The sequence below is a fragment of the Psychrobacter communis genome (genome assembly GCF_014836505.1).
Taxonomy (GTDB): Bacteria; Pseudomonadota; Gammaproteobacteria; order Pseudomonadales; family Moraxellaceae; genus Psychrobacter; species Psychrobacter faecalis.
This window is the reverse complement of the sequence record NZ_JACSQR010000006.1, coordinates 1-57671: the sequence shown is the minus strand read 5'-3', so window position 1 is coordinate 57671 and position 57671 is coordinate 1. Positions and strand designations below refer to the sequence as shown.

General features: G+C 43.7%; 45 protein-coding genes, 1 tRNA gene and 1 pseudogene (1 of these 47 running past the window's edge). 31 read left to right on the top strand and 16 right to left on the bottom strand.

Annotated elements, in window-relative coordinates:
• Positions 1-1175 (top strand): annotated as a pseudogene (locus H9653_RS12440) (alkaline phosphatase D family protein) (it extends 508 nt beyond the left edge of the window).
• A 146-nt stretch (positions 1176-1321) separates the two neighbouring features.
• Here H9653_RS12440 and H9653_RS03760 read toward each other — a convergent pair.
• The 3 genes from H9653_RS03760 to uvrB form a co-directional block, all read right to left on the bottom strand.
• On the bottom strand, positions 1322-1699 hold the full coding sequence (locus tag H9653_RS03760; protein ID WP_102077848.1) for a hypothetical protein: 378 nt from the start codon (positions 1697-1699) through the stop codon (positions 1322-1324).
• Between the two features lie 238 nt (positions 1700-1937).
• Positions 1938-3008, bottom strand: a complete 1071-nt coding sequence (locus H9653_RS03755; RefSeq protein ID WP_225211591.1) for a pyridoxal phosphate-dependent aminotransferase — start codon at positions 3006-3008, stop codon at positions 1938-1940.
• A gap of 225 nt (positions 3009-3233) precedes the next feature.
• Positions 3234-5345, bottom strand: a complete 2112-nt coding sequence (uvrB, locus tag H9653_RS03750) for an excinuclease ABC subunit UvrB (RefSeq protein WP_191690563.1) — start codon at positions 5343-5345, stop codon at positions 3234-3236.
• Positions 5346-5769: 424 nt separating this feature from the next.
• On the opposite strand from uvrB, the gene dps reads away from it, so the two are divergent.
• Positions 5770-6255 (top strand): DNA starvation/stationary phase protection protein Dps, encoded by a 486-nt coding sequence (dps, locus tag H9653_RS03745; protein WP_068406213.1) that lies wholly within the window; start codon positions 5770-5772, stop codon positions 6253-6255.
• A gap of 395 nt (positions 6256-6650) precedes the next feature.
• Here the strand turns inward: dps and H9653_RS03740 are convergent, their stop codons facing one another.
• From H9653_RS03740 to H9653_RS03730, 3 genes are all read right to left on the bottom strand, one after another.
• Positions 6651-7340 carry a DUF2059 domain-containing protein gene (locus tag H9653_RS03740; RefSeq protein ID WP_191690561.1) on the bottom strand — a complete coding sequence of 230 codons (690 nt, stop codon included), beginning with the start codon at positions 7338-7340 and terminating at the stop codon, positions 6651-6653.
• Positions 7341-7392: 52 nt separating this feature from the next.
• The gene (locus tag H9653_RS03735) at positions 7393-8547 is read right to left on the bottom strand and encodes a cation diffusion facilitator family transporter (protein WP_191690559.1); all 1155 of its coding nucleotides are present in this window, start codon (positions 8545-8547) and stop codon (positions 7393-7395) included.
• A 184-nt stretch (positions 8548-8731) separates the two neighbouring features.
• Positions 8732-9340, bottom strand: coding sequence for an acyl-CoA thioesterase (locus H9653_RS03730; RefSeq protein WP_191690557.1), 609 nt, complete (start codon positions 9338-9340; stop codon positions 8732-8734).
• Positions 9341-9669: 329 nt separating this feature from the next.
• On the opposite strand from H9653_RS03730, the gene H9653_RS03725 reads away from it, so the two are divergent.
• The 8 genes from H9653_RS03725 (at position 9670) to H9653_RS03690 (ending at position 17615) form a co-directional block, all read left to right on the top strand.
• Positions 9670-9745, top strand: a tRNA-Asn gene (locus H9653_RS03725).
• Between the two features lie 369 nt (positions 9746-10114).
• On the top strand, positions 10115-11866 hold the full coding sequence (locus H9653_RS03720) for an amidohydrolase (RefSeq protein WP_225211590.1): 1752 nt from the start codon (positions 10115-10117) through the stop codon (positions 11864-11866).
• Positions 11867-11977: 111 nt separating this feature from the next.
• On the top strand, positions 11978-12916 hold the full coding sequence (locus tag H9653_RS03715; protein ID WP_191690555.1) for an alpha/beta fold hydrolase: 939 nt from the start codon (positions 11978-11980) through the stop codon (positions 12914-12916).
• Between the two features lie 104 nt (positions 12917-13020).
• Entirely contained in the window at positions 13021-13842 is an 822-nt protein-coding gene (dapD, locus tag H9653_RS03710) for a 2,3,4,5-tetrahydropyridine-2,6-dicarboxylate N-succinyltransferase (RefSeq protein WP_191690553.1), read from the top strand.
• A gap of 231 nt (positions 13843-14073) precedes the next feature.
• Complete coding sequence (gene queE, locus H9653_RS03705; RefSeq protein ID WP_191690551.1) at positions 14074-14814, top strand: 7-carboxy-7-deazaguanine synthase QueE; 741 nt, start codon at positions 14074-14076, stop codon at positions 14812-14814.
• Positions 14815-15033: 219 nt separating this feature from the next.
• Positions 15034-16212: a multidrug resistance efflux transporter family protein gene (locus H9653_RS03700; RefSeq protein ID WP_191690549.1), complete on the top strand. Its 1179-nt coding sequence runs from the start codon at positions 15034-15036 to the stop codon at positions 16210-16212.
• 14 nt (positions 16213-16226) lie between these two features.
• Positions 16227-16862, top strand: a complete 636-nt coding sequence (locus H9653_RS03695; protein ID WP_144297166.1) for a trimeric intracellular cation channel family protein — start codon at positions 16227-16229, stop codon at positions 16860-16862.
• 90 nt (positions 16863-16952) lie between these two features.
• Complete coding sequence (locus H9653_RS03690) at positions 16953-17615, top strand: trimeric intracellular cation channel family protein (protein ID WP_191690547.1); 663 nt, start codon at positions 16953-16955, stop codon at positions 17613-17615.
• Between the two features lie 18 nt (positions 17616-17633).
• On the opposite strand, the gene recJ is transcribed toward H9653_RS03690, so the two are convergent.
• On the bottom strand, positions 17634-19469 hold the full coding sequence (gene recJ, locus H9653_RS03685; RefSeq protein WP_191690545.1) for a single-stranded-DNA-specific exonuclease RecJ: 1836 nt from the start codon (positions 19467-19469) through the stop codon (positions 17634-17636).
• A 389-nt stretch (positions 19470-19858) separates the two neighbouring features.
• Here recJ and H9653_RS03680 point away from each other — a divergent pair, with 389 nt between their 5' ends.
• On the top strand, positions 19859-20374 hold the full coding sequence (locus H9653_RS03680; protein ID WP_068408032.1) for a hypothetical protein: 516 nt from the start codon (positions 19859-19861) through the stop codon (positions 20372-20374).
• Positions 20375-20509: 135 nt separating this feature from the next.
• On the opposite strand, the gene copM is transcribed toward H9653_RS03680, so the two are convergent.
• Both copM and H9653_RS03670 read right to left on the bottom strand, forming a co-directional pair.
• Positions 20510-21265: a CopM family metallochaperone gene (gene copM, locus H9653_RS03675; protein ID WP_191690543.1), complete on the bottom strand. Its 756-nt coding sequence runs from the start codon at positions 21263-21265 to the stop codon at positions 20510-20512.
• Positions 21266-21477: 212 nt separating this feature from the next.
• Positions 21478-21945, bottom strand: a complete 468-nt coding sequence (locus H9653_RS03670) for a DUF305 domain-containing protein (RefSeq protein ID WP_225211589.1) — start codon at positions 21943-21945, stop codon at positions 21478-21480.
• 385 nt (positions 21946-22330) lie between these two features.
• Between H9653_RS03670 and H9653_RS03665 the strand changes: the two genes are divergently transcribed.
• On the top strand, positions 22331-23050 hold the full coding sequence (locus tag H9653_RS03665; protein ID WP_191690541.1) for a heavy metal response regulator transcription factor: 720 nt from the start codon (positions 22331-22333) through the stop codon (positions 23048-23050).
• Entirely contained in the window at positions 23031-24518 is a 1488-nt protein-coding gene (locus tag H9653_RS03660; protein ID WP_225211588.1) for an ATP-binding protein, read from the top strand. Before H9653_RS03665 ends, H9653_RS03660 begins: the two co-directional genes overlap by 20 nt.
• Before the next feature lie 65 nt (positions 24519-24583).
• Here the strand turns inward: H9653_RS03660 and H9653_RS03655 are convergent, their stop codons facing one another.
• The 3 genes from H9653_RS03655 to H9653_RS03645 form a co-directional block, all read right to left on the bottom strand.
• Positions 24584-26890, bottom strand: a complete 2307-nt coding sequence (locus tag H9653_RS03655) for a nitric-oxide reductase large subunit (protein ID WP_191690539.1) — start codon at positions 26888-26890, stop codon at positions 24584-24586.
• Between the two features lie 580 nt (positions 26891-27470).
• Complete coding sequence (locus H9653_RS03650) at positions 27471-28394, bottom strand: HpcH/HpaI aldolase/citrate lyase family protein (RefSeq protein ID WP_191690537.1); 924 nt, start codon at positions 28392-28394, stop codon at positions 27471-27473.
• Positions 28395-28503: 109 nt separating this feature from the next.
• Positions 28504-28911: a DUF1971 domain-containing protein gene (locus H9653_RS03645; protein ID WP_144297173.1), complete on the bottom strand. Its 408-nt coding sequence runs from the start codon at positions 28909-28911 to the stop codon at positions 28504-28506.
• A gap of 321 nt (positions 28912-29232) precedes the next feature.
• Between H9653_RS03645 and H9653_RS03640 the strand changes: the two genes are divergently transcribed.
• Entirely contained in the window at positions 29233-30711 is a 1479-nt protein-coding gene (locus H9653_RS03640) for an MFS transporter (RefSeq protein WP_191690535.1), read from the top strand.
• A gap of 120 nt (positions 30712-30831) precedes the next feature.
• Here the strand turns inward: H9653_RS03640 and H9653_RS03635 are convergent, their stop codons facing one another.
• The 3 genes from H9653_RS03635 to H9653_RS03625 form a co-directional block, all read right to left on the bottom strand.
• The gene (locus H9653_RS03635) at positions 30832-32088 is read right to left on the bottom strand and encodes a cytochrome P450 (RefSeq protein ID WP_225211587.1); all 1257 of its coding nucleotides are present in this window, start codon (positions 32086-32088) and stop codon (positions 30832-30834) included.
• Positions 32089-32253: 165 nt separating this feature from the next.
• Positions 32254-32913: a two-component system response regulator NarL gene (gene narL / locus H9653_RS03630; protein WP_191690532.1), complete on the bottom strand. Its 660-nt coding sequence runs from the start codon at positions 32911-32913 to the stop codon at positions 32254-32256.
• 133 nt (positions 32914-33046) lie between these two features.
• Entirely contained in the window at positions 33047-35098 is a 2052-nt protein-coding gene (locus tag H9653_RS03625; protein ID WP_191690530.1) for a histidine kinase, read from the bottom strand.
• A gap of 417 nt (positions 35099-35515) precedes the next feature.
• On the opposite strand from H9653_RS03625, the gene H9653_RS03620 reads away from it, so the two are divergent.
• The 16 genes from H9653_RS03620 (at position 35516) to modB (ending at position 55088) form a co-directional block, all read left to right on the top strand.
• A complete protein-coding gene (locus H9653_RS03620; RefSeq protein ID WP_191690528.1) occupies positions 35516-36895 on the top strand; it encodes a NarK family nitrate/nitrite MFS transporter in 1380 nt (459 codons plus the stop codon).
• Between the two features lie 385 nt (positions 36896-37280).
• Entirely contained in the window at positions 37281-41039 is a 3759-nt protein-coding gene (locus H9653_RS03615; RefSeq protein WP_191690526.1) for a nitrate reductase subunit alpha, read from the top strand.
• Between the two features lie 73 nt (positions 41040-41112).
• A complete protein-coding gene (narH, locus tag H9653_RS03610) occupies positions 41113-42651 on the top strand; it encodes a nitrate reductase subunit beta (RefSeq protein WP_068404987.1) in 1539 nt (512 codons plus the stop codon).
• Between the two features lie 46 nt (positions 42652-42697).
• Positions 42698-43507, top strand: a complete 810-nt coding sequence (gene narJ, locus H9653_RS03605; RefSeq protein ID WP_225211597.1) for a nitrate reductase molybdenum cofactor assembly chaperone — start codon at positions 42698-42700, stop codon at positions 43505-43507.
• Between the two features lie 14 nt (positions 43508-43521).
• Positions 43522-44247: a respiratory nitrate reductase subunit gamma gene (narI, locus tag H9653_RS03600; RefSeq protein WP_191690522.1), complete on the top strand. Its 726-nt coding sequence runs from the start codon at positions 43522-43524 to the stop codon at positions 44245-44247.
• 230 nt (positions 44248-44477) lie between these two features.
• Positions 44478-45659, top strand: a complete 1182-nt coding sequence (locus H9653_RS03595; RefSeq protein WP_191690520.1) for a globin domain-containing protein — start codon at positions 44478-44480, stop codon at positions 45657-45659.
• A 454-nt stretch (positions 45660-46113) separates the two neighbouring features.
• Positions 46114-47013 carry a peptidylprolyl isomerase gene (locus tag H9653_RS03590; protein WP_404814802.1) on the top strand — a complete coding sequence of 300 codons (900 nt, stop codon included), beginning with the start codon at positions 46114-46116 and terminating at the stop codon, positions 47011-47013.
• A gap of 377 nt (positions 47014-47390) precedes the next feature.
• Complete coding sequence (locus H9653_RS03585; RefSeq protein ID WP_191690516.1) at positions 47391-48686, top strand: molybdopterin molybdotransferase MoeA; 1296 nt, start codon at positions 47391-47393, stop codon at positions 48684-48686.
• Between the two features lie 272 nt (positions 48687-48958).
• Positions 48959-50062 (top strand): GTP 3',8-cyclase MoaA, encoded by a 1104-nt coding sequence (gene moaA / locus H9653_RS03580; protein ID WP_191690514.1) that lies wholly within the window; start codon positions 48959-48961, stop codon positions 50060-50062.
• Between the two features lie 67 nt (positions 50063-50129).
• A complete protein-coding gene (gene moaB, locus H9653_RS03575) occupies positions 50130-50660 on the top strand; it encodes a molybdenum cofactor biosynthesis protein B (protein ID WP_191690512.1) in 531 nt (176 codons plus the stop codon).
• 3 nt (positions 50661-50663) lie between these two features.
• A complete protein-coding gene (gene mobA, locus H9653_RS03570) occupies positions 50664-51449 on the top strand; it encodes a molybdenum cofactor guanylyltransferase (RefSeq protein ID WP_191690510.1) in 786 nt (261 codons plus the stop codon).
• A gap of 105 nt (positions 51450-51554) precedes the next feature.
• Positions 51555-52100, top strand: a complete 546-nt coding sequence (gene moaC / locus H9653_RS03565) for a cyclic pyranopterin monophosphate synthase MoaC (RefSeq protein WP_191690508.1) — start codon at positions 51555-51557, stop codon at positions 52098-52100.
• A gap of 79 nt (positions 52101-52179) precedes the next feature.
• Positions 52180-52470, top strand: coding sequence for a MoaD/ThiS family protein (locus H9653_RS03560; protein WP_191690506.1), 291 nt, complete (start codon positions 52180-52182; stop codon positions 52468-52470).
• Between the two features lie 134 nt (positions 52471-52604).
• The gene (locus H9653_RS03555) at positions 52605-53096 is read left to right on the top strand and encodes a molybdenum cofactor biosynthesis protein MoaE (protein ID WP_102077822.1); all 492 of its coding nucleotides are present in this window, start codon (positions 52605-52607) and stop codon (positions 53094-53096) included.
• A gap of 174 nt (positions 53097-53270) precedes the next feature.
• The gene (gene modA / locus H9653_RS03550) at positions 53271-54176 is read left to right on the top strand and encodes a molybdate ABC transporter substrate-binding protein (RefSeq protein ID WP_191690504.1); all 906 of its coding nucleotides are present in this window, start codon (positions 53271-53273) and stop codon (positions 54174-54176) included.
• A gap of 210 nt (positions 54177-54386) precedes the next feature.
• Positions 54387-55088 (top strand): molybdate ABC transporter permease subunit, encoded by a 702-nt coding sequence (modB, locus tag H9653_RS03545; RefSeq protein ID WP_191690502.1) that lies wholly within the window; start codon positions 54387-54389, stop codon positions 55086-55088.
• A 49-nt stretch (positions 55089-55137) separates the two neighbouring features.
• On the opposite strand, the gene H9653_RS03540 is transcribed toward modB, so the two are convergent.
• Complete coding sequence (locus H9653_RS03540) at positions 55138-56154, bottom strand: D-cysteine desulfhydrase family protein (protein ID WP_191690500.1); 1017 nt, start codon at positions 56152-56154, stop codon at positions 55138-55140.
• Positions 56155-57114: 960 nt separating this feature from the next.
• Between H9653_RS03540 and H9653_RS03535 the strand changes: the two genes are divergently transcribed.
• A complete protein-coding gene (locus tag H9653_RS03535) occupies positions 57115-57546 on the top strand; it encodes a hypothetical protein (RefSeq protein WP_191690498.1) in 432 nt (143 codons plus the stop codon).
• Positions 57547-57671: the final 125 nt, after the last annotated feature.

The following is a 57671-nucleotide window of genomic DNA, read 5'->3' as shown; positions in this document are numbered from 1 at the left end:
ATGGCTTTGGCTACTTTAATGGTTATGCCAATATCGCCAAGCAAGCCGATATCTCTGCCGTCATACATTTGGGCGATTATATCTATGAGTATCCAGAAGGCTTCTATCGCGATGACGATTTAAAAGAAGAGCGACCGCTAGAGCCAAAAAGCGAGATTATCAGCTTAGAGGATTATCGTCGCCGCTAAGCTTGCTACCGTACCGATGTCGATTTGCAAGAATGTCACCGTCAGCATCCGTTTATCGCTGTTTGGGACGATCACGAAATCGCAGACAATTCATGGAAAGGTGGTGCAGGTTTTCATACTGAGAGTAAAGGCAGCTATATAGAACGCAAAATGTCGGCCGTGCGCGCTTATCATGAGTGGATGCCTATCCGCGATGACAGTAGCAACGAGCTAGACAGTCAATTACGCATCTATCGACGTTTTGAGTTTGGTAAATTATTCGATTTAAACATGCTAGATACGCGCATATTTGGTCGCGAAAAGCTTGATGCCAAAGCCAGCAACGAGCCTGAACGTCAATCATTAGGTCTTGAACAAGAAAACTGGCTCTATTTAAAGATGCTCGAAGGTAAACGCCGACAAGCAACATGGCAAATACTCGGGCAACAAGTTATTTTGGCGCCATTTAAAGGCACTTTTGCCACCAATTCTGGCGATATTTGGTATGGGTATGCCAGTGCACGCACACGTTTGCTCAACTTTATCGAAGATAATAATATCTCCAATACGGTTGTTTTAACTGGGGATTATCATGCTTCCTTTGCATTTGATATTGCAAAAAACCCTTTTGAAGCAAGTAGCTATAATCCTCTAACCGGCAAAGGTTCTTTAGCTGTAGAGTTCGTCTGTCCGGCATTGACGTCTTCGCCCTTTCCTGAAACCGCAGGTGTTGAGCTAAACCCGCATCAGAAATTTAACAATCAGACCGAACGTGGTTATATGCTCCTCGATATCACTGAGCAGGCGTTTCAATGTGAATGGTATTACACGGACACCTTAAAAAAACGAGATGATAGCGTAAAATTTGCAAAAAGCTTGCTTACTAAAACACAGACTAACCACTTGATTGACGGCAGTCAATCGCGCCCGCTTACTAACGTCGCTGCCCTATCTGATGCTAACAAATCTATGGCAGTGAAAAAGTCTACCGTTTTAAGTGGCGCTTAGCACAATATGCTCCGCACAGTATTTTGCATACTTAAGGTAAAAAAATAGTAGCCAAAAAAAAGGGTGAGTCATATGATTTACCCTTTTTTATTACTCATTTAGCTAATGGGATTTATGAAATACTGACGTACTTATGATTAGTCAATTTATAACTCATTGCTAGGCGTTGGACGAACGGGCAAAGACGCGGTCGATGGCAATATTTTACTGCGATGAAAATACTTAGATGAGCCGTCGATTATCTTATTTACTTCTTTGACCAAAGCATGGATGACATCATCATAAACGCCATGATATAACTCGGTCTCAAACGCTGTAAAAGGATGCTTACGCGATGCCGAACTGACTTCTGTCACGCCCTGCTTACTATAAAAAATGTCGACGCGGCCATCACTATTTAACACACAATTCAACTCTCCGCCTTCAAGCGCCATCTCGATACGCTCAGGCATAAAAATATAATCATCCACATCCATGAGCTTTTTTTCTACTTCTCTCTTAAAAAAAGATTTGATATCAAACATACATACACCCTTTGTCTTAAAATTTTAAAAACCTTTAGCACGTCTATTCTTATGGTCTTTATGGTATGCGTCTCGCATATTTACTTATGATAAATCGTGCTTTATTAACTTATCCTATAAGGTGTACGGATACTTTTTAAGACAGAATATGTAAAACTGCGTTTGATGTTGGTAAAAAAAAGACGCCGTCTAAGCGTCCCTTCTTTTTTGGTAAATCCAATCATACGATTGTGCGTAATTACACCCAGCCTTTTTCACGAAATAACTGTAACGTCTTAATAACGACTGTCATCTCTTCGGGTGTGCCAAGTGTGATGCGGTTAAAACCTGGTATCGAAGGGAACTCGCGACCAACGGCAATACCATGTTCGAGCATACGATCGATATAGGTTTGTACATCGCCATTGACTTCATGGAAAATAAAGTTGGTTTGCGAGGGTAAATAACGCAGCCCCAGCTCATCGAGCGCTGTCTCCATTATTTTTCTTGATTGATTGGTGGTTTGTAAGCTATGCGCCAAAAACGCCTCGTCTTCTAGCGTTGCTATTGCTGCTACCGCACCTAACATGTTGATATTATCGGTAGACATCAAAGACCCGATTTCTGCAATCATCGACGGATTGGCAATCGCATAACCGACGCGCAAGCCTGCTAGCCCAAATAATTTTGAGAAAGTGCGCACGACAATCAAGTTATCTGATAGCCCCTCTTTTATCCATTCAACGCCGCTCACAAAACTTGGATCGGTGATATAGCCAAAGTAGGCTTCATCCACTAAGAAATAGTGGTTTTTTGGCGCATTTTTTATCCACGCTTTGAGTGTATCCGTTTCGGTAATGATAGCGGTTGGATTATTAGGATTGCACAAATAAAAAAGACTGATACCGTCAAATTGAGCAGCCGCTTTTTGTAGATTATCAAAGTCTAAATCATAGTCATCGCGCGTTAATGGCACTTTGACTACTGGAATATCTAATGAGCGTGCATACAGCTCTGCACAGCCGAAAGTTGGGTCTGGAATAATTAGCTGAAACCTTGTATCTGTTTTTAATGCTTTGTCATGCAGCATTTGCACCACTGCTCTGATACTCTCAATTGAGCCATTGCCCAATAAAACCTGATTTTCAGGTACGCCGTTGAGAGCCGCTACTTTACTCTGCAGCGTAACGCGATGTTTATCAGGATAGCGAGCAGCGCCAGCTAAAGCATTAGTGATGGCTTCTTTGGCAGCGTCCGACATGCCTAAAGAGTTTTCATTAAAGTCTAACTTGAGTAATTTATGACTGTTGTTATCGATATTATTATGCATGATAGGTAATCCGCCTACGTCGTCCGTGAGTGATATAGCGCATGCCGCTGCGTCATATCATCTTAAGTGGCATTTATCATAATTACAAGTTATCTAATAGCAAATTATTAGTTATTAATGCATACAAGGACAAGCTTTTTTGAGTCTCATTGTTAAATAAAAAAAGGTGAGCTGCAGCCTATGCAACTCACCTTTCTACGTCTACATTCAGTCGGAATTAAACCATTAAATCAAATGCGCTTTTAATTCCAATACTTTATCACGCGTTTTTGCCGCTTCTTCAAACTTCAAATCTCGTGACATTTGCTGCATTTGTTTCTCAAGGCGTTTGATTTCTTTGGCCAGTAAATCAGGACTGCGCAAAATGCTGATATCGACATCAGGCAAATTGCTTTTCACAGGAATCACTTGATTGTCATTGACATCAAGGTTTTCACCCGTGTCAATTTTATCGGTAATACTACGGCGCGCGCCTTTTGGCGTAATATTGTGCTCAAGATTAAAGGCGACTTGTTTTTCGCGGCGACGGTCAGTCTCCTCTATCGCTTTTTCCATACTCGGTGTAATGCGGTCGGCGTACAAAATCGCTTTACCGTTTAAGTGACGGGCAGCACGGCCAATAGTCTGAATCAGCGAGCGCTCAGAACGCAAAAAGCCCTCTTTATCAGCATCAAATATCGCCACTAATGACACCTCTGGCATATCAAGCCCTTCACGCAACAGGTTAATACCGACCAACACATCATGAACGCCTGTCCGCAGCTCATGAATGATCTGCATGCGCTCAACCGTATCGATATCTGAATGCAGATAAGCGACTTTGACATCGTATTCTTTAAGGTAACTGGTCAAATCTTCTGCCATTCGCTTAGTTAATGTTGTGATAAGCACGCGCTCGTCAAGCTCACGGCGTTTGGTAATCTCCGATAACACATCATCAACCTGCGTCAATACCGGACGAATCTCAATCTCAGGGTCAATCAAGCCGGTTGGACGCACAACTTGCTCGACCACCTGCTCGCTATGCTCAAGCTCATACTGTGCTGGCGTTGCGCTAACATAAATGGTCTTTGGCTTGATACGCTCCCACTCTTCAAACTTCATCGGGCGATTATTCATGGCACTTGGCAGACGAAAACCATAATTAACGAGGTTTTCTTTACGTGACCTATCGCCTTTATACATCGCCCCAATTTGCGAAACCGTCACGTGCGATTCATCGATAAATAACAGCGCATCTTCTGGAATATAATCAAACAAAGTTGGCGGCGCTTCCCCTGACGGACGACCAGACAGATGCTGCGAGTAGTTTTCGATACCATTACAGTAGCCGAGCTGCTGAATCATTTCAAGGTCATACTGGGTACGCTCTTTTAGACGCTGCGCTTCAACCAATTTATTATTGTCGCGAAAATACTCTAAGCGCGGCTCAAGCTCAGCACGAATGGTATGACTTGCCGCTTCCAATTTATTGCGCGGGGTCACATAATGCGATTTCGGATAAATGGTAATACGCGGCACACTTCGGACGGTTTTGCCGGTTAACGGGTCAAACCAAGTAATTTTCTCCACTTCATCATCAAATAAATGCACGCGCACCGCTAGCTGCTCAGATTCCGCAGGATAAATATCTAATAGCTCACCGCGCAAGCGATAGGTACCACGGCCAAAATCTAACTCATTACGGTTATATTGCATTTCAACCAAACGTTTAATAGTAGCAGTACGATCGATTTTGTCGCCGACGACGACATGCAAGAGCATTTTTAGATAACTTTCTGGATCGCCCAAACCATAAATGCAGGAGACCGAAGCCACAATAATCGCATCACGGCGCTCAAGCAGCGCCCGCGTCGCTGATAGGCGCATTTGGTCAATATGGTCGTTGATGGCACTGTCTTTTTCGATAAAGGTATCACTCGCCGCAACATAGGCTTCCGGCTGATAATAATCGTAATAACTGACAAAATACTCAACCGCATTATTTGGAAAGAACGCTTTAAATTCGCCATAAAGCTGGGCGGCAAGGGTTTTATTGTGCGCCATAATAATGGTTGGACGTTGGCATTCAGCGATGACCTTTGCCATGGTATAAGTCTTACCAGAACCGGTCACACCGAGTAATAATTGCTCATCCATGCCTGATTTGATGCCTTTGACCAACTTTTCGATTGCTTGTGGTTGATCGCCTGCCGGCTCAAAGTCGGTGACCATCTCAAAGGCGCGGCTTGATATTTGCGTACCAGACGCGTTGACACCACTGATTTCAGCTTCGCCTTGCAGCTGAGTGGCCAATTGGTTTAACTGACGCGACGAGCGCGGTTCAGGCATTCGCATAATGGCTTTCTTCCTGACATTTATAAAAGGTTATAAGAATTTGGATTTATAACAATGTGGGGTCTAAAGCTCAGTTTTTAAAGGATAATCGTGAGTTTCATTTCCTATTTACACACATAATTAACAGCTAAAATTTGCGCTACATTGGTGGTAATTTTAAAACGACTACTATTCATTTAATGTCTATTATTTATAGGAAAGGCACAGAATGGCAGCTAAATTTACAAAGCTTTTCACGATTAACAAAGTCATTACACGACCACTTAATAAAGCCTAAAACCTAGGGGTTCAATCGCGCTCATAAATTGCTACTATGGGCACTGAATTAATGAACAAGCAGTATTAAGAAGCGATAAATACAAGCAACAACACGCTTAAAAATTAATCCAACAACTAATAAAAACTTAAAATAATGGAGTAAATTATGAGAGAACGTTACGCAAGTGGTATTGATGATAAAACCGCTGAAAAAATGGTTGAACTGTTAAACGCTAACTTAGCCAATCTGATTGACCTAAGTATGGACAGTAAGCAGTGCCATTGGAACTTACAAGGTACTGGCTTTATTGGCGTACATCAATTGTTAGATGAGACTTATGAGCGTTTGACTGAAGCATTTGATACAGTTGCCGAACGTATCGTTATTCTTGGCGGTAAAGCCAACGGTATCTCTAAGCGTGTGGTCGAAGACTCTATCTTAGAGACTTATCCAACTGATATCACAGAAGTTGATGAGCACGTACGCGAGCTTACCAATCGTTATAAAACCATTGCCGCTTCACTGCGTGAAGGTATTGATACCGCGGGCGACGCAGGCGATGAAGATACGGCAGATTTATTGACCGAAGTAAGCCGTATTGTCGATAAAGATGCTTGGTTCATCGGTGCTAATGCCCCCAAGAAAAAATAACAATGACTGAATAAATCTATAAATGGTATTCAGATAAGTATAAAAAAAGGTCACTTTTATAGTGACCTTTTTTTATCTCTAAAACCTTATATTTATAAATTGCTGTTATAGTCAAAACATCCTAAAAACGCGACGGTATGGCTGATATAAATTTTTTGGTGGTGTTCTAAAAAGTATGCTGGCGATAAAAGCCAATAAGAAATCTATGCGAAGTTCTCTGATTCTATAGGGCTTTCAAGACTTCAAAAATTATTCAAATTTTAATCAGCATACTTTTTGACACACCACCAATTTTTTATAGACTCTGTCTGCGAAGGCACAGCAAGCAAGCAAGAAAAATTGATTTTAAAGACGGGTATTAAAACGGGTTAGAATTAGACTAAAAAATAATGACTTTAAAATACGCCTTTAATAATCTGCTTCATTTGCGGCAATAGCTCGCTTAATTGCGCTTCAGTCTCGCTGGTATCTTCAGGCAAGGATTGCTGTAAAAAAGCCGCGGTAATTTGTGGCTGCTTGGCAAGGATACTTTGCCCTACCGCCGTATCGTAGAATTTAATCTGGGCATCGACTTCAGCCTGCGTATAGTAAGTCTTAGCGGCACTGATATAAGCTTGCGTCAAAGTTTGTGCGTCGGCTGCATTGCCGATACCCTCAGTCATAATCTTCGTATATTGACCTAACACGCTCTGAATTTGCTCTTGTAGCTCGCGTTGGCGCTTATTTAACTGTTGGTCACTGGCGCGCTGATTACTACTTTGATTCTGGTTTTTGGTTTGCGTATTAATGGCATCGATGGCCGCTTGTTGGCCATTGACGATAGACTGAATCTGCGCGTCGATATGCATCACTTGCATCAGTTTAATGATAGACACATCAGTTGGTGCTTGATTGTTCATTTGCTGCTTGGCAATATTATTGGTGCCCTTACTAACCCTATTTGGCTCACTATGGACAATCAATTCTGCATTAGCATTGACGATAGGTGCTGATAGCAGCGTTGTCACCACCAAAGTAAGTAATGGATTGATGCTAGTAGGACGCCGACTGGTATTTTTTTTGGAAGATTTTAGGTAATTTTTCATATAAGACTCTTATTATTATAGGTGACGATTATTTATTATTTGGCAAGATTTATTAAGCACACTGCTCATCCGGTAAACGTAAAACCTCAGCATCGGGAACAGATAATGTCAAAATCGCTTCTTGAAATAATGGATTGGCACGGAATTGGTTTTCAATATCTTCAAATTTTTGCGCGATTTGCTGTTCTTGTTGATTACCGGCGATATCGACCGCTGCCACCATAAAGATTTTTTTGGGTCCGACCCACTCTAAGTGTAAATAAGAGACGCTGTCGATATCAGGATGGTTCAATAGTTCCGTTAAGATATAGCAATGGGTCTTTTCTGAGACTTTATAGCCAACCAAAAAATCACGATTGCGATTGATTAAAAAGATGGCAACCATACCCAATAATATGCCAACGATAATAGAACCAAGGGCATCCCAGAACGGCTCACCCGTATAGGCATGCATGCCCATCGCTGCTGCTGCGACCACTAAACCGATAACCGCTGCCAAATCCTCAAAAAACACCCCGCGCAACGTTGGGTTTGAAGTATTCACCACATAACCTAACGCACTGACATTGATAGCCTGACCATGCTTTTTACTTTGTAAATACGCCTGCACTAGAGAAAAACCTTCGAGCACAAAGGCCACTGCCAAAATAATAAAGCCAATGGTGTAATTGGTTTCTGTTTCAGGCGCATTCCACTCGGTGATACCGGTATAGATGGAAACAATCGAGCCTGCCATAAAAACGCCAAAAGCGGCAATCATAGACCATACGTATGACTCTTTACCATAGCCTAACGGGTGACTGTTATCGGCAGGTTTGACCGCCTTTTTCTCCGCCACGATGAGTAGAGTGCCATTACCTGCATCTGCCCACGAATGCGCTGATTCAGCAATCATAGAAGCAGAGCCAGTCATAAATGCCGCAACGGTTTTGGCAATGGCAATAATAACATTCGCTCCTACGGCAATGAGCACAGTAACCAGCGACGAGGATTTCTCGTCTTCCTGCTTCTTGTCCTCCTGAACGTTTTCGGGGCTCGTGACGTTAGTAAAATTGAGGTTAGGATTAATATCGTCTTTAGAATTGCTCGTATCTTTGTTCAGATTGGCAATAGAACGCGCACTGCCAGCACCGCGGGTACGAACGGCTTGCGGTGCTGGCTGATCTTTGGAAGGAATGTTTGATGATTCAGTGTTTTTTGAACTCATATGAGGCTCAATAAATGGTTAATATAATGAAGTTAAATAGCCATCAAAAAAGTTAAGCCATGAGCGCTAACTATTTTTAACTGCCTTATTTATCATTAAATTTAACCAAATAGCCGCTACTGGTCAGTAAGGTTTTCGTGAGACTTTGTTTAAGTATTGATGATTTTGCTAGGTAAAATGCGCCTTATTTGGCATTGCTATGCTGAGCAAGCTCGCCAATCATATCATTGTTGTTGCCGCTTTTATCCGTCATCTTATCAGCGCCCAGACTTTCGCCAATCATTTGATTGATGTCGCAGCTCGGGCGATGCGAGCTTTGCATGCGTAGCTCTTTACGCGCCAAGCCTGCGTCAAAACGGCACTGCTGCATGGCATTTTTAATCTCAAGCGCAGGCACAGGCGTCGGTTTACCGTTATCATCAATCGCCACCATAGTAAAATAGCAGCTATTGGTATGACGAATCGTACGGGCGCGAACGTCCTCCGCTTCAACCCGAATCCCCACTTCCATAGACGTTCTACCGACATAATTGATACTAGCGGCAAAAGTAACCAACTCGCCCACATAGATAGGCTCGCGGAACATCACTTGATCGACTGATAGCGTCACGACATAGCTACCACTGTAGCGACTGGCGCAAGCATAAGCGACTTGGTCAAGCATCTTGAGCAAATCACCCCCATGGACGTTGCCGATGAAATTGGCCATATCTGGCGTCATCAGCACCGACATATACAATTCATGATTTAAAGGGGCGCTTTTAGCAGTAGAGCTGGTGTTATATTGCGACATAATATTCCTTGCTGTTATCGTAAAACCTGTCTATTTTAAATATCCGTTATACAGTAGCCTCTGCTAAATCGCAAATAAAGACAGTTAGAGTGAGTGTAGGAGATATTTTTTATTTATATGGCTAGGGCTATTTATGCTTACTTTAACCCTGTCTTTGCGCTAAAAACCTTGTAAATGCTTTTATCTACCACGTAAAAACGCAATCTTTTTAAAATCTGCAAAAAAAAGCTTGACGTATTTTTTATCTTTGCTAGAATACGCCCCACTTAGCAATAACTCATTAGAGACTTTCTAAGCTTGCCGTAAGTCATAAAAGCCTTACCGCTTATTCTCCAATAGCTCAGTTGGTAGAGCAACGGACTGTTAATCCGTGTGTCCCTGGTTCGAGCCCAGGTTGGAGAGCCATATTTTAGTTGTAAATCTTTTGAATCATTTTTGATTCGATTATGGCATTTGCCAAGACCCTCATCACTTTGATGGGGGTTTTTTTATGGCTGGTGTTTTATTTCATAAGCCTATAAATAGCAAAAACCTTTCTCTTTTCTTCTTCTATTACCAGTCTTGCAGTGCTTGGTTAATCCACAAAATAAAATCTACAAATAAAGTCAGCTTAGCTTTTATCATCGCCCTCAGTTATTGACTTATCGACCTTATATTAAACCTGCTATATTGTTGGCCAACGATAAATTCATAAATAACATTGACCCTTTAAAGCTTTATCGCTACATTGGATAAAGCTCTTATTTATGTGAAAAAACTATTAGGGATAGCGCCATGACTATAGGTATTATTAAGCCGACGTTACTGAGTATTGGACTGATGAGCATGATTGGTTGTACTGCCCTGCAAACCACCGCAAAACAGCCAAATGCAGAACAAACAAGCGATTCAGCAACGGTTTATTACAATGGCGATATCATTACCATGGAAGGTGAGCAACCGCAGATGGTCGAAGCTTTGGTCACGCAGGCTGGCAAGATTGCTTATGTTGGCAATTTAAATAAGGCGCAATCAAAATATAAAAATGCCGCTCAAGTGAATTTAAACAGCAAAACCTTGCTACCGGGTTTTATCGATCCGCACAGTCACTTTGATATGGTGTCAAACACCATGGGCCAGGCAAATTTGAACCCACCGCCAGTTGGCAAGATAGATAGTATGGATAAATTACTACAAGCCTTAAAAGACTATAAAAAGGACAATAACATCGCCGATGATGAATGGATCTATGGTTGGGGTTATGATGAGAGTCAATTAAAAGAAGGTCGTCATCCAACCAAAGCAGATATCGATAAAGTATTGCCTAATAACCCTGTATATCTGCAACACACCAGCGGTCATATGGGTGTCGCCAATAGCAAAGCCTTGGCAGCCCTGAACATTACCGCAGATACTAAAAACCCAGAAGGTGGTAATATTGCACGGGTTAAAGGTTCTAGCGAACCAAATGGTCTCGTCCAAGAAACCGCTATGTATCCATTTATGCGGCGAATGCTAGAGGTATTAGAGCCCAATCAAGCCAAATTCTTTGAGCAAACCCAAGATTATTATGCCAAAAATGGTCTGACTACCGCCCACAACGGTTCAACAGCTCGTAATACTATTCAGTTTTTCCAAAAACAAGCCGATGCTGGCAAGCTGAAAATCGACTTAGTCGCATTAGCAGGTAGCAGTGATTTAGATGAAAACTTAGCGGACAAAGACTTTGTTTGGAAGACCTATCAAAACGGTTTTAAAGTTCAAGGAACTAAAATCATAGCCGATGGCTCGCCGCAAGGTAAAACAGCTTATTTCAGTCAACCTTATTTGACGCCAGTGCCAGACTGCAAAAAAGACTGCCGCGGTTTGCCGAGTATCAGCCAAGATGCGCTCAATGAGATGTTTGCCAAGGCTTATAAGCACGATAACCAGTTGTTTATCCATAATAATGGCGATGGCGCGACAGATATGATTATTAAAGCCCACGAATATGCGGTCAAAAAGACCGGGCAAGCCGCTGATAAAGATCGCCGTACGGTGCCTATTCATGCTCAGTTTGCGCGCCCCGATCAGCTAGAAGCCTTTAAAAAATATAAGATGTTACCGTCATTTTTTACCAATCATGCCTATTTTTGGGGTGATGTGCATGTGCAGAATTTAGGCAAAAAACGCGCTGATTTTTTAAGTCCGATAGCGACAGCGGATAAAATGGGGTTAAAATACACCAACCATTCTGACGACACTGTGACACCTGTCGACCCGTTATTTACCGTTTGGTCAGCGGTTAATCGCACCTCGCGCTCAGGCAAGATTATCGGCGCCAATGAACGCGCAACCCCTTATCAAGCGCTCAAAGCCATCACGACCAATGCCGCTTATGAGTATTATGAGGAAAATAGCAAAGGTACCTTAACCAAAGGTAAGCTCGCTGATTTGGTTATATTAGATGCCAATCCATTGACGGTAAGTGCAGATAAGCTTAAAGATATTCATGTGGTCACTACCATTAAAGAAGGTAAAATAATCTATCAGCGCCCGACGAAGTAAAACTATAATGACAGCATACTAAGAAAAATTTTAATGCTTTATAGTCAAATTCCTATAATTTTGACTATAAAGTTTTTTCTGTCTCTTTTATATCAATATTAGGATTCGTTTATGAGTAACACCGAGCAAATTACCTCCTCTGACAACACCCATTATCTGCACCATACTTTTTTTGAGCCAAGCGATAATACCACGCCGATTACTGCTACCCTACTGATCGTGCATGGCATGGCCGAGCACAGTGGCCGCTATGCAGAGTTTGCGCAGTTTTTGGCAGATCATGGTATTGCGGTCGCCACTTATGATCAGCTGGGTCATGGGCAGACGGTCAAATCAGCCAATGATTTGGGTTTTTTTGCTGAAGAACATCCGGTGCAGTCGTTATTAAAAGACGTTATTATCATGGCGGACAGCTTGAAGGTGCGCCATCCTAATGTGCCGCATTTCGTTATGGGTCATTCGATGGGCTCGTTTATCGTGCGCAATGTCCTCAAACATCACGCCCAGAACTTTACTGGTGCCATCTTAATGGGTACCGCTGATGCCAATCCATTGACCAAAGTGCTATTACCCATTAATAAAGTACTGGCAAAAGTGGCGCCTAAAAAACCAAACCCAGTCTTTGCCAATGTGATGAATAAAGTACTCAATAGTAAGCTTGATAATCGTATTTCTTCTTCAGAATTTGCTTGGCTTAATGAAGACCCTCAAGCTATCGAAGCTTATGAAGCCGATCCATTGACGGGCTTTGACTTTACCAACAATGGGTTTTTAACCTTGTTTAGCTTAATGGAAGCGGGTCTCAATAAAAACTGGGCAACGACCATTGCCAAAGATTTTCCAATGTTACTGGTCAGTGGCGAGAACGATCCGATCGGCGATATGGGTAAAGGTATTCGCAAAATTGCCAGCCGTTTAGAAAAACAGAACTTTAGCAATATCACGCTACAGCTCTACCCGCACATGCGCCATGAGCCGATTCATGAACAAAATAAACAGCAAGTTTATCAAGATATTGTAGACTGGATAAATAGCAATACTGCTGCCTAGTAACAAAATGCTTGGTAACAACATGCTTAGTAACAAAATGCTTGATTAATTTAAACGACCACTTTTATTATCTTTTTTACCCTTCACCAACTTTAGGAATATTTATGACATTGCAACAAACCATCGAGCAAGCCTTTGAAAATCGTAACGATTATAGCCCAGCAACCATGCCACAAGACATACGCGACGCTATCAACGCAGTGCTTGAACAATTAGACAACGGTAGCTTGCGTGTTGCTGAGAAAAAAGATGGCGAATGGGTGGTCAATCAATGGGCTAAAAAAGCGGTATTATTATCATTTCGTTTAAACGATAACTATGTCCAGGCGGCGGGCGAACACGTGCAGTTTTATGACAAAGTGCCGACGAAGTTTGCTGACTGGACTCAAGAGCAGTTTAAAGCAGCTGGCGTACGCGTGGTACCGCCAGCGGTTGCTCGTAAAGGCTCATACATCGCAGCAGGTGCCGTCTTGATGCCATCGTATGTCAACATTGGCGCTTATGTCGACCAAGGCGCGATGGTAGATACGTGGGCGACGGTTGGTTCGTGCGCCCAAATCGGTAAAAACGTGCATCTATCAGGCGGCGTCGGTATCGGCGGTGTCTTAGAGCCGCTGCAAGCCAGTCCAACGATTATCGAAGACAATTGCTTTATCGGCGCGCGCTCTGAAATCGTTGAAGGCGTGATAGTAGAAGAAGGCTCAGTAATTTCTATGGGCGTGTTTATCGGGCAATCAACGCGCATTTATGACCGTGAAACGGGCGAGATTCATCGCGGCCGTGTACCAGCAGGCTCAGTCGTTGTACCCGGTAGCTTGCCATCAGAAGACGGTACGCACAGTTTGTACGCTGCTATCATCGTGAAGAAAGTCGATGCGCAAACCCGAGCCAAAACCTCGGTCAATGAGTTATTACGTTTGGCCTAGCTTTTCGGTGATTAAGCTTTAGTTATGACGTTAATTTTTTATCAAAAAAGATGCTGAGGTTGACTCCAGCATCTTTTTTAATGCCTTATGGCAGTTTAATGCAAAACTTTACGTTATAATCTTCGTCTCATTTGAATACCAACATTTTTAGAGTTAGTCAGATTATTGACGCTTTTTTCATTTAATAAATGCTTGATAGCATTATCAATCCCTAACTGTATTTGACATATTATGAGTGAGTTATCTTTACGCACCTCGGCAATTCCTGTCACTGATCCCGAAGCAGGGCTACGTTTGACCGAGATTTTTTATTCCTTGCAAGGTGAAGCGCTAACCTCAGGCTTGCCGACGATATTTGTACGCTTGACTGGCTGTCCGCTACGCTGCGTCTATTGTGATACCGAATACGCCTTTAGTGGCGGTGAGCGGCAATCGTTAGAAGCCATTATCGCAACAATCAAAAGCTATCCGTGTCAGCGTATCTGCTTGACTGGTGGCGAGCCATTAGCGCAGCCAAATGCCATTGAATTGATGCAACGTTTATTAAATGACGGTTATGAGATTTCACTTGAAACCGCAGGCGCGCTGACGGTAAAAAATGTACCGCCTGCGGTCAGCAAAGTGATGGATCTGAAAACGCCAAGCTCAGGTGAAGTCGATAAAAACCTTTGGTCAAACCTTAACTATCTCACCCAGCACGACCAAATCAAATTTGTCATTATGAACCGCAATGATTATGAGTGGGCAAAGGCAACACTGTTTGAGCATCAACTTGATAAATTGGTCGGTACGGTTTGGTTTTCACCAATGTTTACTGTCGCAGAAGAAGTCGTTGCTAGTGAAGCATTGAGCAGCCCCGATGTGCCAGTATTGGCGCGTGAGTTAGCTGAATGGATACTGGCTGATGCCTTGCCTGTACGTTTTCAACTACAACTGCATAAGATTATTTGGGCCGATGCTAAAGGTAAATAATGGAATGAGCTTTGCGCAAATTGGGCAAATCAATAGTTCAGATAAATAAGCAATCCAAACTCCAAACTAAACATCCTCTAAATATAGTCAAGGAATTTTAGAATCGCTACAAGGCGACCGACCGCAGATAGTACATTGAGTACATCTAGGGCGGGTAACACCGTAGCGGTTTAAAAGTGCTCTGACTATAGCTAACCTGCCGACTGCAAGGACGCATACATGGTCAAACTGATTTTATTGGGCTTACTGGCGGGGGCGTTCTTTAGCTCGACATTTATTTTAAATGAGCTGATGAGTAATGCTGGCGGCCATTGGTTTTGGTCAGCGAGCCTACGTTATGTCTTTATGTGGCTGATTATCAGCGCCGTTATTATCCTGCAACATGGCTTTGGACGTATTCGAGCGCTTGCGAGCATTTTTCTTCAGCACTGGCGCTTTTGGTGTCTTACCGGCAGTATTGGCTTTGGGGTATTTTATACCGGTATTTGCTATGCGGGCGACCACGTGGCAGGCTGGGTCGTTGCTGCTACCTTTATGTTTACGGTGGTAACCAGTTTGCTCGTACTATTGGCATTCGGACAAAGGTTTGATAAGAAATTTATTATTTATGCCTTTTTGGTGTTTATCGGGGTGGTATTGGTCAACGTCAGCGAAGGTTTGCGCGCCTCTGCCCTCGCCGATATTGATAGCGCACCGATGGCAGAAATGCTGCTTTACGGTGCCCTACCTGCGCTAATCGCGGCTTTTAGTTACCCAATCGGCAATCAACTGGTCTGGCAAGTCTCACACAACTCGCGCAAACACCATCCCCATAAAGATAAGGCTAAAACGCAACAAGCAAAAGAAGCAAATAAACCCAATCGCGAACAAAGTTATCACGAGAATGCTAACCAACCGCTTGTCTCAGAAGCTTTCGATTTGTCTGCTGTCATGTCTAGCACTTCGGATAACAACGCTACCTTAAAAACCCCCTCTAGCATCGAAGTCATACCCTCTTCGCCTCTACAAAACCTCATTGCCCGCATTCCTACTATCGAGACGAGCTTATTACAAAATGCCTTTAATAAAGTCTGGCTAATGACCTTGGGTAGTTTTCCATTTTGGCTGGTTTTAGGCGCTTTTATCCAGCCTGAACCACCTGCAACCACCCAGTTATTTAATACCTTGCTAGTAGCATTACTGGCTGGAGTAGCGGCGACAAGCATATTTTTTTATGCACGTGAGCAAGCGGTGACTTCAAGCGAAGTCGCAGGCGTTGACTCGACCCAAGCCAGCGAGGTAATCTTTGCTTTGATTGGTGGTATACTATTGTTGGATAATGCCATACCATCAGCAATGGGATTGGTCGGTATTGGGCTAATTATTCTAGGACTGATTTTATTTGCAAAAGACGGTTGAGGCTAAAATAAGTCATGATGAATCACTTTATTTTCCCCGATGTTTTGCTGTATTTATTAGATATGGTAGGCGTCATTGCTTGTGCCATTGCCGGCACTTTGCTGGCGCAGCATAAAGGCTTTGATATTGCGGGCTGTATTTTGGTTTCTATGGTCAATGCCATTGGCGGTGGTACATTGCGCGATATGGCGCTCGATCGTCATCCGCTATTTTGGATGACTGACCTCAACTATGTCATTGTCATTACTATTACCTCGCTTATTCTACAAATTTTCTTTCATCTGTATCATAAGATTGATAAAGCCCTCAAATTCTTTGACGCGATTGGTCTAGCGGCTTTTAGTGTCATTGGTTTTAAAGTGGCGTTGGCGCAAGATATATCGCCGGTTATTGCGGTTATGATGGGAGTTTGGACGGCGATTATCGGTGGTTTATTGCGTGATATTATCTGTAATGAAATACCACTGCTGCTACAGCGTGAGATTTATATCACCGCTAGTATTGCAGGATCCTTGAGCTATTTGGCGCTTGATTACTGGGGCGTTGATGCGGTTGCCAATGAATTTATGATGTTATTTATCATCTTTGCCGTGCGTATGCTGGCGCTTAAATTCGATTGGCACCTGCCCTCTATTCGTTTGGTCGATTAACTCTTCGTTTTACCGCTTAACCTCATGGGCAAAAAATACCAGTGCTTTGATATTGATGTTTTAATATAAGGGATTTAATGAGAAAAATGCATGCTCACCATCGCTTTAGATTATGAATTGATGACTACTTTTGACCCGCGTTCACTCATTTATCTGTTTGATATGATTGGGATTGTCGCTTGTAGTATTTCGGGAACGATATTGGCCAAGCATAAGAACTTTGATGTCTTTGGCTGCTTATTGGTATCGATTGTGACTGCCATCGGCGGCGGTACGGTGCGCGATGTCATTTTGGATCGTCATCCACTGTTTTGGATGGTGGATATGAGTTATTTGACGCTTATTACTATTTCGTCATTGGTGATGCAGGTATTCTTTCACCCTAACTCTAGGCGCGTTGATAAATTTCTCAAGCTCTCCGACACTATTGGCCTATCAGCTTTTACCTTAATCGGTATTAAGGTTGCTGATAGTATGGGTGCCAATGTGCCAGTGGCATTATTACTCGGGGTGATTACGATTATTGTCGGCGGTATCATCCGCGATATGATTTGTAATGAGATTCCGTTGGTGCTACAGCAAGAGATTTATATTAGTGCGTCTTTAACGGGCGGCATTCTTTATTTTGCCCTGCACAATCTTGGCGTAAGCGCTTGGATTGCCGATATCTCAGCAATGGCGACGATTTTTACTTTGCGGATGCTTGCCATTCGTTATGACTGGCAATTTCCAACCATTGAATGGAAATATTAAAGTATTCAAGCCTAGCAACTACTCGCTTTCCTCTACTGTCTCTTTTACCAGCGTCAAATCTTTGACCATCAACTGCAAGCTTTGTTTACCGTTCCACTCGTTAATGTCTAGCTGAAATAATACATGCACTTTTTCGGCGCGGTAATCCCAAGCACTACTATCAAAATTAAATTGGATTGCTTCAATTGGATATTGCACCTCAGGATAACGTAACGACAATTTAAGATGTTTGTCTTTTAATATCTTAAAGCTCAATACCTCAAATACGCCGTCAAATATCGGCGGCGCAAAGCCATGACCCCATATACTGGCATTCGCTAGATGCTCTGCAAAGTACAAGCTAAAGTCAGCCGCTTGCAAGGGTCCGTCGGTAAATTTCTGCTCGGCAAAGACTTCCTCATCCATCTGCGCCATCACTTCGTTAAACGCGGTTACGAAGCCATCGAAATGACGCCGTTTAATGGTTAAACCTGCCGCCATAGCATGACCACCAAAGTGGCTGATTAAATCAGGGTAACGTTCGGCCACTTGCTCAATCGCATCACGAATATGCACGCCTGCGATAGAGCGCGCCGAGCCTTTGATGGCATCGTCGTCACCCGTGCGTTCTGTATCCGCTGGCGCAAAAACGATACTGGGCAGATAGTGACTTTCTTTTAAACGACCAGCGACGATACCGATAACCCCTTGATGCCAATCGTCTTGATATAAAATGATGCTGCGGTTTTGATTATCAATAGCCGACTTTTCAGTTTTAGGCTGGATAAGAGTTTCATCGCTCTCGTCAGCATCATTCTTAGCATTAGAGTCAGCAGTAGCTAACGCTTGCACAATGCTATCTGCTTGCGCGCGCATCTCACCTTCGACATGACGGCGCGTACGATTAAGCTGCTCAAGCTCTTGAGCCAAACGCTGGGCGGTACTCCAGTCATCGGTCAATAAGCATTCGATACCGATGCGCATATTATCCATGCGCCCCGCAGCATTGATACGCGGACCTAAAACAAAACCAAAATCTTGCGCCTGTAATTGTTTTGGGTCGCGACCTGCTTGTTCAAGCAGTGCCAATATCCCAAGCGAGCAGCGACCTTGGCGAATGGCGTTTAGACCGTGATGCACTAAAATACGATTGTTTTTATCAAGTACACCCACATCGGCAATCGTCCCAAGCGCGACCAAATCTAAATATTGGCTGACTTGCACGCTAGACTTGCCTGCTTCGCGGCGCAGTTTCGCCAAGCGTCCGAGCACATAAAACGCCACGCCGACGCCAACCAAGGCTTTACTACTAAAGTTGCAATCAAGCTGATTGGGATTGACCACTGCTTCGGCGGGCGGTGTTTCTTTGGTGGTTAAGTGATGATCAGTAATAATGACAGTGATGCCATCAGCCTGCGCCCGCGCCACGCCGTCATGGCTTGAGATACCATTATCGACCGTCACAATCATGTCGGGCTTATAAGTTTTGATACCTAATTCAACAATCTCTGGCGTTAGACCATAGCCATATTTAAAACGGTCAGGTACTAAAAAATCAACCACCGCGCCCATCTTTGTCAGCGCGCGCATCATCAATGCGGTACTGGTTGCCCCATCGCAATCAAAATCACCGACGATTAATATACGCTGACCTTCGTCGATGGCGACATCTAACAAACGCACCGCTTCGGTGACGCCATGCAGCATTTCAGCAGGTAATAAACCAGACAGTCCTGTTTCAAGCTCATCAGGCGCAGTGATACCGCGACCGGCATAAAGCCTAGCAAGGGTAAATGATTGGGCGGCCAGTGGTTGCAACGCGGCGGGCAACTCGTCGATGCGAGTGCAGGTATAACGGGGGGTTAAATTTAGCATGGTGCTATTCTACTGACTTTGGCACATAGCCACAATGGGAATTTTTAGCACTATCGTCTAGGTTTGGCGATTGCCCAATTATACCTTATGGCGTAATTTATATGACGTATCATGTAGGAAAAATAAAGGTTACTGATGACGAATTTTTAAACTCTTGCTTGCCAACCTGCCCTTTATTTACAAAAACGGTGCAGAGAGCCTGCAATTTTCTGCATTTTGCTACAAAGCAATGATTGTATGGCGCTTATAAAGCCATAAAATGGTAAACATTCAAGATGAGTTATGCGAAGATGACTTATTTGAAAATTATAAGATACTCATCATTTTTGCCATATTTGCTTTTACTATATTAATGACTTTCTGTTTTTTAAACATTTTAAGGACGCGTTATGAAAACCACCCCAACCGCTGAAAAACTGCCTAATACCATCGACCCTAATTTAGACCTAGATAAAGTCAAAAAAGACTGCGAAAAATTGGTCAAAAAACGCGCCAAGCTTTCTGCTGGTGTCGCTATTGTACCTATTCCATTTTTTGATGTGGCAGTTGATGCCAGCATGCTGACCGTCCTGCTACCTGAGATCAGTGAGCGTTTTGGACTGATTGAAGGGCGTCAATCTGCCGTTGATTTAGAATCACGCGCCATCCATTGGCAAGCGCTAAAAGACCGTACGGTTGATTTTGCAGGACTAATGGCGACACGTGGTATCGTGAAAAAGACCGTCCAAGGTTTCGGTGGTCGTATTGCCGCCAAACAAGTGACTAAGTTCATTCCTTTAGGTGGACAAATGGTCGCCGCGACCATGGGCTATATGATTTTCAAAAAAATCGCCACCGACCATATCAATGAATGCTATAACTTGGCAAAAGACATTCAGCAAAAGCAGCATGGTAAAAATGTCTAATAGCATGCCATCATTGTTTAAAATCTAAGAAATTATCATTCGTAAAAAAACCCAGCTAAGATTACTTAGCTGGATTTTTTAATTTAAGGAACAGATTTTTTATATTAAACCAACATCGCATTTTATATAAAAATACTAACCGCCATTTTTGGCAATCCAATTTTGCATTTGCTCAATTTCAGCCTGCTGCGCGTCGATAACCGCTTGCGCCAGCTGACGCATTTCGGCATCTTTGCCATATTTTAGTTCTACTTCCGCCATATCAACGGCCCCCTTATGATGCGGTAACATACCGCGCGCAAACGCCATATCAGGTTTAGGGTTCGCGATACCCGCCATCATCTCATCGTGCATAGCATCCATCCCATCAGCGTAGGCTTGTTGCATGGCTTTGGTATCAGGCATGGCTTCAGCTGCATCAGGATGACTGGCCAGCCAGTTTTGCATCTGCTCAATCTCAGATTGTTGGGCGTCGATGATTTCTTGCGCTAGCTGACGCATCTCTTTATCCGTACCATATTTTAGCTGAATCTCCGCCATTTCAACCGCACCGACATGATGACCGAGCATCCCTTGGGCAAACGCGGCATCGGGATCGTTGTAATTCATCCCAACCATCATCGCATCGTGCATTTTTACCATCGAATCATTGTACGCTTTATGCGTCACCGACATGTGCTCAGTATCTGTGCTCATCGCTGCCATATCATGATTGGCGTGCGGGCTGGTTACTGTGTCGGTTGTCGTATCAGTGACGATTGCTTCTTCTGTAGCAGGCGCAGCGTTTTTATTAGCAGCCCCTTCATTTGCAGGCTGACAGGCGCTGATGAGCAAGGCAGCACTGATACTAGCACTAAGCAATGCTAGGCGTGAATGGTTAATAATTTTCATGGTGTATCCTTTATTTAAATAAAGCATAAAAATGGCAAATTAAGGAAAATTTGCCGAAAAAAAATAGCTAAATGACTGCGTTAAATACAGCCATTTAACTAAGAGCATTTATTAAAATATTTAGTGAATTCTTAACTTACCCTAGCGCTTTAAGAACTAAGGTCTTTAACTTCTAGGGTTTTTAAGCGTCTAAGCTAATGTATTTCTTTAATTTATTTAAGCTCTTCGATCAGCTCTTGCATTTCGCCAATTTCGCGCTCTTGCGCCTCGATGATATCATCGGCAAGTTTACGCACTCTCGGGTCGTCGATATCGGCGCGGGTACTGGTCAAGATAGCAATCGAATGGTGCGGTATCATCGCCTGCATCCAGTCAACTTGATCAACGGTCGCTTGGGATCTGACGCCCCAAAGACCGACGGCGAACATCACGATGCTCAGCCCGTAAATCATAAGATTGACTTTGGTTTTTTTGTACATATGGCTCATAAACGCCAACATGATGACCGACATAGCGGCGCCCATATATAGCGCCATATAAGCTCTGGTTTCGCTAAAATAAACGTGATCCCATTGATAAGTATTAAAATACATCATGATATACATGACGATGGTCGATGTTAAAATCATCAATGAAAATCTGATATACGGGTTCATTTTTTCTTCTTTTGAATGCTGCATAAGGTAGTCTCCCGCTACGTTGTTTATGTTTTTTTTATTAATTTATATTGCTTAGGCTATTTAAAGGCTAGCCAATGACTAAAAGGTTTTTCATTGTATTTATGAGCTTATAACCACTGCTTAGCAGACTCAACATCCGCGTATACTCGGTTTGTACTGTCTTTGTTTGCACGCATTGCTTTATATAGCGCAAATTAATCTTGTTGATTTTTATCCAAAAATGATAGCAGTATCAGCCTGACAATGAGATGACGCTAAGATGACAATGTTGTCATCTTAGCCATCTGGCATAGGCATAGCGCTGGCATTGCTCTATGATTGGAGGTTTGCAACTTGTATATGATGCAATCGCATAAAAATTATAAATAACGGGCACGATTACGCTATGAAAATACTATTGGTCGAAGATGAGCTGTCACTTGGTGATTATATTAAAAAAGGTTTGAGTGAAGCAGGCTTTATTGTTGAGCACCAAACCACAGGACTTGGTGGCTATCATGCTTTGATGACTGAGGATTTTAATGGGGTCATCATGGATGTGATGTTGCCTGATGTGAGTGGTTTTGAGTTGGTACGCAATTATCGGGCGGCGGGCAAACTGACGCCAGTGCTGTTTTTGACCGCGAAAGATGATTTAAGCGACCGCGTAAAAGGCATAGAAATCGGCGGCGATGATTATCTGACCAAGCCCTTTGCCTTTGCTGAATTATTGGTCAGAATCAAAAACCTATTGCGCCGCATCAATCAAACCGATTACGCCAACACAGTGCTACAAATTGCCGATTTAAAAATGGATATTGCTAAGCGTACCGTCACACGCGGCGAGCAGATTATTAAACTAACCGCTAAAGAATTTGCGCTACTACAATTTTTTCTTGAGCGCCAAGGTGAGGTGCTACCGCGCTCTGTGATTGCCTCGCAAGTCTGGGATATCAATTTTGATAGCGACACCAATGTGATCGACGTGGCGATACGGCGTTTGCGGATTAAAATCGATGACGATTTCGATACCAAGCTGATTCATACGGTGCGCGGCATGGGTTATCGGCTAGATATAGATGATGATGCCAATGACAGCGCCGATAATGTTACGATCATTAAATAGTATGACGCCGATTGCGACGGATGGTCGCCTATCTTTATTGTGGCGCACTATCCTGCTTTTAAGCTTGTGCGTCATCGTCACTCAGATATTTCTGTATGTCTGGATACAGCGCTCGGTTAATGACCATTTTGAACAAATGGATGCGGAGATTTTGACCCATGCGGCGTTTAATTTACGCCAGTATATGGATAGCAATAGCATAGTTGACACTAGTAACACTAAGAAAAAGCCACTTTCTCAGCAGACGCTCGCTTTACAGAACGCTAGTATCGACTATGAAGTCAAAACCGTGATTACCGATAATAACGGGCAAGTGCTTATCAGTGTGCCAACTGGTTTTATCAATCAGTCGAGTCATCATGGCGCGGTCAAAGCGTTGTGGCAAAAACATCACGAACAGCCGTTCGATCTAAAAATTAACGACCGCCATTATCGCGCTATTGTCATTCAGCACGCCAGCCGCTTAGCACTCATCGCCCTACCCGTCGATGTTCATCATCAGTATTTGGCGCAATTTAACCGTCAGCTGATTGTTATCTTAATCGCCATTACCTTTCTTTTAGTCTCTATCGCCGCTTTTAGTGTGCATTTAGGCTTTGCACCGCTTGCGACCATTCGGCAAAAAATGAGCCGTATCAATGCCGACCAGCTCGACGATAGAATTGTGATAGCGGATATGCCCAGTGAATTGCGAGCGCTTGCAGAATCCTATAATGCAATGATGGTTAAGCTCGCGCATAACTTTGAAACGTTGTCGCGCTTCTCAGACGATATCGCCCACGAGCTGCGCACGCCGCTTGCCACCCTCAGCACCCAAACCCAAGTCATGCTCAGCAAACCGCGAGCCAGCAATGAGTATATCGAGCAGCTGCATCATCAGCATGACACCTTAGCGCAACTATCGAGCCTCATTAACAACATGCTGCTACTGGCAAAAACGCAAAAAGGCTTGATTCATTCGCAGTTTAACCGCGTAGATAGCGATTTACTGCTGACTAAGATGATGGAGTATTATGAATGGATAGCCGAAGACCGCGCTATCACCTTTAAAAAAACAGGTGACTTTAAAACCATACTTGGCGATGCAAGCCTATTGCAAAGGTTGTTTGCTAACTTAATTGCCAATGCCGTTTATTATGCCGCCAGTGATAGTATTATTCATATTAATGGCAAAATTGTTACGGATAAGGTTGCAGAAAATAGGCAGGTTTTATCTTCATCAGGCATGCCAGCCTCATACCTGCAAATCTCCTTTACTAACCGTCTAACCGCCCCGATGACGCAAGCAGAGGTGGATAAATTATCAGAGCGTTTTTATCGCCATCATAAAACTCTATCAATGCATGCAGGGTCGGGCTTAGGTTTGTCAATTGTGCATGCGATTGTCAATGCCCACAATGGTAAAATAGCTATTACGGTAAAAGACGGCTATTACTTTGAGGTCAGTAACAAACTCCTTCTTGCTTAGCCACAAAAAAGCCCTGCCATTGCAGAGCTTCTTTTGCTTTTAATTGATTTTACTATTTTTACCTTTTAATGTACGGTGTTGGTTGGTAAGTTATCTGAATTTACAGGGCTATCAGGTTGATAGTTTGCATGTGAGGGTTTGGCAAAAGCAAACTTGACGACCTGCAGTGCCACACAAACCGCACCAGTAATAAAGATCACGTCAGCAAAGGTACGAATCCAGCGCAGTGTTACTAAGAAATCTTGTTGTAAGAAGCCTTCACTACGTGCGTACCATAGACCTTCGGTCATTGACGCGTGCGCTTGGAAAATACCAATCGGTAATAAGCTAGTGACAATCATCAATACCAAGCCTGCATTTAGTGCCCAAAAACCAGTTTTGATAAGGTTTTCACTAAACACATAATCAGGACGGATATAGCGCATGACCAGTAATACAAAGCCGATTGCTAAGAAGCCATAGACCCCAAACAGTGCAGCATGTGAGTGAGTGGCGGTAGTATTTAACCCTTGTAAATAGAACAATGAGACTGGTGGGTTAATCATAAAGCCGAACACCCCTGCACCCAACATATTCCAGAACGCGACCGCAACGAAACACATGATAGGCCATTTAAGCTTATTCATCCATGGCGCTTGACGCTGCATAGACCAATGCTCATAACCTTCATAGCCTAGCACCACTAAAGGTACCACTTCTAAAGCACTAAATGACGCGCCGATTGCCATGACTGGTGTGGTTGTACCAGAGAAATATAAATGGTGGAACGTACCTGGGACACCGCCAAGCATGAATAGGGCTGCTGAAGCGATGGCAGAACCGGTGGCGATTTTTTTGTTGACCAAGCCTAAGTTGTAGAAAATGAATGCGAGTGAGACGGTGGCGAATACTTCAAAGAAGCCTTCTACCCATAAATGTACCACCCACCAGCGCCAGTATTCCATGATGGTTAAGTGGGTACGCTCGCCGTAGAACAAGCCTGCACCGTAGAATAAACCCACGCAAACGACTGATGCAAAGAAGATGGCCAATAAATTTTTATCACCGCCCTCTTTTCTTCTAAGCGCTGGTAAACAGCCACGGGTCATCAATACCAACCAGAATAAGATACCAACCCATTTTAAAATCTGCCAGAAGCGACCAAGGTCAATGAATTCATAGCCTTGATGACCAAACCAGAAGTTGTATTTTGCAGGCATAATACCGGCAATCGCAAAGTACTGACTAACAAATGAGCCTACAACCACGAGTATTAATGCCACCCAAAGGATGTCTACGCCCAATTTCTGGTATTTGGGGTCTTTACCGCCATTGATAAGTGGCGTTAAGTACAAGCCTGCCATCAAGAAAGCAGTAGCAATCCAAAATAGTGCTGCCTGAATATGCCACGTACGTACTAACGAATACGGGAAGTAATCGGATACGGCGATACCATAAAACTCTTGCCCTTCAACGGTATAGTGCGCGACAAAGCCACCAATAAATACCTGAAATACGAATAGAGCAACGACTAGTACACCGTATTTTGCCAAGGCTTTTTGTGACGGTGTTAACGCCACTTTGGTTAATGGATCAGAACTTGCCGTTGCTTCTTTGACGTCTTCTTCTTTACGTAAGAACGACCAGCCCCAAATAAGAAAACCAACCCCAGCGATTAAGAACACCACACTGGCGATAGACCACATGATATTTTCAGAGGTTGGGACGTTATCAATTAAAGGCTCATGCGGCCAGTTATTGGTATATGTCGCATCAGTACCCGGACGGTTGGTAGACGCAACCCAAGTGGTCCAAAAGAAAAAGTTAGTCAGTTTTTGTCTGTCTTCAATATCTGCCAAAGTATTGTTTTTCATGGCAAAATTTTCACGCGACTTTTGCAATGAAGGCTCATTACCGTAGAGACCGATATAGTAAGGCGCGACTTCATTAATAGCGGCGATACGCGTATCTGACAGTACCACTTGATTGTTAGCATTGGTATTGCTGCCACGATATTCTTTTTTCAGTTGCGCGCTAAGTACCGCTTTTTGATCATTCGTTGCCGCGGCAAAATCATGTCCATATAACTCTTGCGCCCGGATATCTAACCACGCCACAAGCTCTCTGTGTAACCAATCTGCTGTCCAGTCAGGCGCTTGATAGGCACCATGTCCAAGTATCGAGCCAAGCTGCTGTCCTCCCGTGCGCTGCCAAGCAGATTGACCATCTAAAATATCTTCTTCTGTGATTAATGCCTTTCCGCTGCTATCAATATACTGATCAGGGATAGGAGGTGCGGTGCGATAGACTTCCACGCCGCCCCAACCTAAAAAGGTAAAGGTAATGACGAGGACGGCGATTAAGCCCCACCAATACTTTTTATATTCGCCCATATCTTGCTCCTACTGGCTAGATAGATAAACTGAACGCTTAACATTCATTTTAAATGAATTTTTATAAGCGCAATTATAATTCCATAAATGATTAATACCGCTGCCTGTTACGATAAATCTATCAATCATCTGGTGAATATTAAGCCTGCTGCCTGAGTGATACTTTAGTCTTGGGATTAAGAATAAAGTACAATAAAAGCTGGGATTAAAGGCTTAAATCTTTGATGACATTAGAGTTAATGAATAGATTTTATCGCTTCATGCGCTAAACCTATTTGATGTATATTTACATCTAGCATCAAATTGGAAACATTTTAACATTCATTTAATATGAATGTTAAGAGTTATTTTTGCTTATTCTTATGTTTCTTATAAACTGCGCGGTTCACTTTTATCAAATCACGAGTGAAGTCCTTCATTTATAACCAAATTTAGAGAGAGAAACTCGAGTGGCAAATTACTTATACCTAATGCAAAAACATAAAAAAACCAGATAATGGAAGTGAACCGACCCCCAAAAGTTGTGTCCGACTTATGGGGGTCAGTTCAAAGTTGTCTAGTTTTTTATTAGGAACACTTATTAATTACTCAGACGATTTGATAGCAGATGATAACTGCGCTCAATCACCGGCGCATCGACCATATTACCGTCTATCTTAAAGATGGCTTGCCCACTGCTTTCGTATTCTGCGACTACCCGCTGCGCAAATTCAATCTCGCTCTCAGTTGGTTGCAGGGCTTCTTTAACAATATCGACTTGCTTAGGATGGATACAAAGCATGCCTGACATGCCCATTTGCGACCATAGTTGTACGCGTTTGTGCAGACCCGCGCTGTCATTAAAGTCCACATACACGCTATCAATCGGTGCGAGCAGTTGATGGACTTTTGAGGTTAAAATAAGCTGATAGCGAATTTGATTGGCGATGATATCCGCTGATGCTGTGCCCACCTGTACCTGCAAATCGTTACATAAGTCTAAAAAGCCGTAGCTAAATGCCACCATACCACGCGCTTTTGCCATGTCGTTGGCACGGTATAAACCAATAGCATTTTCTATCACCGCAATCACCGGCAGACCCGTTTCTTGGTTAACTTTCTCTATATCTGCTGCCTGCTCCGCTTTTGCTAATAGGACGCCTGCCAGCTTTGGCAACTGCTGACATAGCACCAAATCTTTGGCAAATTCAGCACTACTCGCTTGATTGATACGTAGCCAAATCGGGCGATAGCCTTGCGCCTCATGCTCAGCAGCATAGTAGGCTTTTAATGCCGCACGAGCTTGGGCCTTGTCTGCTTGCGCAACCGCATCTTCTAAATCAACAATCACTGCATCTCCCCCGCTAGCAAAGGCTTTTTCTACCCGATCTATGCGCGTTGCTGGCACAAATAACCACGTCTTGGTATCAGCAAGTGATTTGATAACAGCTCGGTAACTTGGCGATTCAGTATTGGTATCGATACCCGTATTTTTATGGGTAGACTGATTGCTAGAAGGTGACATACTCGATTCCTAGAGGTAGATATTCATCATATAAACACTTAACGTTATTGTGCCACGACAAAAGCGCTTGTCATAGCCTAATAACGCTAGTTGGTTATAACGCTGGATATTAAGATTCCTCTGGTTTATCAAATAACTTTTCGATAGGTTTACTATGGATTTTCGAGCTGTTAAACATCGATTTATTGCCAGTATCGCCTTCTGTCCAAAAGTTGATATTAAACTGAGCATCATCGCTTAACTCTACGCGGTGCCAATATTGCGGTGGACTGACCGCAAACTGTCCGGCGTTGATAACGACTGTTTTTTCTGGCTCAGTGGCCGCTTCGTCAGCGAAACCATAAAAAGTCACCGTACCTTGCATGACGCAGATTTGGCCGTAAACGCCCTCAGCCGTATTGTGATGGGTCAATAAAGCATTGGGTACTTTATCTTTGGTGAAGAAGTGTGTCGAACGTTTGATTTTCCAATGGCTTGGAATGACGGGATTAGGATTGGTTTGGGTATCAGAACTCATGATAACTCCTTAGCTGGTTTGCTGAGTATAGATTTTTATCTCAATCTGCCTTAAAACCAATATGCAGTTAAGTGCGCAATTGAGAATAATTATCATTAATATAAAATAGCACCTTTTAAAAGCTTTTACTAGCTTTGTATGTTTTGACTATCTATAAAAATGTAACACCTTAAATGCGATCGCCGCCCCATTAACGGTCGCCCTGTCCATAAGTAGTATACAAACTACGCCCTATACTGCTTTCGCTCAATGGTGATGCTGCCCCATTATTGCTATTTTGTATCCATTACCAGCATCAGAATTTATAATGGGGACATTATTATGCATGCCAAAGAATTACTTGAGCTTGAGCGCCGTGATATCAGGGCGCTGCACTATACGTGGATTGCTTTTTTCCTCACCTTTTATGTCTGGTTTAATATGGCACCGCTGGCAACATCGATGCTACAGACAGAAAGCTATCTGACCCCTGACCACATCAAATTATTTTTAATCGCCAACGTCGCGCTAACGATTCCTGGGCGGGTTATCGTCGGCATGGCATTGGACCGTTTTGGTCCGCGGCGTGTGTTTTCTATCCTGATGGTCGTGATGGCGATACCGACGTGGTTTTTTGCGTTTGGTAACTCGGCAACCCAGCTATTCGTCTCGCGCTTATTTATGTCGATCGTCGGAGCCGGTTTCGTCGTCGGTATTCATATGACCACTTTATGGTTTAAGCCAAAAGACATCGGTTTTGCCGAAGGTTTTTATGCTGGCTGGGGCAACTTTGGTTCAGCGGCGGCGGCGATTACCATTCCAACCGTTGCTTTGCAGTTCTTTGGCGGCGACGATGGCTGGCGCTGGGCAATTGCGCTATCAGGTTTGTTAATGGCCTTATACGGCGTGGCCTATTGGTTTTTGATTACCGATGGGCCAGAAGTTGGTACGCATAAAAAATCTCGCAAAGCGGGCGCGTTAGAAGTATCGACGTGGAAGGATTTGTGGTTATATTGCTTATTTATCATTCCTTTATACGGCGTCTTATCGCTGCTGGTGTATCGTACCCAAGCGATGGGGTTTTTAAGTGCCACTGGCGGTATTATTTGTTATAGCGTCATTATAGTGATGGTCATTTACCAAATCTATAAAGCCATTAGCGTTAACGTACCTGTGATTAAAGCCGGTATTCCAGAAGATGATAAATACCCCTTTAAATCGGTAGCGGCGCTAAACGTCAGCTATTTTGCTAACTTTGGTGCAGAACTGGCGGTGGTTTCTATGCTGCCGATGTTCTTTGCCGCAACTTGGAAACTTGATCCAACGGCGGCTGGTTTGATTGCCTCTACCTTTGCCTTTGTTAACTTATGGGCGCGGCCACTTGGCGGCTATATCTCTGACAAAATCGGTAATCGCCGTTTGGTGATGTTGGTTTATATGTTTGGTATCGGCATTGGTTTTGTGCTGATGGGCGTGCTTAATGCCGAGTGGCCGTTATTTATCGCCGTGGTGTTTACCATTTTGTGCTCGGTATTTGTACAAGGAGCCGAAGGCGCGACCTTTGGTATCATTCCCTCGATTAAACGTCGTCTGACCGGTCAGATATCAGGTATGGCAGGCGCTTATGGGAACGTGGGCGCGGTATTTTACTTATTCATTTATACCTTTGTAGAGCCCAATCAGTTCTTTTATATCATTGCAGTTGGCGCATTTGTCGCATGGATTGTGTGTTATTTCTGGTTGGCAGAGCCCGAAGACGCCTTTGGTGATGAATATAAAATGTCCTCTGTCGATCGTCAGATTGCCGCAGAACAAGGCTAATTATTCATAATAGCTTTTTACCGAAAAAAAACCTACTTAGCAAACGTTAAGTGGGTTTTTTAATGGGGGCGATATTTATCTCAGAGTAATTTTTTCTAAAATAATTTAACCTAAAACGATTTAAGCTAGCACCACAGGCACATGACTATAACCGCCCAATGGTGGCTGCTCACGCTCTAAAGAAAAACCTGCCGCTAAGGTGATATCTGTGAAATGGGCTAATAGTGCTTGAGTAGCAATTCTAAGCTGCCAAGTAGCAAGCAGGCGCCCCGGGCAAACGTGCTTGCCAATACCATAAACCACGTTAGCAGCGGCATGCTCTTGAGGATCGAAACTGTTATCACCAAACACCGCTTCGTCGCGATTGGCTGATGTCCAGTTTAACTGTACGCGCGCGCCTTTGGGTAGCTTATGCGCGCCAATGGAAACGGGACACGTAGTGATACGGCGGTTTGAGACGAAAGGGTCGTCAATTCGTAATACCTCGTCGATGATAGCCTCAAGTTCGCTATCAGCAGCCTGCGACCAGAAGTTTACTTGCTCAGGATGCTTGACAATATGAGCGATGATAACGCCGACACACAAAGCGATAGACCCCAAATCGCCGCCAGTCCAATTACGCAAAATAGAAACCAGTTCGGCTTCGCTCAGCTCACGCCCATCGATACGCTCACGGCACAATTGAGCGGTGACGCTATTCATATCAAGGCTGTTTTTAGCGATATTATTTTTAGCGATATTGTTTCCAGCAGTGTTGGTTTCAGCAGTGCTCGCTTTAAACATGCCAGTCACTTCGTCAGTATTGCGGTACGGCTGTAACACCGAGCGGATAATATCATCGAAGTCTTGCGCGACTTGTGCCATTTTTACGTCGTCTTTTGAGCGAGTAGCGCTGTGATTGTCGCGCATCCACTGTAAAAGTTTCGGTTCTAATTCAGTAGGCCAACCAAGCCACGCGCATTGGGCGCGGACCGCAAATACCGCGCCGAGATCAACGACTGCATTGAGCATTTTACCTTTTGGTAGCTCACTCATTAATTCTGTTGCAACCTTGTCAAAAACAGGGACATAATCCATCAGCGCTTCTTTACTAAGGTAGCCATCAATCAGCGCCCTAAAATGCTCGTGCTCTGCGCCGTCCAAACCATTGGGTACTTGCAAAAAACGCGACACCTGACTAGAAAAACGCTCATCATCTAAAGCCGCCGCCACTACATCTGCATGGCGTAACAACACCCACTCCCCTGCGTCATTTTTTATGACATCATGCGCTTGCCGTAAGTTATCGGTCAGGACGCGCAAATCACTGTCTTTACAAATAGTGACCTCAGCAGTCGCATGAGCGGTTTTTTGGTCAAATAAGTTAGATGTCATCATAAATCCTTACAGCAGGTATTCGGTTTTGTAGTGCCTTTCAATCCTCTACATGTTTCGTTTATACTTCTAGGCAACTTTATAAACGACAACCATCATACACGCAAATCCATAAGTTTTTAATGAACAAGGAAGTAATGGATAAGCAAGGCACGCTTAAAGCTCCCTTTATTTAGATAAATGATTAACCGTCCACACCGCCGCTTCTACACGCGTGCGCAGACCCGTTTTATTGAGAATATGTTTGACATGGACTTTTACTGTCGACTCGGCAATATCCAAATTGTTGGCAATCATTTTATTACTCAGCCCTTCAGCAATCATCTGAATCACTTGCAGCTCTCGGCTGGTCAAATTACTGGCGATATCTTCGATACTGGGTGTGCGCAAGGTTTGGGCAAGTATCGAGGCAAGGTTTGGACTAATGACCAGCTCGCCGCGCAGGATTTTTCTGATATCAATGATAATCAGCTCAGGTTCCATATCTTTTAGTAGATAACCATCGACGCCCAATTTCAATGCCTCTTGGACATCCTCGCCGCTATCTGAAACCGTGAATAACACGGTCTTGGTATTGATATTTCTGGCTTTGATTTCTCGTAAGGTTTCGATACCGGTCAGTACTGGCATTTTATGATCAAGTATCACCAAATCCACGTCGTTATTTTCTAAAAATGCCAATGCTTCTTGACCGTTACTGGCTTCGCCAACGACTTCGACATCGTCCTCAAGGCTTAGTAATTCAGAGATACCGCGGCGTAACATCGGATGGTCATCGACCAATAGTAGGCGCGCAGGCGACATGCTGGTATAAACTTTAGTGCTCATAACATACTCACAAATTAGAAAAAATGGTACAAAAACTCTCTTACTCAAAAAAACTGCTTAAAAAAACAAAAAATGGCAAAGTAAAAACAGCGAAAATGATAAATCTATTATCTAAAAGCGTAATTTTATTCGATTATAAATAAGCGTCTTGGGTATTTTTTTCATCAAAGAAGTTGGGCGCAAATCTGACCGTGATGATGGTACCCTGCGGTTGATTGTCTGTGACAATAAGCTCGCCGCCGATGTTGTGGGCGCGCTCTTTCATAATGATGAGGCCGTGGTGTTGGGTTTGATCGACACTTCCTGACATGCCAACGCCATCGTCGATGATACTCATGACGATATATTTATCGCCGTCCTCGTACGCCAATTGAATCTCTACATTTTTTGCCTTGGCGTGACGGCTGATGTTTGATAGTGCTTCTCTGGCAATCTGTATCAAATCTATCTGTTCAGTGGCGCTTAAATTGAGCGTCATAATCCGATTGTGCACGGTCATATTAAAATTGCCTTTTGAGGCAAACTCACTGGCAGCATCACGTAGTGCTTCATCAAAGTTATCATTATCAATGGTCAAGCGGAACGTCACCAACAAGTCTCTTAGCTGCTGATAAGCGGAACCCAAACCTATTTTTATCTGCTCAATGTTTTGATAAACAGGCGCTTGTACTGGCTCGCTACCCGCATTTTTTAGATGTCGCTCAAGGACGCTGACTTGGATTTTTAAATAAGATAACGACTGCGCCAAGGAATCATGCAGCTCACGGGCAATGGTTGAGCGCTCTTCAAACAAAATCAGCTGATGCTCTTGCTGTCTTTGTTTGCGCAGTGATAAGGCGGTACTGATTAAATTGGTCAGCGCCACGATGAGCTCGTCATTTTGTGCATCCAACTCGGCACTGACAAACGGGAAAATGCTGCCCGCTTCGGTCATTTGAATACGCTGTTCTGCCGTTATATTGCTATGATTATCAGCATTATCGTCGCCATCAGTGACAAAAGAGCGATTCATGACCAGCGTCGACTTTGGTCGTACGCGCAATTCCCCAAAGGTTTCTTGCTGATGGACGATAGGATAAGACTTGGTATGCTCGCCATTTTTAATGCCACAGCTTTCACAGCTCAGCTTTTTGCATAGCTCTTTCATTTTTTCGCCGTGCAGCACGATAGCATTTTTATTGGTGATATATTTATTTTGAATACACAAGGTAAATTCTAAATGCGGCAGCGCTTTGCTAAAGTCTGCAATCAAGTCATCGAGCTGATATAAGCTCACTTGGCTGGTGGTCAGCGATTTTGAAAAGTCATAAAACAGCGATAGCACTTGATTGGCTTTAACCAAATGCTGGGTTTTTATTTGTACTTCACTCTCAAGCGAGCGCTGATAGGTTTCAATCGTGCCCGCCATGTCATTAAAAGAGCTGCCCAATACTTCAAATTCTCGGTAGCCCTTGATGGACACACGCGTCTGAGTCTGCCCTCGTTTGAATTGGTTATTGGCTTTAATCAATTGCTGAATGGGCAGCAGTATCGATTTTTGCAAACGGCGCATGCCGATTAATACGATAATAGCGATAAGCAGCAATGAGAGGATTTGTAAGTTTTGTTGCCATGTCTGGCGCTGCTCGTTTCGGTATTGCAACTCACCGACGAAGTCATTGACATCTTCGATATAACGCGACGAGACGCTATAAAACCCTTGCTTATCTTGCGCCAATAATGCTGGCTTTAAATCTTGATACCACTGCTCTTTTATCTCTTTAAGCTGCTCATTGATGCACACATGTCGATTGGCGCTCGTCAGCTGATAGACCTGCAATTCTTCGAGACGGTTTTCCATATCGCGGCTGAGAATATCTATCTTTTCAGCGGTCGTTTTATTGGCAAAGTCTAATTTATCCTGTTTGGCGCTCTGCGCATTGGTTTTATCGCCTACGCTGTTTTGTCCGACATGTAAACTTGGGCTAAAAGGATGGTCATCTGAAAAATCCGTGGCTATCTGAAAATTGAGTCGGTAAGTTGCCATACGCACCGAACCTGCCACATTAATGGCCTCAGCATCCGACCTTGCTACCCATGCCAGCGCGCCACTTCCTAGCGTAGACATCACCGCTAAGGTGGCTATGATCAAAATAGCGCCCCAAGCATGCAGCGATAAAGACTGTCTGTGTTGTTTAGACCTCATGAATGGCATTCACCTAGCAAATTAGCGAAAACAGGGGATAAATAACACTATTAGAGTCGTTCATTTTAAAACCGTCGACATTCAAAACCGTCCGTATTCAAAATAACAAATGCGCTTATTAATCATTAAAAAACCAAACTTTTGGTAATAATTCTATTACTACTATACCCCTTTTAGCCATCAGTATACCACTATGTATGAATACTCATTATCCCGATAACAAAGTACCGTGAGTTATCATTTTTTATAAATAACCCCACTCTCAACTTATTTTTCTAAGGTATTGGTTTACTTAGTTTTTAAAATTTCAGTTAAAACAATTAAAATTTTAAATTCTATAAAAATCAAAGGCCTACGATAAGTTGAGATTGGCGTATAAATACTTATTTTTTATAAAGACAATAAGTGAGGAAGAGTATGGGCAATAAATACAACTTCAAAGGTGGTACGCTCATTACTGACTGGCGACCTGAAGTAGAAGAGTTTTGGCAAGGCGGCGGCAAAAAAGTCGCCACGCGAAATTTATGGATATCTATTCCATCTTTGCTATTGGCGTTTGCAGTATGGATGGTATGGAGCGCGGTCATCGTGCGCTTGCCAGAGATTGGCTTTGATTTTGATGGCGGACAGCTATTTTGGCTGGCTGCATTACCGGGGCTGTCAGGGGCGACGCTGCGGATTTTTTATTCTTTTATGGTACCTATTTTTGGTGGACGTCGTTGGACAGCGATATCCACCTTATCTTTATTAATACCCGCGTTATGGATGGGTTTTGCGGTACAAAACCCTGATACACCGTTTATTATATTTGCCATTATCGCCCTACTGTGCGGCTTTGGCGGTGGTAACTTTGCGTCGTCTATGTCCAATATTTCGTTCTTTTATCCAAAAGCCGAACAAGGTACAGCGCTTGGCCTAAACGCTGGTTTGGGTAATCTAGGCGTCTCTGTCATGCAGTTTGTGGTACCGATGATTATCTTAATTGGCGCTTTTGGTAGCTTGGGCGGCGATCCACAAGTATCTGACAGCGGTCGATTATTTTATCTACAAAATGCAGGCTTTATTTGGGTACCCTTTATCTTGCTATTTACGGCATTGGCTTGGTTTGGCATGAACGATATCGCCACTGCTAAAGCGTCGTTCAAAGACCAATCGGTTATCTTTAAACGCAAACATAACTGGATTATGTGTATCCTTTATATGGCGACGTTTGGCTCTTTTATTGGCTTTTCTGCCGCCTTCCCGATGTTGATTAAAAACTCCTTCCCTGCTATTGACGCACTTAAATTTGCCTTTTTAGGGCCTTTGGTTGGCGCGTTATTTCGCCCATTAGGGGGCTGGATATCTGATAAAACCAGCGGCGCAAAGGTCACGTTTTGGAACTATATCGTGATGGTACTAGCGGTACTAGCGGTGATGTACTTCTTACCTAGTGAGACCAGTGACGGCAGCTTTGTCGGCTACTTTATCTCCTTTATGGTGCTCTTTATCACCACCGGTATCGGTAACGGCTCAACCTTTACCATGATTCCGGTTATTTTTAGAACCTTTCATGACCGCCGTGAGCCTGAAAAAGCGGGTACAGAAGAGTTATTTGTCGAGATACGTAAAGAGTCAGCAGCAGTGGTCGGCTTTACCTCAGCGGTTGCCGCTTATGGCGCTTTCTTTGTGCCAAAAATGTTCGGTTCAGGGCTGGGTATCGATGGCACCTTTATCTCTTTAATCACCTTTTATGTCCTCTGTATTGCATTAACTTGGTGGTATTACAGCCGCCCGAATGCTGAGATACCTTGCTAAAACGGCTGTGTTATAAGTCCTTTAAAGCGACTTTTATACAAGCAAAACTAAATCTATAAAGTGCTACTTGCCCATGTAAGTAGCACTTTTTTTATTTTAAATTTTTACTGCTCATGATTGGCTTAACAATCAGCGTCACACGCCGTCACTGAGCAGCTATTTAGCCTCTAATTTCCAGTGCATTTATTTTTAGCAGCTACTACTAAGGTGGTAGTGCTCTGCTCATGTTAGCGGATAGTAAGGGTGCTATGGCTTACTTAAAATGACGCTATTGAAATAATATTTACGGCTTAGGTGCATACCAATATCGAATCAAGTACGACGATACCAGCATGCGGCACTCAGCTTTAGATACACCATAGGCAATAAAACAGAGGATAGCGAAATGAGCCATTTACTCGACCAATTCCGTTTTTTTAAACGTAAACAGGGCGAATTTTCCGATGGGCATGGCGAGACGCGTGATGAGTCTCGTGACTGGGAAAACGTGTATCGTAGCCGTTGGCAGTATGACAAAATCGTGCGCTCAACGCATGGCGTCAACTGTACCGGTTCTTGCTCGTGGAAAATTTATGTGAAAAACGGCTTGGTGACGTGGGAAACCCAGCAAACCGACTATCCTGAAACCCGCCCCGACTTACCAAACCACGAACCACGCGGCTGCCCTCGCGGCGCAAGCTATAGCTGGTATATGTACTCTGCTAACCGTGTGAAATATCCAAAGGTACGTAAACCCCTACTAAAATTATGGCGCGAAGCCAGAGCTCAATATCCTGACCCTGTCGATGCTTGGGGCAGTATCGTTCAAGACCCTATCAAAGCTGAACAGTATAAATCTAAGCGTGGTCTTGGTGGTTTTATCCGCTCGACGTGGGCAGAGGTCAACGAAATCATCGCTGCCAGTAACGTTTATACAGCCAAAACCTTTGGGCCGGACCGTATTATTGGTTTCTCACCGATTCCTGCGATGTCGATGGTCAGTTACGCCTCTGGTAGCCGCTATTTATCGCTTATCGGCGGTGTTTGTTTGTCATTTTATGACTGGTATTGTGACTTACCTCCGTCATCACCGATGGTCTGGGGCGAGCAAACCGACGTACCAGAATCAGCCGATTGGTACAACTCTGACTATATCATCGCTTGGGGCTCAAACGTGCCGCAAACGCGGACGCCAGATGCGCATTTCTTTACCGAAGTACGTTATAAAGGCACGAAAACCGTCTCTATCACCCCTGACTATGCAGAAATCTCTAAGCTCACCGACTTATGGCTCAATCCTAAACAAGGTACCGATGCGGCAGTGGCGCAGGCGTTTTGTCATGTCATTATCAAAGAGTTTTATCTCAAACAGCCAAGCGATTACTTCTTAGACTACGCCAAACGTTATACCGATTTGCCGGTGCTTGTAATGCTAGAAGGTGAAGATGGCGCGCGCCGTGCGGGTCGCTACCTGCGTGCTTCTGACTTGGTCGATGATTTGGGTCAAGAAAACAATCCTGAATGGAAAACCATTGCCTTAAATAATGACGGCGAATTGGTCTCTCCGCTGGGCTCAATCGGCTACCGTTGGGGCGAAAAAGGCAAGTGGAATCTTGAGCAAAAAAACGGTACCACAGGTGAAGATATCGATCTGACGCTAACCTTAAAAGACAGCGCTGAGACTTGTGTCGTGGGCTTTGACTACTTCGGTCATGTGGATCATCCGCATTTTACCTCGGTACCAGGCGAGCCTATCCAGCAAAAAACCGTCCCTTGCAAAACCATTACCCTTGCCGATGGCAGCACCGCCATCGTTGCGACAGTATTTGATTTAACCGTGGCCAACCTTGGTGTTGACAATGGCGTCGGCGGCGAGCACGTCACCGATGATTATAACGATGCAAGCGTACCGGGCACGCCAGCTTGGCAAGAAGTGATTACCGGCCTTAGCCGTGAGCGCGTGATTCAAGTGGCTCGCGAGTTTGCTGAAAACGCTCATAAAACCCATGGTAAATCGATGATTATCATCGGTGCGGGTATGAACCACTGGTATCACCTCGATATGAACTATCGCGGCGTGATTAATATGCTCATGCTGTGCGGCTGTATCGGCAAATCTGGCGGCGGCTGGGCGCACTATGTTGGTCAAGAAAAACTGCGCCCACAAACTGGTTGGTTACCCCTTGCCTTTGCCCTTGATTGGCATCGTCCACCGCGCCAAATGGCCGGTACCAGCTTCTTTTATGAGCACAGCTCACAGTGGCGTCATGAAACCATCTCAGCTCATGAGATTCTCTCGCCAAATGCCAATAAAAAATTCTTCCCAGAGCACATGCTTGATTACAACATCCAAGCAGAGCGCGCAGGTTGGTTACCATCAGCGCCGCAGCTCAACCGTAATCCATTGACCATAGCCGCCGCCGCAAAAGCCAGCGGTAAAGACGTGGAAGAGTATGTGGTCGACTCATTAGAAGACGGCAGCTTACGCTTTGCTTGTGAGTCTCCAGACAACCCTGTGAACTTCCCGCGCAATATGTTTATTTGGCGCTCAAACCTCTTGGGTTCATCAGGTAAGGGTCATGAATATATGCTTCATTACTTCTTGGGCACCAGAAACGGTCTGCTTAACGAAGAAAACCCGACGGGTCATTTGCAGCCAAAAGAAGTCGATTGGGTAGAAAAAGGCCCTACTGGCAAGCTTGATTTGGTCGTAACACTTGATTTCCGTATGTCCTCGACCTGTTTGTACTCTGATATCGTCCTGCCGACCGCAACTTGGTATGAAAAAGACGACATGAATACCTCAGACATGCACCCGTTTATTCACCCATTAACCGCCGCCACCGACCCTGCTTGGGAATCTAAAACGGATTGGGAGATTTATAAAGGCATTGCTAAGAGCTTCTCTGAGATATCAAAAGGTCATTTGGGCGTGGAAACCGACGTGGTTACTCTGCCTATGCAGCATGATAGCCCAGGCGAGCTTGCGCAGCCATTTGGTGGCACCGACTGGAAAACCGCTGGCGAAAAACCAGTTCCTGGTAAAAACTGCCCGATGATTAAAATCGTTGAGCGTGACTATCCCAATACCTATAAGAAATTCACCTCTATGGGTCCGGCTTTAGAAAAACTGGGCAATGGCTCAAAAGGTTTGAATTGGGACATGAAAACCGAGGTCAAACAACTGGGGGATTTAAACCACCGTGTTACTGAGCCGGGTATCTCTGAAGGTCGTCCTCGTCTAAATACCGCGGTGAATGCGTCTGAGATGATTTTGATGCTGGCTCCTGAAACCAATGGTCACGTCGCCGTTAAAGGCTGGGCAGCATTGTCTGAATTTACCGGTCGCGACCATACGCATTTGGCGAAATCCAGTGAGCATGAAAAGATTCGCTTTAAAGATATCGTTGCGCAGCCACGCAAAATCATCTCAAGCCCGACGTGGTCAGGTATTGAATCTGATGAAGTGAGCTATAACGCCGGTTATACCAACGTCCATGAGCTGATTCCTTGGCGTACGATTACCGGTCGTCAGCAATTTTATCAAGATCACCCTTGGATGCAGGCGTTTGGTGAGCAAATGCAGCAGTATCGTCCGCCTATCGACACCAAGACGACGGAGATTATCCAAAATACCAAGCCCAATGGTAATAAAGAGATCGTGCTGAACTTTTTAACACCGCACCAAAAATGGGGTATTCATAGTACTTACTCTGAAAACTTGCTCATGCTGACATTGAGCCGCGGCGGTCCTTGTGTGTGGTTATCAGAAGTCGATGCTGCAAAAGCCGGTATCGTCGATAACGACTGGATTGAAGTCTTTAACGCCAACGGTGCCATTACCGCGCGTGCCATCGTTAGTCAGCGCGTCAAAGAAGGCATGACCATGATGTACCACGCCCAAGAAAAATTGGTCAACGTACCGGGCTCGCAGCAAACCGGTATTCGCGGTGGTATTCACAACTCAGTGACCCGTACTATTTTAAAACCGACGCACATGATTGGCAGCTATGCGCAGCAGTCTTACGGTTTTAACTACTATGGCACTGTCGGTTGTAACCGTGATGAGTTCGTGGTGATTCGCAAAATGTCGAAAATCGATTGGTTGGAAGAAAAACCAGATGACTCATTACCACGTCCGTTGCCAACCACCCTTGATGGTTAATAGCACGTTTATACATTGCTACTGATAAGTACTTATATTAATTGCTTTTATACAAAAGCTTGGAGCACACCCCATGAAAATTCGTTCACAAGTCGGCATGGTGCTTAACCTCGATAAATGTATCGGTTGTCACACCTGCTCGGTCACCTGTAAAAACGTTTGGACCAGCCGTGAAGGCATGGAATACGCGTGGTTCAACAACGTTGAATCAAAGCCTGGCATTGGCTATCCCAAGGAATGGGAAAATCAAAATAAATGGAATGGCGGCTGGATACGTAATGCCAACGGCACGATAAACCCGCGTATTGGTGGCAAGTTCCGCGTCTTGGCGAATATTTTTGCCAACCCTGATTTGCCAGAGATTGATGATTATTACGAACCCTTTGATTTTGACTATCAGCACTTGCATACTGCCCCGCTCGGTAACTACTCGCCTATCGCCCGCCCGCGCTCAGCCATTACTGGCAAGCGTATGCAAAAGATTGAGTGGGGTCCGAACTGGGAAGAAATCTTAGGTTCAGAGTTTGAAAAACGCCGTAAAGACAAAAACTTTGACAATATCCAAGCCGATATTTATGGCCAGTACGAAAACACTTTTATGATGTATTTGCCGCGTTTGTGCGAGCATTGTTTGAACCCAACCTGCGTGGCGTCATGCCCGAGCGGCGCAATTTATAAGCGTGAAGAAGATGGCATTGTCTTGATTGACCAAGAAAAATGCCGCGGCTGGCGTATGTGTATCTCAGGCTGCCCGTACAAAAAGATTTACTACAACTGGAAATCGGGCAAGTCTGAGAAATGTATCTTTTGTTATCCGCGTATTGAAGCTGGTCTGCCAACGGTTTGTTCTGAAACCTGTGTTGGCCGTATCCGCTACTTAGGCGTCCTACTTTATGATGCCGACAAAATTGCCGAAGCCGCTAGCACCCCGAATGAGCAAGACCTTTATCAAGCACAGTTGGATGTCTTCTTAGATCCTAATGATCCTGCGGTCATCGCCCAAGCACTAAAAGATGGCGTACCACAATCGGTGATAGATTCAGCTCAGCGCTCGCCGGTTTATAAACTGGCGATGGATTGGAAACTTGCGCTGCCATTGCATCCTGAATACCGTACGCTACCGATGGTTTGGTATGTACCGCCATTATCACCGATTCAGAACGCCGCCGAAGCCGGTAAAGTTGGTATGGATGGTCTGATTCCGGATGTTGACAGCTTACGTATTCCGCTGCGCTATCTTGCCAATATGCTAACCGCAGGCGATGAAGAGCCAGTACGTTTGGCGCTAAAACGTCTACTTGCCATGCGCAGTTATAAGCGTATGCAATTGGTAGAAAAACAAGAAGTGCAAAGTATCTTGGACGATGTTGGTCTGACCAAACTGCAAGTAGAAGAGATGTATCGCTACTTGGCGATCGCCAATTACGAAGACCGTTTTGTCATCCCAACCGCGCACCGCGAAGAAGCTTTAAGTGACGCTTTTGCTGAGCGTAACGGTTGCGGCTTCACCTTTGGCGAAGGCTGTTCAGGACATTCTGACAACAGCATGTTTGGACAACGTAAAGCCAATCGCCGTGATTTCATCGATACCGTCCAAAAATGGGAGTCATAAGATGCAAACTACTCAATTTCCTAACAGTCATTCCGTGCATGAACCTATGACACCCCCGACTATCGGTGCTTCGGATTTGATGATTCTCAAGGTATTAAGCTTACTGATAGATTATCCAAACAATGAGCTATTTAGTGGTGATACCCTCGCCGATTGTACCGAAATTGTCGCGCGCTCGACGCTAATTAGCCCAGAAGTACGCACCCAAATCACCGACTTAATCGAAGATTTAATCGATACCGGTTGCCTTGAAGCACAAGCGCGTTATGACGGTCTGTTTGAGCGCGGTCGTTCGCTATCGCTGTGGTTGTTCGAGCACGTACACGGCGAATCGCGTGATCGCGGTCAAGCGATGGTCGATTTGATGGGTCAATATGAAGCAGCTGGTTTTGAGATTAGTGTTAAAGAATTACCCGACTATCTGCCTTTATACCTTGAGTTTTTAGCCTATCAAGCGTCGGTGATTAATGACGATATTCAGATTCGTATGGATATTGCCGATGTTAGCCATATTATCGCCCTGCTTGCTGCTCGATTAGAGGATCGCGGCAGTATTTATCAAGGCTGCTTTAATGCACTATTGCAAATCGCTGGTAAGCCACTTGCTATCGTTGAAGAGTACCAAGAGCAAATCAGCAAAGAACAGCGCGACGACACCTTTGAAGCGCTAGATAAAGAATGGGAAGAGGAAGTGGTGACGTTTTTGGATGCACAGCAAGAAGATCGCTGCCCGTCGCAAACGAGTACCCAGAATCTTGCGGCCAAAGCGGGCGTTCGAACCACTCCCGCGACAAATACGGTCGATGCCCCTGTACATTGGGTCGATTTTAAAACCAGCCAACCGGTTAAACAATAATAAGGAGAGATGACATGAATATTGCAGATCCGAGCGTACAGTCTGTCGCCAACCTCAATTGGCTACAAATCTTCCTTTTTGGTGTTTATCCGTATATTGCGTTGACCATTGCAATCATTGGTACTTGGGTACGTTTTGACTTATCTCAGTATTCATGGAAATCCGGCTCAACACAGATGCTCAGAAGCAAAAACATGCGCCTTGCCAGCAACCTCTTTCACGTTGGTATTATCGTGGTTTTGCTCGGCCATTTATTTGGGATGTTGACGCCGCACTTTCTGTACGACCGCTTTATTAGCGCCGGCAACAAGCAGATTTTAGCGGTGGTCGTCGGTGGTATCGCGGGAGTATTTTGTTGGTTTGGTCTGGTGATGCTGCTATGGCGACGCTTTACCGATGAGCGTATCTCGCACACCTCAACGTTCTCAGACAAGCTGGTACTGGTGTTGTTATTTATTCAGCTCAATCTTGGTCTAATTTCTATCTTTACTTCAGTCAAGCATTTAGATGGTTATACCATGATGAATTTGGCCGGCTGGGCACAAGATATTACCATTTTAAGACCTTGGCAGGCAGCGGCGCGTATCGAGCAAACCGACTTGATTTATCAGCTGCATATGGCACTCGGTATTACACTGATTGCGATATTCCCGTTCACACGGCTTATCCATATTATCAGTGCACCAATTTGGTATTTCGGTCGCCGTTATCAGATTGTGAGAGAGAAACGTTCGCAATAGAAACGTTCCTAATAGGAATAGCCACAATAGTGATACAGCATTCAAGTTTAGATAAAGCTACGATACCATAAGATTCATTTTTAATGAATCTTATGGTAAAATATTAATTACTAGACCGCTAAACGCTCAATCCCAGCGTTTTCTAAAGCAGTTTAATGAAGGTTATTACGCTCATACACTGAGCTAACGCTTCTAAACTTATCACTGTGTAAATCACTAAAGGATCCACCATGGCGTCACCAAAAACACTAGAGATCGTAAAAGCAACTGTTCCTGTACTTGAAGAACATGGCACAGCAATTACGACCGTCTTTTATAAAAACATGTTCAACCAACATCCTGAACTCTTAGATATCTTTAACGAAACCAACCAAAAACTAGGTCGCCAGCAGACTGCACTGGCTATGACGGTTTTGGCCGCAGCAAAGCACTTGGATAAATTGGCTGTACTACTACCACAAGTCACGCAAATCAGCCATAAACACCGCGCCTTACAAATTTTGCCAGAGCACTACCCGATTGTTGGTCATCACTTAATAGGCGCTATCAAAGAAGTATTGGGCGAAGCCGCCAACGATGACATCATCGATGCGTGGACTGAAGCCTATGATGAAATTGCTGATGTCTTTATTCAGCTAGAAAAAACCATGTATGAGCAAGAAATGTGGGAAGGCTTTGCACCGTTTAAAATCACTGAAAAAGTAGAAGCCGCGACAGATATCGCCGCCTTTACCGTCGTTCCCGCAAACGACGATATCGATTTAAGCAAATTAAGCCTGAGCGCCGGTCAATACATCACGGTCAAAGCCGACCCAGAAGACAGCGATCATCTTGCTCTACGCCATTATTCTTTATACTCAGCCACAAGCGATAAAGGCATCCAATTTGCCGTTAGACGCGACAACCGTAATGAGCATTATGGCTTGGTATCAAACCACTTACATGATCATTTAGACGTTGGCGATACGATTTTATTATCTGCCCCAGCGGGTGATTTTGAGCTCAACCAAGACTTAATTCAGCAAAATGATATTCCATTGGTACTGGTGAGCGCAGGCGTTGGCGTCACCCCGATTTTGTCGATGTTAGAGGCGCAAGTCACCGCCAATCCAAAACGTCCTATCGTTTGGGTTTATGCTTGTCAGAATAAAGAGCATCATGCCTTTGATAGTAAAGTTAACGAATTACTTGCCGCCGCCGACAACGTAGAAAAGCACATTTTTTACTTTGAATCTGGGCAAATTTTAGATGAAGCATGGCTTGCTAATTTACCGAAGCCTGCTGATATTTATGTCTGTGGTTCTATGATGTTTATGGAAAGCATTATCGATGGTCTAATGGCCTTAGACCATGGCGTTGATAGCGTTCATTATGAGCCGTTTGGCCCTAAAATGAGCCTAGAGCTGGCTTAAACTATCCATTTAATAAAGTATTGAGGGTGCGAAAAATACGCTCGATACTTTGTTAAAGAAATATAAAGTCAGTATGCAAATGCAATTGCCATAGAGTCACCTTTAAACGCTTCATTAGTGAGTAAATATTTAAAGGTGGCTCTATTTTTTTGTTTAGACTTTTACAAATAGTCTTAAGCCTTATAGTTTTCATAAAGCTTGTTTTAAAGCGAATTTTTATTAGCCATATTTTTCACAGTAACGTGATTTCGTATTTTAGAATTTCTATTACCAAAACCCTTAGTGGAGTAACGCCATGACTGTCAGTACTTATAATCCAGCCGACCATGCAAACCATCAACACACTCATGGGCATAGTGACAATCATCATGGTCATGGCAATCACGACCATGACCATCATAGTCATAGCCATAGCCATGCTCCGACGGGTCGCGGTGATGATATCTTGCGGGTTATGCCAACCTTAAATGATTTGCAAAAACCGCATTCTGACCAAGAGTTTATCGAAAAAGCCATGGCAGAAGAACGCAGCAACCATAAAAATCTGATTGCCTCTAGCCGTGATGAACTGCCATCGGTGACCGTCAATGGTGTGATGATAGATAGAACCGCGATTGCCCAAGAGCTGCAATACCACCCTGCCCCCAATAAAGAAGATGCGGTGTTTCTAGCGACGCAAGCCTTGGTGGTGCGTGAACTCTTGCGCCTTGCCGTTTTAGATGAGCCAAGCCTTGGCGAGACAGCATGGCTTGACGATGAAGAAAAAGCCATCTCTGACTTAATAGAAAAAAACGTGCAAGCAACGATGCCCGATATGGCAACCTGCGAGCGCTATTATAAGCAGAATATCACTGACTTTAAGACCGACCCTATTATGAATGTCCGTCATATTTTGTTGGCATGTCCGCCAGAAGACGGCGATGAGCGATTAAAACTTAAAAAAACCGCCTACGAATTTATCGAACAAATCAAAGATAATGTCAATCCTGATGCCGAATTTATCCAACTGGCGCGCCAGCATTCAGCTTGCCCATCAAAAGAGCAAGGCGGCGAGCTTGGTATTATTAATAAAGGTCAGACTGTACCAGAATTTGAAGGCGCGTTATTTAAAATGGATGCAGGACTGGCGCCAAGCCCTATCGAGAGCCGTTATGGTTTTCATGTTGTCGACGTGCTAACCAAAGAGCCTGGCATTCAGATGACTTATGAGCAAGTCAGCCCTGCGATTCATAATAAGCTGAGCCAACAAGCGTTTCATCAATCCTTGTGCGATTACTTATTTACCTTAGCAAACGATGCCGATATCGAAGGTATCGAGATGTCGCTTGAACAAGAAAACATATTCCGCGGCTAAACAATCTATTTTCATTCAATTAATTTTCATATGATAAAGCCGCATTATGATAGGTAGTGATGATATAAAATAGCTCGTATGGTATAACGTATCTTGTTAGGTTATACCATCTCGATAGCTAGATGACTTTAGGGCGTGTCTTCATTTTAAAAATGGTGATAAAAATGAGATAAATTGCAGTCAAACAAGGAAAATAGCGCCGTTAATATCGGGATATTACCTAGCTATTTGATGAAGTTTGGCAAAATTTAGCCATTTTTAGCCCATTTAGATGTCCATCGATTGAATTGAAGACACGCCCTAGTCGTTGTATAAGCTAAATGGCTATCTCAGTTCAATATCAGTTCAATATATATAAATAAAATAAGTAGGGATTTATGATTACTGTCGCAGGGCTTACCGCAAAAATAACGCAGCGTATAGAAACGTATAATAATGACGATTTTCCGCTCAGCAAAAGAGACGTCGTAAGCTACGATTTATTAGACAGTCGCAATCATATCTTGGCAAAAGATATCGTCTCGCCGTTTGCTGTCCCTAGACAAAATCTGTCGGCGATGGATGGTTATGCGTTGGCACAAGGCAGTACGCTTGACGCCGAAAGCACGATTGCGATCGTCGGTGAGTCGCAAGCGGGCAGTCCTTATCGTGGTGACATTGTCGCAGGACAAGGGGTGCGCATCTTTACGGGTGCCGTCGTTCCTGACAGCTGCGATACGGTCGTCATGCAAGAAAACACCAATTTTGCCGCTATAAAAGACCGTATTGATAAATCAAAGCCTTATGATATGACGCTTAGCAAAACTGCTAAGGCTAATGACAATATCCGTAAGCAAGGCGAAGAGATTGAAGCTAAGGATGTGGTATTACAAAAAGGTAAACGCTTAAATCCTACTGATATCAGCCTATTAGCGAATTTGGGTTTTGATAAAGTCGATGTTTATCAGCCTTTAATCGTTGGTGTACTCGCGACGGGCGATGAATTGGTGGCGATTGGCAATGAGCTGACCAGCCTAGCGCAAATCTATAATTCCAACACCCCGACGCTAAAAACCTTACTCTCAAGCTTACCCGTCACTGTCCGCGATTATGGCATCATTGCTGATGATTTAGATAAAACGACCGCTGCCGTAACCCAAGCGATGCAAGAGTGCGACGTCCTTATCTCTACCGCTGGCGTATCGGTTGGTGACTATGACTTTTTAACCACCGTCATTGAGCAGCTGGGGCAGATTAATCATTATAAAGTCGCCATGAAACCCGGCAAACCGTTTGTCTTTGGCGAGCTGACGCAAAATCTTGCCAAGCCGGTACTATACTTTGGTTTACCCGGCAATCCCCTATCAACTGTCGTTGGCAGCTTACAATTTGTCATTCCCGCTTTGTGGCAAATGGCAGGCGCTGCACCACAAGAGCGACCCATGCAGCTTAGCCTGACCGCTACCCTTAAAAACGATATCAAAAAATCAGCCGGACGGATGGACTTTCAAAGGGGCATTATGTCGCGGAATGCAGCTGGTGAGTTTGAAGTAGAAAGCTTTAGCAAGCAGCAATCGCACCGTATCAAACAGCTGAGCCACGCCAATTGCTTTATTGTCTTGGCGCAAGATTCTGGCAATGTAGCCGCTGGCGAGCAAGTATTGGTTCAGCCTTTTCCTTGGTTATATAGCTAAACGCTGTGTTATTAATAAGGACTGCACTATTAATCCTTACATAGCGGATTAATGGTTACATAGTTAATAACTCTTTATGCCATTAATCGTGAGAAACTGAGGCTTTGCTATCAAATGCTATCTACTACTTTGGTGGTAGTTTTTAGCTTACTTACGGTGAATGGTTATTTGCGCGCAAGCTGTCATAATTAACTATAAATGGAATTTCCCACTCACAACCTGAGGCAACGCCTAAAAGTACACACTATACTTAATATTAATGGTAATCATCTATGAACCATCTTGCCCCCAACGCAGGCAATGTGCAATTGTACTCGCCTGCCGCTGCACCTGCTATTTTTGACGGTGACTTGTCGTCGACAACGGCTCTCTCGTCAACGTATTCTCCGGTCACGCTCTCTCAACCATTAACCGATGGTTTCGCACGACGTCTTACCTATTTGCGTTTATCGATTACTGATTTCTGTAATTTTCGCTGTGAATATTGCCTGCCAGATGGCTATCAAGGTAAACCCCCACAAAACGAACTCAGCGTCACGGAAATTGCTACCCTAATCCGCGGCTTTGCCCAAGTTGGCACCAAAAAAGTTAGGATTACCGGCGGTGAGCCCTCTATACGCCGTGACGTGGTAGACATTATTAAAACCATCAAAAACACCGAAGGTATTGAAACGGTTGCTATGACCAGCAATGGCTATAAGCTTGGCAAGCATTTGGCTGCTTGGCAAGCGGCTGGACTGAATCAAATCAATATCAGTATGGACAGCTTTGATGCCGCAACCTTCCATAAAATGACTGGCTTTGATATGTTGCCGCAGCTGTTGGCTGATATGGATACTCTGCTTGCGACCACAGATATTAAGCTAAAGATTAACAGTATTTTAATGGCAGAAACCGCCTTTGAAAATCTGATGAATGCGATCGACTATGTCAAAGATAGAGCTGTTACTTACCGCTTTATTGAATTTATGCAGACTAGTGACAACAGCGATTTGTTTTTTGCCCAGCACGCACAGTCTGACATCATCACCAATTATCTAATCAAGCACGGCTGGCAAACCCATGTGCGTGGCAGCAATGACGGTCCAGCGATAGAATATAGCCATCCAGATTATAAAGGCCGTATCGGCATGATAGCCCCTTATGCTGCCCATTTCTGTGACAGCTGCAATCGTCTGCGGGTCAGCAGTCAAGGCAAGGTGCATCTGTGTCTATTCGACCAAGGTAATTACGATATTCGTCAGCATCTAGAACAAGATGATGTCGCAGGGCTTGTGAATATCCTGCACAGCTTTATGCCAATTAAACCTGAGCATCATCATCTTCATGAATCAAACAGCGGCATGATGAATAATTTGTCGATGATTGGAGGTTAGAATCAAAAATATACTAATAATCAAATTTTTCATTTTTTACCACAAGCGTATTTATTAAGGAACATTCATGAGTAAGCTGCAAGCACCCTTTACCCCGCTTAATATCGCCATCCTAACGGTTTCTGACAGTCGTACTCTTGCAGAAGATACTTCAGGGCAATATTTGGTCGACCAACTGACCGCAGCAGGGCATCAACTTGCCGACCGTCAGCTGATTATTGATGATATTTATAAAATCAGAGCCGTCATTAGTAACTGGATTGCCGACCCAGATGTGCACGCTATTATCACCACGGGCGGTACTGGTTTTTATATCCGCGACAGTATGCCAGAAGCGGTTGGCGTCTTGTTTGATAAATCGGTTGATGGCTTTGGCGAGATGTTCCGCTTAATCTCAAAAGACGATATCGGCATGTCTACCATCCAATCTCGCGCCGTGGCTGGTATGGCAAACGGTACGGGCATCTTCTGCCTGCCCGGTTCATCAGGTGCTTGCCGCACTGCGTGGGAAGGTATCTTACAAGAGCAGCTCGATAGTCGCACACGCCCTTGTAACTTTGTGCCACACTTTATGCGCACCAACCCAGGTCACGATTAGTTCATGCTAGAAGTTGCAGACAGCTCAGCCCAAGCAGATGAACTCAGCCGCTTAGCCGGTATCGTTATTTTAGCAGGCGGCGCCTCCAAACGTATGGGTTCGCCAAAAGCTGAGCTTATCTTGCCAACGGGTGAGCGTTTGCTTGATTATCATGTCAGACAAGCGCTTAAATTAAGCGCTGCGATGATGAGCGATCTACCTATTATGATTGCCGATAATGGACGTGGTTTTAGCGTCAATGCAGATTTGCCTAAAAAAGAAGCGCAGTCGTCAGTTTTTTATATTGAGGACTATCTTTCGGTTGATAATATTTCGGTTAACAACATCTCTAGCAATGAGTTTTCTATTAGGCATAATAAACCGATTGAAACCGGCGGCGCGTTGGTGGCGATTGAAGCAGCGCTACAATCATTAAAACGTTTGGCAAGTTCAAATTCATTAACGAGAGACGCAAACTGGCAACAATCTTGGCTGCTGGTCATTAGCTGTGATAGCTTGATTCCTATCAGCGATTTATGGCAAAAACTGCAACCTTATATCACGCAGGCTGATGATAAATCTGTCATTTGCCTAACCGATGACAGCCATTTATATCCATTATTAGGTTTATATCGTTTAAGTATTGAGTCTGAGTTAAAGCAGTATATTGATGACGGACAGCGGCAAGTAATGAAGCTTATTAAGCCGATTGTGCAGCCTGTACCCTTTACCCAAGTATGGCAAGCGTTAACCAATTTTAATACGCCTAAAGATTTTGCAAGTGCTTGTTTAGCCTTAAATAACTTATAAAAAGGTTTAGTTAAAGGTTTGGTTAAAGAAAGTAACTTTAAGAAAAATGAGCCATTTAATAAGCACTGTATTTAAGAAAAACGAGCCATTTAAGAGACATAAAAAATGAATAGCGATAGTCAAAAAGACAACAACCAAGCGACCAAACAAGCAACTAAGCAACCAAGTAACCAATCTGGCTTATCGCATTTAGATAGCGACGGTGATATCACCATGGTTGATGTGAGTGGTAAAACGGCCAGTACCAGAGAAGCACATGCAAGCGGACAAGTGGTTTTTCCTGCAGATATCTATACGCAAATTAAAGCCGCGGATGGCATGACCAAAAAAGGCAGCATCACTCAAACCGCTCATATTGCTGGTATCATGGCAGCCAAACGTACCCATGACCTCATTCCACTTTGTCACCCCTTGCCCTTGGATAAAATTGGTCTAAGCTTTGCATACGATGATGCCAACCATAGCATTACTGTGACCGCCACCGTGAAAGTCACCCACAAAACTGGGGTAGAAATGGAAGCATTAACCGCCGTTAGTGTCGCCTGCTTAACCATTTATGATATGACTAAAGCCATCTCGCATGACATTGTGATTGATAATATTCATCTTATGAAAAAAACCGGCGGTAAATCCGATTATCAGCATAAGTAAGAGTGATTTGAAAAAGTAAAGTTCTGAAAAGCCTAACGTTAGACAGTGAATAACCAGTTTATCAATAAGGGAGATTGCTATGAGCACCTTAGTAGAAAGCAATACAGACTCTAAATTAGAAACTATGATGAATATTAGCGTCTTATATTTTGCCAGCTTAGCCGATGAAGCCAATTGTCACGAAGAAAAAATCACGGTGCCACAGTCGACTTCATTAACTGAGCTATATGAGCAGCTGCGCCAAAAACATCGCTTCAGTCGTCCGCAGTCGGAGCTACGGGTGGCGGTAAATGACTATTTTGCTAAGTGGACGGATGAGATTTATGACGGCGATAGCGTGGTTTTTATCACGCCAGTGGCTGGTGGTTAATTTAACATAGCTTTTTATTAACCTACTTATTTATCCTTTTTTATGAATTCACTTTTTATGAGCGCCGTAACTTTACGCGATGCTTAAAGTTAAAAATCTCGTTATACAATATTGTTAAATAATAGGCAGAAAAAATGACAGACAACGTACATGGGCAATCTATGAGTATCAAACGTAGCATCGATGAAGCGTACCTCATCGCTGAACGTGATGGTTTTGCGCTGTTAGATACCGATATTGACGAAAGTCGCCTTAAAAAGACGCTCGATAATGACAGCTGCGGCGCCTTTGTCTGCTTTGAAGGCCGCGTACGCAATCATAATAATGCCACGAGTGTTAATCGTCTAACCTACTATGGCTATGAAGATTTGGCCATCAATCAAGGCCGAGCCATCATTGAAGAAGCCAAAAAGCGTTTTGAGATTCTCGATGCCATTGCTATCCATCGCATTGGCGCGTTAGAGATTGGCGATGTGGCAGTTTGGGTTGGTGTGGTTTCTGCCCATCGCTATCCTGCTTTTGACGCTTGCCGCTGGATATTAGATACGATTAAAGCCGATATTCCGGTGTGGAAACAAGAATATTACCAAGATGATTCTTCAAAATGGCTGAGTAATAATGGCTAATTAACGGTTAATTAATGACGACTCACTCAATAACATTGATGAAAAATATGTAGTCGTGATATGCATATCGTTTAGAAAACAATTAAGCCAATAACTATAAATAACTGATATATACTGCAAAATTATTAATTCTTACTGACTATTGTTCCTTTTTTAAAGTAGAGGATTTAGGTTATGCTATCAAAATCATCAAATGCTCAGCATCAACCCATTACCAATTTGTCTTATTTAAAACGGTCTAAATCGATAGCAATATTGGGCGCATCCGCGTGCTTGGCTTTGACGTTAGGCGCTTGTAGCCAAGAAAACAGCCCTAATGAAACGGCGACCGTTGCAGAAAACGCACCACAGACCACTCAACCTAGTGAAGCCATTCGTATTGCTGCCGCCGCCAATTTATCAGACGTATTGCCTGAAATCATCGAAGGCTATAAAAAAGATAAGAACCTGCCGAATCAAGAGATCGAAGTTACCTTTGCTTCTTCAGGTAAACTATATTCGCAAATCACTGCCGGCGCACCTTACGATATTTTTTTAGCCGCCAACCAAGAGTTCCCCGCTAAACTGGTCGATGAGATGTTTAAAGGTGACAGCAGCCATACGCCGTTTACCTATACTCAAGGTCAACTCTCCATTTATAGCGCGACCAAGCCGGTTGATAGTTTGAATCAGAGTACACTGACGGAGCTATTAAAGCGTGATGACAAGACGAAAATTACTATTGCCAACCCTGAGCTTGCGCCTTACGGCGAATCTGCCAAGGCTTATTTACAAGCACAAAACCTTTACGACTCTCTAACGGCACAAAAGCGCATCATTCAGGCGGAAAATATTGGCCAAGCTTTTCAATATGCCCACACAGGTAATGTCGATTATGGCTTTGTCGCCCAGTCGCAAGTGACCGCCATCAAAGCGACGCCCGAGCAATTTTATATTTTACCAGCCGACTCTTATCCTGCTATCCTGCAGGACGGTATCGTCATTACCGATGGTGCTAGCGCAGCAGATTTTACTGATTACCTGCGCTCGCCTGCTGGACAGGCTTATTTTGCTAAAGCAGGTTATTTGGCTGTTAAGTAGCTTGTTTGTAGCAATCTATCGAGAGAATAAGTACGGCTTAGGTTTGCTCAAGTGAATACTTTAGCCCTTTGATAAGCTTGCCTGCGTGAAATAAGTGAAATGTGACATAAGTGACACGTTATCAAGGCAAGCGATCTATAAATAAAGTAGCAGCATAAATAATGTCCTATCAGCGGCGCACTGGATAAAAGGTAGATAGATAATCACGCTATGATGTCCCAGTTTCTTATCTCAGACATGCTGCTGCCGGTATGGGTAAGCATCAAGCTTGCCAGCATTACCACCCTTTGCTTATTGTTATTTGCAACGCCACTCGCCTATTGGCTTGCCAAGCCTAGCCGCGGAAATGTCGCTGGGCGTATAAAGATTCTATTGATGGGTATTATTGCGATGCCGCTTGTTTTACCGCCTACCGTCATTGGTTTTTATTTATTATTATTGCTAAGCCCGAGCGTCGGTATTGGTCAATGGCTTATCGAGCATAATATCAGCCCTTTGGTTTTTACCTTTGAAGGGCTGGTAATTGGCTCTATCATCTACTCCTTACCCTTTTATATTCAGCCCGTCTATGCTCAGTTTTTGCGTATTCCCCAAAGCGTCATGGAAGTGGCAAGCTTATTAGAGCCTAGCCGTCTTAGACGTTTTATAAAAATTGTCCTACCGCAAGCGCGCATTGGCATCATTCTAGGCGGCTTAATCAGTTTTGCGCATACCATTGGCGAATTTGGCGTGGTACTGATGATAGGTGGCAGCATTTCAGGTGAGACCAAGGTTGTCTCTATTGCGATATATGAGCAAGTAGAGGCGCTAAATTATGAAGCAGCGCACCTGATGTCGGGGATTCTTATTATTATGGGTATTATTATGGTGGCGCTGATTGCTGCTGTCAGTCGGCTTAATCAGCGCCCGTAAGCACTTGTTTTATCAACCAATAACAAGTCAAATTTCTTGTTGTAAGGAATCAAACTTCTTGCTTACTGCTTTTTTTCGCCAAATCCAAATCGTTGCCATAAGCAAATAAAGCCGGCGCACCGCCAGTATGCCAAAACAACACACTATCAGTTTTCTTAATCTTCCCCGTACGAATCATATCGGTAAGCCCGCCCATCGCGCGACCAGTATAAACAGGGTCGACCAATATCCCTTCTGTTTGCGCCGTCAAAGCGATCGCCTCATTTTCTAATGCGCCCACTACGCCATAGCCTTCACCAACATAATCAGAGTTAAGAATCAAGTCTGACGCGGTAAATTCATAATCTGTATTGATTAATTTTGCCGTATTATTAGCAAGCGCCAAAGTATATTGATCAAAGGCGACTTTATCGGTTTCGCCTTTATCAATATTGATGCCAACGATTTGATAAGGTGAGTTAAAGATTTTGTTGCCAAGCATTAAGCCCGCTTGCGTGCCGCCAGAGCTTGAGGCAAACACGATGTGGGTCAAGGAGAAGCCCATGCTTTGACGCTGCGATTCTAGCTCTTTAAACGCCTCTACAAAGGCTAACGCCCCAAGCTCGCTTGAACCACCGTACGGCACCACGTAGACGTTTTTACCTTGGTTGGTTAATTGCTCAACGATGCGAGGAATATCCTCGCCTTTGCGATGATTGCCTGCCCAGTGGATATGGCAACCAAACAGCTTATCTAGCAAGAGATTCCCATTTGCCTGCTCCGGCTCTTCGCCGCCTAAGACTAAATGACACTCCAGTCCTAAGCTTGCCGCCGCTGCTGCTGTCTGACGGCAATGGTTTGACTGTATCGCGCCCGCAGTGATGATGGTATCGGCACCTTTGGCGAGCGCGTCACCGAGGATAAATTCAAGCTTACGAGTTTTATTGCCACCCAATGCCAGCCCCGTATTGTCATCTCTTTTCATATAGATTTTGGGACCGCCCAAGGCTGCACTCAATCGTTTCAGCTCAACCAGAGGGGTTGGAAAAAAGCCTAGCAGCTCTCTAGGTATGTGGTTATATTCCATGTTATTTTCTATCCCTATTATCAATAGCCATGTAGAAATTATCTGTTAGCACAGCATACAATAGAAATATAAGTCACGCCGCTACTATTTAAAACGAGCAGACACAAAAAAACCTCAAACAATCTAATGTTTGAGGCGAAACTTGCTTAGACTTAACAGTCTAAATTCGTTTTAAATATGGCGCAGCGGACGGGACTCGAACCCGCGACCCCCGGCGTGACAGGCTAGAACCACTATATTTCATTAAGTGATATTAAGCTATATTAACCTATGAAGTATTATGAAATAAGGGCTATAGGTATTATTCTGCTGAGACGTTTAGCGTATTTTAACACATTTTAGTAAGAGTAAGAAATATATTTTGGTCACCCAATAGGTTCAATTACTAGGCTTTATATAAACAAAAAAGTTTAATAATTGAACCTATAAAATTTATATAGAGTATTTAGAATTTAATACTAGAGGATAGTGAGGGCTTAAGAGTAAGAGTTATTTTACTCCTGGAAATTTTATCGCCCTCCTTTTTATAATATCTGTATTTCTAAAATACTGTTATGTTATTGATTTTTACGGCTAGGTCGCAAGTAAAGTTGGATTTATATGATGAATATGCAATACTAAATATCACTTTTTTTAAAGCCCATCTACACAGCGCTAAAAAAAGTGAGCAAGCTATACCGATGCACATAGGCAACATTAGTGGTTTTTATCTGATAGATATAACATCCTATGGTTTATGCGGATCATATTAACTGTGCTATAAGTACCGCTAAGGTATGACTTTCACCTAAAGCTCATAATGTTTATATCATCTTGCTTTAGATTTAATACCTTATTTGATCCTCTATCGTAATTTTTAATACACTACCAACTCTTCTCTTCATAAGAACCTTAGGTGCGATAGCCTAATTCTTTTTGATGTATTTAAAGTGTTGGAATATGCTATGGAGAGATGCATTCATGGGTAAGAAAAATAATTTACATGTTGCAAGTAGTACGCCTATCGGCGGTGGCGCAGTGGTAGTAGATCGCGGCGGTGCAGCCATACTAGAGAGAATGAGATACAACCAACAATATCGTGAGAATGTTGCGGCTCGCGGTCAAATCATTGCGGATATTTCTAATGCAAACCACTATAGAGAGATGATGAATATCATTTCTGAGCGTGAATACGGCAATAAAAAGACTTCACGCCGTTTAGAGGTTATGCCTGAATTACATCTACTGGTTGAAATTAGAGAAATCTTATCTAGAGGTGCTTTTCCAAAATATTATTATGATAAGAATGGCTCACGTATCACCCGCATGGTTGATAAGAACGCCTATAGTCATCTTGAGGCTGGCGAGTATTGTTTCTATCTAAAAGCGAAAGAGGACTCCACCCGACATTAGGGTGGAGGTGAATTTCGCCTAGTGTTTATTATATTTTTATACAAATTAACCCCACTCTCAACTTGTTTTTCTAAGGTATTGGTTTACTTAGTTTTTAAAATTTCAGTTAAAACAATTAGAATTTT

Bases quoted from the DNA above. Each gene is read 5' to 3' on its own strand.
- H9653_RS03760 (WP_102077848.1), bottom strand. From the start codon at position 1,699: ATGTTTGATATCAAATCTTTTTTTAAGAGAGAAGTAGAAAAAAAGCTC.
- H9653_RS03755 (WP_225211591.1), bottom strand. From the start codon at position 3,008: ATGCATAATAATATCGATAACAACAGTCATAAATTACTCAAGTTAGAC.
- uvrB (WP_191690563.1), bottom strand. From the start codon at position 5,345: ATGCGAATGCCTGAACCGCGCTCGTCGCGTCAGTTAAACCAATTGGCC.
- dps (WP_068406213.1), top strand. From the start codon at position 5,770: ATGAGAGAACGTTACGCAAGTGGTATTGATGATAAAACCGCTGAAAAA.
- H9653_RS03740 (WP_191690561.1), bottom strand. From the start codon at position 7,340: ATGAAAAATTACCTAAAATCTTCCAAAAAAAATACCAGTCGGCGTCCT.
- H9653_RS03735 (WP_191690559.1), bottom strand. From the start codon at position 8,547: ATGAGTTCAAAAAACACTGAATCATCAAACATTCCTTCCAAAGATCAG.
- H9653_RS03730 (WP_191690557.1), bottom strand. From the start codon at position 9,340: ATGTCGCAATATAACACCAGCTCTACTGCTAAAAGCGCCCCTTTAAAT.
- H9653_RS03720 (WP_225211590.1), top strand. From the start codon at position 10,115: ATGACTATAGGTATTATTAAGCCGACGTTACTGAGTATTGGACTGATG.
- H9653_RS03715 (WP_191690555.1), top strand. From the start codon at position 11,978: ATGAGTAACACCGAGCAAATTACCTCCTCTGACAACACCCATTATCTG.
- dapD (WP_191690553.1), top strand. From the start codon at position 13,021: ATGACATTGCAACAAACCATCGAGCAAGCCTTTGAAAATCGTAACGAT.
- queE (WP_191690551.1), top strand. From the start codon at position 14,074: ATGAGTGAGTTATCTTTACGCACCTCGGCAATTCCTGTCACTGATCCC.
- H9653_RS03700 (WP_191690549.1), top strand. From the start codon at position 15,034: ATGGTCAAACTGATTTTATTGGGCTTACTGGCGGGGGCGTTCTTTAGC.
- H9653_RS03695 (WP_144297166.1), top strand. From the start codon at position 16,227: ATGATGAATCACTTTATTTTCCCCGATGTTTTGCTGTATTTATTAGAT.
- H9653_RS03690 (WP_191690547.1), top strand. From the start codon at position 16,953: ATGCTCACCATCGCTTTAGATTATGAATTGATGACTACTTTTGACCCG.
- recJ (WP_191690545.1), bottom strand. From the start codon at position 19,469: ATGCTAAATTTAACCCCCCGTTATACCTGCACTCGCATCGACGAGTTG.
- H9653_RS03680 (WP_068408032.1), top strand. From the start codon at position 19,859: ATGAAAACCACCCCAACCGCTGAAAAACTGCCTAATACCATCGACCCT.
- copM (WP_191690543.1), bottom strand. From the start codon at position 21,265: ATGAAAATTATTAACCATTCACGCCTAGCATTGCTTAGTGCTAGTATC.
- H9653_RS03670 (WP_225211589.1), bottom strand. From the start codon at position 21,945: ATGCAGCATTCAAAAGAAGAAAAAATGAACCCGTATATCAGATTTTCA.
- H9653_RS03665 (WP_191690541.1), top strand. From the start codon at position 22,331: ATGAAAATACTATTGGTCGAAGATGAGCTGTCACTTGGTGATTATATT.
- H9653_RS03660 (WP_225211588.1), top strand. From the start codon at position 23,031: ATGTTACGATCATTAAATAGTATGACGCCGATTGCGACGGATGGTCGC.
- H9653_RS03655 (WP_191690539.1), bottom strand. From the start codon at position 26,890: ATGGGCGAATATAAAAAGTATTGGTGGGGCTTAATCGCCGTCCTCGTC.
- H9653_RS03650 (WP_191690537.1), bottom strand. From the start codon at position 28,394: ATGTCACCTTCTAGCAATCAGTCTACCCATAAAAATACGGGTATCGAT.
- H9653_RS03645 (WP_144297173.1), bottom strand. From the start codon at position 28,911: ATGAGTTCTGATACCCAAACCAATCCTAATCCCGTCATTCCAAGCCAT.
- H9653_RS03640 (WP_191690535.1), top strand. From the start codon at position 29,233: ATGCATGCCAAAGAATTACTTGAGCTTGAGCGCCGTGATATCAGGGCG.
- H9653_RS03635 (WP_225211587.1), bottom strand. From the start codon at position 32,088: ATGATGACATCTAACTTATTTGACCAAAAAACCGCTCATGCGACTGCT.
- narL (WP_191690532.1), bottom strand. From the start codon at position 32,913: ATGAGCACTAAAGTTTATACCAGCATGTCGCCTGCGCGCCTACTATTG.
- H9653_RS03625 (WP_191690530.1), bottom strand. From the start codon at position 35,098: ATGAGGTCTAAACAACACAGACAGTCTTTATCGCTGCATGCTTGGGGC.
- H9653_RS03620 (WP_191690528.1), top strand. From the start codon at position 35,516: ATGGGCAATAAATACAACTTCAAAGGTGGTACGCTCATTACTGACTGG.
- H9653_RS03615 (WP_191690526.1), top strand. From the start codon at position 37,281: ATGAGCCATTTACTCGACCAATTCCGTTTTTTTAAACGTAAACAGGGC.
- narH (WP_068404987.1), top strand. From the start codon at position 41,113: ATGAAAATTCGTTCACAAGTCGGCATGGTGCTTAACCTCGATAAATGT.
- narJ (WP_225211597.1), top strand. From the start codon at position 42,698: ATGACACCCCCGACTATCGGTGCTTCGGATTTGATGATTCTCAAGGTA.
- narI (WP_191690522.1), top strand. From the start codon at position 43,522: ATGAATATTGCAGATCCGAGCGTACAGTCTGTCGCCAACCTCAATTGG.
- H9653_RS03595 (WP_191690520.1), top strand. From the start codon at position 44,478: ATGGCGTCACCAAAAACACTAGAGATCGTAAAAGCAACTGTTCCTGTA.
- H9653_RS03590 (WP_404814802.1), top strand. From the start codon at position 46,114: ATGCCAACCTTAAATGATTTGCAAAAACCGCATTCTGACCAAGAGTTT.
- H9653_RS03585 (WP_191690516.1), top strand. From the start codon at position 47,391: ATGATTACTGTCGCAGGGCTTACCGCAAAAATAACGCAGCGTATAGAA.
- moaA (WP_191690514.1), top strand. From the start codon at position 48,959: ATGAACCATCTTGCCCCCAACGCAGGCAATGTGCAATTGTACTCGCCT.
- moaB (WP_191690512.1), top strand. From the start codon at position 50,130: ATGAGTAAGCTGCAAGCACCCTTTACCCCGCTTAATATCGCCATCCTA.
- mobA (WP_191690510.1), top strand. From the start codon at position 50,664: ATGCTAGAAGTTGCAGACAGCTCAGCCCAAGCAGATGAACTCAGCCGC.
- moaC (WP_191690508.1), top strand. From the start codon at position 51,555: ATGAATAGCGATAGTCAAAAAGACAACAACCAAGCGACCAAACAAGCA.
- H9653_RS03560 (WP_191690506.1), top strand. From the start codon at position 52,180: ATGAGCACCTTAGTAGAAAGCAATACAGACTCTAAATTAGAAACTATG.
- H9653_RS03555 (WP_102077822.1), top strand. From the start codon at position 52,605: ATGACAGACAACGTACATGGGCAATCTATGAGTATCAAACGTAGCATC.
- modA (WP_191690504.1), top strand. From the start codon at position 53,271: ATGCTATCAAAATCATCAAATGCTCAGCATCAACCCATTACCAATTTG.
- modB (WP_191690502.1), top strand. From the start codon at position 54,387: ATGATGTCCCAGTTTCTTATCTCAGACATGCTGCTGCCGGTATGGGTA.
- H9653_RS03540 (WP_191690500.1), bottom strand. From the start codon at position 56,154: ATGGAATATAACCACATACCTAGAGAGCTGCTAGGCTTTTTTCCAACC.
- H9653_RS03535 (WP_191690498.1), top strand. From the start codon at position 57,115: ATGGGTAAGAAAAATAATTTACATGTTGCAAGTAGTACGCCTATCGGC.